The 57,671-nt window shown below is 36.8% G+C and carries 45 protein-coding genes, 16 tRNA genes, 1 rRNA gene and 1 pseudogene (2 of these 63 cut by a window edge); 14 read left to right on the top strand and 49 right to left on the bottom strand.

Features of this window, described 5'->3' with window-relative positions:
- The 5 genes from CC92_RS0101650 to CC92_RS0101630 form a co-directional block, all read left to right on the top strand.
- Nucleotides 1-827, top strand: the 3' portion of a protein-coding gene (locus CC92_RS0101650) for an NAD-dependent epimerase/dehydratase family protein (RefSeq protein WP_029502153.1). Its footprint begins 190 nt before the window's first position; the window shows 827 of its 1,017 coding nt (coding positions 191-1,017); the start codon falls outside the window, past its left edge; its stop codon occupies nt 825-827.
- The gene (locus CC92_RS0101645; protein WP_029502154.1) at nt 827-1,882 is read left to right on the top strand and encodes a dihydrodipicolinate synthase family protein; all 1,056 of its coding nucleotides are present in this window, start codon (nt 827-829) and stop codon (nt 1,880-1,882) included. The genes CC92_RS0101650 and CC92_RS0101645 overlap by 1 nt, the downstream gene beginning before the upstream one ends.
- 230 nt (nt 1,883-2,112) lie before the next feature.
- Nucleotides 2,113-3,474: an amidohydrolase gene (locus CC92_RS0101640; protein ID WP_029502155.1), complete on the top strand. Its 1,362-nt coding sequence runs from the start codon at nt 2,113-2,115 to the stop codon at nt 3,472-3,474.
- A gap of 78 nt (nt 3,475-3,552) precedes the next feature.
- Entirely contained in the window at nt 3,553-4,464 is a 912-nt protein-coding gene (locus CC92_RS0101635) for a DMT family transporter (protein ID WP_029502156.1), read from the top strand.
- Between the two features lie 196 nt (nt 4,465-4,660).
- Nucleotides 4,661-5,548, top strand: coding sequence for a Gfo/Idh/MocA family protein (locus CC92_RS0101630; RefSeq protein WP_029502157.1), 888 nt, complete (start codon nt 4,661-4,663; stop codon nt 5,546-5,548).
- Nucleotides 5,549-5,814: 266 nt separating this feature from the next.
- Here the strand turns inward: CC92_RS0101630 and CC92_RS0101625 are convergent, their stop codons facing one another.
- The 3 genes from CC92_RS0101625 to CC92_RS0101615 all read right to left on the bottom strand — a co-directional run bounded on the left by CC92_RS0101625 (nt 5,815) and on the right by CC92_RS0101615 (nt 11,859).
- Nucleotides 5,815-6,816 carry a DUF6273 domain-containing protein gene (locus CC92_RS0101625; protein WP_029502158.1) on the bottom strand — a complete coding sequence of 334 codons (1,002 nt, stop codon included), beginning with the start codon at nt 6,814-6,816 and terminating at the stop codon, nt 5,815-5,817.
- A gap of 98 nt (nt 6,817-6,914) precedes the next feature.
- Complete coding sequence (locus CC92_RS21335) at nt 6,915-9,284, bottom strand: hypothetical protein (protein WP_051650641.1); 2,370 nt, start codon at nt 9,282-9,284, stop codon at nt 6,915-6,917.
- 271 nt (nt 9,285-9,555) lie between these two features.
- Nucleotides 9,556-11,859, bottom strand: a complete 2,304-nt coding sequence (locus CC92_RS0101615) for a helix-turn-helix domain-containing protein (protein ID WP_029502160.1) — start codon at nt 11,857-11,859, stop codon at nt 9,556-9,558.
- 230 nt (nt 11,860-12,089) lie between these two features.
- Between CC92_RS0101615 and CC92_RS0101610 the strand changes: the two genes are divergently transcribed.
- Nucleotides 12,090-13,070, top strand: a complete 981-nt coding sequence (locus tag CC92_RS0101610) for an aromatic acid exporter family protein (protein WP_029502161.1) — start codon at nt 12,090-12,092, stop codon at nt 13,068-13,070.
- A 244-nt stretch (nt 13,071-13,314) separates the two neighbouring features.
- Here the strand turns inward: CC92_RS0101610 and CC92_RS0101605 are convergent, their stop codons facing one another.
- Genes CC92_RS0101605 through CC92_RS0101595 form a run of 3 tightly spaced genes read right to left on the bottom strand, consistent with a single transcriptional unit; the run spans nt 13,315 to nt 17,318 of the window.
- Nucleotides 13,315-13,983, bottom strand: a complete 669-nt coding sequence (locus CC92_RS0101605) for an ABC transporter ATP-binding protein (RefSeq protein ID WP_029502162.1) — start codon at nt 13,981-13,983, stop codon at nt 13,315-13,317.
- A gap of 4 nt (nt 13,984-13,987) precedes the next feature.
- Nucleotides 13,988-15,256 (bottom strand): FtsX-like permease family protein, encoded by a 1,269-nt coding sequence (locus CC92_RS0101600; RefSeq protein WP_029502163.1) that lies wholly within the window; start codon nt 15,254-15,256, stop codon nt 13,988-13,990.
- Between the two features lies 1 nt (nt 15,257).
- Nucleotides 15,258-17,318: an ABC transporter permease gene (locus CC92_RS0101595; protein ID WP_029502164.1), complete on the bottom strand. Its 2,061-nt coding sequence runs from the start codon at nt 17,316-17,318 to the stop codon at nt 15,258-15,260.
- 697 nt (nt 17,319-18,015) lie between these two features.
- Here CC92_RS0101595 and CC92_RS23565 point away from each other — a divergent pair.
- Both CC92_RS23565 and CC92_RS0101590 read left to right on the top strand, forming a co-directional pair.
- A pseudogene (locus tag CC92_RS23565) lies at nt 18,016-18,273 on the top strand (IS1634 family transposase); the annotation flags it as partial.
- Nucleotides 18,274-18,375: 102 nt separating this feature from the next.
- A complete protein-coding gene (locus tag CC92_RS0101590) occupies nt 18,376-18,927 on the top strand; it encodes a hypothetical protein (RefSeq protein WP_029502165.1) in 552 nt (183 codons plus the stop codon).
- Between the two features lie 249 nt (nt 18,928-19,176).
- On the opposite strand, the gene CC92_RS0101585 is transcribed toward CC92_RS0101590, so the two are convergent.
- The 9 genes from CC92_RS0101585 to CC92_RS0101545 form a co-directional block, all read right to left on the bottom strand.
- Nucleotides 19,177-19,524: a HEAT repeat domain-containing protein gene (locus tag CC92_RS0101585; RefSeq protein ID WP_029502166.1), complete on the bottom strand. Its 348-nt coding sequence runs from the start codon at nt 19,522-19,524 to the stop codon at nt 19,177-19,179.
- Between the two features lie 109 nt (nt 19,525-19,633).
- Nucleotides 19,634-20,983 (bottom strand): MATE family efflux transporter, encoded by a 1,350-nt coding sequence (locus CC92_RS0101580; protein WP_242841324.1) that lies wholly within the window; start codon nt 20,981-20,983, stop codon nt 19,634-19,636.
- Nucleotides 20,984-21,249: 266 nt separating this feature from the next.
- Nucleotides 21,250-21,858 carry a ribosome biogenesis GTP-binding protein YihA/YsxC gene (gene yihA, locus CC92_RS0101575; RefSeq protein WP_029502168.1) on the bottom strand — a complete coding sequence of 203 codons (609 nt, stop codon included), beginning with the start codon at nt 21,856-21,858 and terminating at the stop codon, nt 21,250-21,252.
- Between the two features lie 237 nt (nt 21,859-22,095).
- Nucleotides 22,096-24,525 (bottom strand): endopeptidase La, encoded by a 2,430-nt coding sequence (lon, locus tag CC92_RS0101570; protein ID WP_029502169.1) that lies wholly within the window; start codon nt 24,523-24,525, stop codon nt 22,096-22,098.
- A 286-nt stretch (nt 24,526-24,811) separates the two neighbouring features.
- Nucleotides 24,812-26,113 (bottom strand): ATP-dependent Clp protease ATP-binding subunit ClpX, encoded by a 1,302-nt coding sequence (gene clpX, locus CC92_RS0101565; RefSeq protein ID WP_029502170.1) that lies wholly within the window; start codon nt 26,111-26,113, stop codon nt 24,812-24,814.
- Between the two features lie 65 nt (nt 26,114-26,178).
- Nucleotides 26,179-26,760: an ATP-dependent Clp endopeptidase proteolytic subunit ClpP gene (gene clpP / locus CC92_RS0101560; RefSeq protein ID WP_029502171.1), complete on the bottom strand. Its 582-nt coding sequence runs from the start codon at nt 26,758-26,760 to the stop codon at nt 26,179-26,181.
- A 97-nt stretch (nt 26,761-26,857) separates the two neighbouring features.
- On the bottom strand, nt 26,858-28,144 hold the full coding sequence (tig, locus tag CC92_RS0101555; RefSeq protein ID WP_029502172.1) for a trigger factor: 1,287 nt from the start codon (nt 28,142-28,144) through the stop codon (nt 26,858-26,860).
- A 327-nt stretch (nt 28,145-28,471) separates the two neighbouring features.
- Nucleotides 28,472-29,827 carry a phosphoglucosamine mutase gene (glmM, locus tag CC92_RS0101550; protein ID WP_029502173.1) on the bottom strand — a complete coding sequence of 452 codons (1,356 nt, stop codon included), beginning with the start codon at nt 29,825-29,827 and terminating at the stop codon, nt 28,472-28,474.
- Between the two features lie 180 nt (nt 29,828-30,007).
- Nucleotides 30,008-30,229, bottom strand: coding sequence for an alpha/beta-type small acid-soluble spore protein (locus CC92_RS0101545; protein ID WP_029502174.1), 222 nt, complete (start codon nt 30,227-30,229; stop codon nt 30,008-30,010).
- A 472-nt stretch (nt 30,230-30,701) separates the two neighbouring features.
- On the opposite strand from CC92_RS0101545, the gene CC92_RS20645 reads away from it, so the two are divergent.
- Nucleotides 30,702-32,108 carry an alanine/glycine:cation symporter family protein gene (locus CC92_RS20645; RefSeq protein ID WP_034218374.1) on the top strand — a complete coding sequence of 469 codons (1,407 nt, stop codon included), beginning with the start codon at nt 30,702-30,704 and terminating at the stop codon, nt 32,106-32,108.
- Here CC92_RS20645 and CC92_RS0101535 read toward each other — a convergent pair.
- From CC92_RS0101535 to CC92_RS21330, 13 genes are all read right to left on the bottom strand, one after another.
- Nucleotides 32,105-33,451, bottom strand: a complete 1,347-nt coding sequence (locus CC92_RS0101535; protein WP_029502176.1) for a hypothetical protein — start codon at nt 33,449-33,451, stop codon at nt 32,105-32,107. The genes CC92_RS20645 and CC92_RS0101535 overlap by 4 nt on opposite strands.
- A gap of 123 nt (nt 33,452-33,574) precedes the next feature.
- Nucleotides 33,575-34,123, bottom strand: a complete 549-nt coding sequence (locus CC92_RS0101530) for a DJ-1 family glyoxalase III (RefSeq protein ID WP_029502177.1) — start codon at nt 34,121-34,123, stop codon at nt 33,575-33,577.
- 212 nt (nt 34,124-34,335) lie between these two features.
- A tRNA-Pro gene (locus CC92_RS0101525) sits at nt 34,336-34,410 on the bottom strand.
- Nucleotides 34,411-34,504: 94 nt separating this feature from the next.
- A tRNA-Leu gene (locus tag CC92_RS0101520) sits at nt 34,505-34,584 on the bottom strand.
- A 74-nt stretch (nt 34,585-34,658) separates the two neighbouring features.
- Nucleotides 34,659-34,731, bottom strand: a tRNA-Lys gene (locus tag CC92_RS0101515).
- 74 nt (nt 34,732-34,805) lie between these two features.
- Nucleotides 34,806-34,877, bottom strand: a tRNA-Gln gene (locus tag CC92_RS0101510).
- A gap of 55 nt (nt 34,878-34,932) precedes the next feature.
- Nucleotides 34,933-35,006, bottom strand: a tRNA-His gene (locus CC92_RS0101505).
- 30 nt (nt 35,007-35,036) lie between these two features.
- Nucleotides 35,037-35,110: transfer RNA gene (locus tag CC92_RS0101500), tRNA-Arg, on the bottom strand.
- A 37-nt stretch (nt 35,111-35,147) separates the two neighbouring features.
- Nucleotides 35,148-35,218: transfer RNA gene (locus CC92_RS0101495), tRNA-Gly, on the bottom strand.
- Nucleotides 35,219-35,238: 20 nt separating this feature from the next.
- Nucleotides 35,239-35,313, bottom strand: a tRNA-Pro gene (locus CC92_RS0101490).
- A gap of 154 nt (nt 35,314-35,467) precedes the next feature.
- Complete coding sequence (locus CC92_RS0101485; RefSeq protein ID WP_029502178.1) at nt 35,468-35,962, bottom strand: metallophosphoesterase family protein; 495 nt, start codon at nt 35,960-35,962, stop codon at nt 35,468-35,470.
- A gap of 16 nt (nt 35,963-35,978) precedes the next feature.
- A complete protein-coding gene (locus CC92_RS0101480) occupies nt 35,979-36,560 on the bottom strand; it encodes an XTP/dITP diphosphatase (RefSeq protein ID WP_029502179.1) in 582 nt (193 codons plus the stop codon).
- Nucleotides 36,561-36,607: 47 nt separating this feature from the next.
- Nucleotides 36,608-38,041 carry an N-acetylmuramoyl-L-alanine amidase gene (locus tag CC92_RS21330; RefSeq protein ID WP_162175509.1) on the bottom strand — a complete coding sequence of 478 codons (1,434 nt, stop codon included), beginning with the start codon at nt 38,039-38,041 and terminating at the stop codon, nt 36,608-36,610.
- 273 nt (nt 38,042-38,314) lie between these two features.
- Here CC92_RS21330 and CC92_RS0101470 point away from each other — a divergent pair, with 273 nt between their 5' ends.
- Nucleotides 38,315-39,235 (top strand): alpha/beta fold hydrolase, encoded by a 921-nt coding sequence (locus CC92_RS0101470; protein ID WP_029502181.1) that lies wholly within the window; start codon nt 38,315-38,317, stop codon nt 39,233-39,235.
- Between the two features lie 134 nt (nt 39,236-39,369).
- Here CC92_RS0101470 and CC92_RS0101465 read toward each other — a convergent pair whose 3' ends face one another.
- The 4 genes from CC92_RS0101465 to CC92_RS0101450 form a co-directional block, all read right to left on the bottom strand.
- Complete coding sequence (locus tag CC92_RS0101465) at nt 39,370-40,512, bottom strand: THUMP domain-containing class I SAM-dependent RNA methyltransferase (RefSeq protein WP_029502182.1); 1,143 nt, start codon at nt 40,510-40,512, stop codon at nt 39,370-39,372.
- Nucleotides 40,509-40,670, bottom strand: coding sequence for a hypothetical protein (locus tag CC92_RS22380; protein WP_155998294.1), 162 nt, complete (start codon nt 40,668-40,670; stop codon nt 40,509-40,511). The genes CC92_RS0101465 and CC92_RS22380 overlap by 4 nt, the downstream gene beginning before the upstream one ends.
- Nucleotides 40,670-40,972 (bottom strand): rhodanese-like domain-containing protein, encoded by a 303-nt coding sequence (locus CC92_RS0101455; protein WP_029502183.1) that lies wholly within the window; start codon nt 40,970-40,972, stop codon nt 40,670-40,672. The genes CC92_RS22380 and CC92_RS0101455 overlap by 1 nt, the downstream gene beginning before the upstream one ends.
- 335 nt (nt 40,973-41,307) lie before the next feature.
- Complete coding sequence (locus CC92_RS0101450; protein ID WP_051650643.1) at nt 41,308-41,514, bottom strand: hypothetical protein; 207 nt, start codon at nt 41,512-41,514, stop codon at nt 41,308-41,310.
- A 519-nt stretch (nt 41,515-42,033) separates the two neighbouring features.
- Here CC92_RS0101450 and CC92_RS0101445 point away from each other — a divergent pair.
- A complete protein-coding gene (locus CC92_RS0101445) occupies nt 42,034-42,594 on the top strand; it encodes an acetate uptake transporter (RefSeq protein ID WP_029502185.1) in 561 nt (186 codons plus the stop codon).
- Between the two features lie 93 nt (nt 42,595-42,687).
- Here CC92_RS0101445 and CC92_RS21325 read toward each other — a convergent pair whose 3' ends face one another.
- A complete protein-coding gene (locus tag CC92_RS21325) occupies nt 42,688-43,191 on the bottom strand; it encodes a DUF1700 domain-containing protein (protein WP_051650644.1) in 504 nt (167 codons plus the stop codon).
- Between the two features lie 220 nt (nt 43,192-43,411).
- On the opposite strand from CC92_RS21325, the gene CC92_RS0101430 reads away from it, so the two are divergent.
- On the top strand, nt 43,412-44,965 hold the full coding sequence (locus CC92_RS0101430) for an ABC-F family ATP-binding cassette domain-containing protein (RefSeq protein ID WP_029502187.1): 1,554 nt from the start codon (nt 43,412-43,414) through the stop codon (nt 44,963-44,965).
- A 280-nt stretch (nt 44,966-45,245) separates the two neighbouring features.
- Here the strand turns inward: CC92_RS0101430 and CC92_RS0101425 are convergent, their stop codons facing one another.
- The 6 genes from CC92_RS0101425 to CC92_RS0101400 all read right to left on the bottom strand — a co-directional run bounded on the left by CC92_RS0101425 (nt 45,246) and on the right by CC92_RS0101400 (nt 51,640).
- The gene (locus tag CC92_RS0101425; RefSeq protein WP_031420083.1) at nt 45,246-46,139 is read right to left on the bottom strand and encodes a sensor histidine kinase; all 894 of its coding nucleotides are present in this window, start codon (nt 46,137-46,139) and stop codon (nt 45,246-45,248) included.
- 82 nt (nt 46,140-46,221) lie between these two features.
- Nucleotides 46,222-47,046: an ABC transporter permease gene (locus tag CC92_RS0101420; protein ID WP_029502189.1), complete on the bottom strand. Its 825-nt coding sequence runs from the start codon at nt 47,044-47,046 to the stop codon at nt 46,222-46,224.
- Nucleotides 47,039-47,959 carry an ABC transporter ATP-binding protein gene (locus CC92_RS0101415; protein WP_029502190.1) on the bottom strand — a complete coding sequence of 307 codons (921 nt, stop codon included), beginning with the start codon at nt 47,957-47,959 and terminating at the stop codon, nt 47,039-47,041. The genes CC92_RS0101420 and CC92_RS0101415 overlap by 8 nt, the downstream gene beginning before the upstream one ends.
- Before the next feature lie 126 nt (nt 47,960-48,085).
- Complete coding sequence (locus CC92_RS0101410) at nt 48,086-48,766, bottom strand: response regulator transcription factor (protein WP_029502191.1); 681 nt, start codon at nt 48,764-48,766, stop codon at nt 48,086-48,088.
- A 303-nt stretch (nt 48,767-49,069) separates the two neighbouring features.
- On the bottom strand, nt 49,070-50,947 hold the full coding sequence (locus CC92_RS0101405; protein WP_029502192.1) for a DUF4914 family protein: 1,878 nt from the start codon (nt 50,945-50,947) through the stop codon (nt 49,070-49,072).
- Between the two features lie 333 nt (nt 50,948-51,280).
- Entirely contained in the window at nt 51,281-51,640 is a 360-nt protein-coding gene (locus CC92_RS0101400; RefSeq protein ID WP_029502193.1) for a DUF2294 domain-containing protein, read from the bottom strand.
- An 870-nt stretch (nt 51,641-52,510) separates the two neighbouring features.
- Here CC92_RS0101400 and CC92_RS0101395 point away from each other — a divergent pair.
- Nucleotides 52,511-52,795, top strand: coding sequence for a hypothetical protein (locus CC92_RS0101395; RefSeq protein WP_029502194.1), 285 nt, complete (start codon nt 52,511-52,513; stop codon nt 52,793-52,795).
- Between the two features lie 2 nt (nt 52,796-52,797).
- Nucleotides 52,798-53,397 carry a lysine exporter LysO family protein gene (locus CC92_RS0101390; protein WP_029502195.1) on the top strand — a complete coding sequence of 200 codons (600 nt, stop codon included), beginning with the start codon at nt 52,798-52,800 and terminating at the stop codon, nt 53,395-53,397.
- Between the two features lie 110 nt (nt 53,398-53,507).
- Here the strand turns inward: CC92_RS0101390 and CC92_RS0101385 are convergent, their stop codons facing one another.
- The 10 genes from CC92_RS0101385 to CC92_RS0101340 form a co-directional block, all read right to left on the bottom strand.
- The gene (locus CC92_RS0101385) at nt 53,508-53,861 is read right to left on the bottom strand and encodes a hypothetical protein (protein ID WP_029502196.1); all 354 of its coding nucleotides are present in this window, start codon (nt 53,859-53,861) and stop codon (nt 53,508-53,510) included.
- Between the two features lie 219 nt (nt 53,862-54,080).
- A tRNA-Arg gene (locus CC92_RS0101380) sits at nt 54,081-54,154 on the bottom strand.
- Between the two features lie 47 nt (nt 54,155-54,201).
- Nucleotides 54,202-54,287, bottom strand: a tRNA-Leu gene (locus CC92_RS0101375).
- Nucleotides 54,288-54,303: 16 nt separating this feature from the next.
- A tRNA-Val gene (locus tag CC92_RS0101370) sits at nt 54,304-54,376 on the bottom strand.
- 76 nt (nt 54,377-54,452) lie between these two features.
- Nucleotides 54,453-54,526, bottom strand: a tRNA-Asp gene (locus CC92_RS0101365).
- 47 nt (nt 54,527-54,573) lie between these two features.
- Nucleotides 54,574-54,647 (bottom strand) — tRNA-Ile (locus CC92_RS0101360).
- Between the two features lie 29 nt (nt 54,648-54,676).
- Nucleotides 54,677-54,749: transfer RNA gene (locus tag CC92_RS0101355), tRNA-Thr, on the bottom strand.
- 118 nt (nt 54,750-54,867) lie between these two features.
- Nucleotides 54,868-54,939 (bottom strand) — tRNA-Glu (locus CC92_RS0101350).
- A gap of 78 nt (nt 54,940-55,017) precedes the next feature.
- Nucleotides 55,018-55,089, bottom strand: a tRNA-Asn gene (locus tag CC92_RS0101345).
- A 65-nt stretch (nt 55,090-55,154) separates the two neighbouring features.
- Nucleotides 55,155-57,671 (bottom strand): 23S ribosomal RNA (locus tag CC92_RS0101340); it runs 400 nt beyond the window's last position.

Genomic DNA, 57,671 nt, shown 5'->3' with positions numbered 1-57,671 from the left:
GTTTTAGCGATCCGATTGTAAAAAAGCTCCTTAGTGATCATAAGATAGAGATGATTTCTGCTGATTTATTGGAGGCCGGAGCAGTTGCTTCCCTTCCAAAAGTAGAGAATATTATCTATATGGCAGGCAAAAAGTTTGGTACAAACGGAAATGAGTATCAAACCTGGGCTATGAATGCAACCGTTCCTTCTCTTGTTATGGAGCACTTTAAAGAAAGCCGTATCGTTGCATTTTCAACCGGAAACATTTATCCAAAGGTTGCTATTTATAGTGGAGGTGCTACGGAAGAAACCCATCCGGAACCGGTTGGAGAATATGCAATGTCAAGCCTTTCTAGAGAACGTATCTTTGAGTATGGCGCAAAAACTTATGGAACCAAACTTGCGATTTATCGATTAAACTATGCCGTTGACCTTCGTTATGGCGTGCTCTACGACATTGCAGAGAATATCATGAATCATCGTCCGATTTCCTTAGAGAGCCCTTGCTTTAATTGCATCTGGCAGGGAGATGCAAATGAAGTGGCAATTAGACTTCTACTCCATGCTGACAACTCTATCTTCCGTTTAAACGTTACCGGACCAGAAACCATTGGTGTCAGAGAGACCGCTCTAAAATTAGCAAAGAAACTTGGGAAAGAGGTAAGTTTCGTAGGAGAAGAGTCTTCTACTGCTTACTTAAACAATGCTAGTAAGATGGCAGAACTCTTTGGCTATCCAACCGTTTCTATCAACACCTTAATTGATTGGCAGGCAGAATGGATTCTATCAGGAGGACGTTCTCTAGGAAAGCCAACACATTTTGAAGAAAGAAAGGGGAATTTCTAATGAATCGACACGAAACCGCTCTCTATAATTTAAAGGAGGGTACTGTAATTCCTGCTATCCCACTTGCACTCCATAGTGACCGTAGCTTTCATGAGGAAGGTCAACGAAAACTAGTGAAGTATTATCTTCATGCAGGTGTTGGTGGTGTAGCAGTTGCAGTACATACCACTCAGTTTGAAATCAGAAAGCCTGAAATTAATTTATTGGAACCAGTACTTACGGTAGCAGCAGAAGAAATCACAAAATATGAACAGGAGACTGGAAAGACAATTATCCGGGTTGCGGGTGCTTGCGGAAGGACAGAACAAGCAGTCAGCGAAGCAAAACTTGCAAAATCACTTGGCTATGATGCTGTTTTACTAAGTCCTGGAGGGTTATTAGAAGAAAATGAAGACTACCTTGTTGAAAGAACAAAAGCTGTAGCAGAAATTATTCCTGTCATCGGCTTTTATCTACAAACAGCCTGTGGTGGAAGACGTCTCTCTTATGAATATTGGAGGGCTGTTGCAGATACCCCGAATGTGGTTGCCATCAAATGTGCTTCCTTTAACCGTTATCAAACCATAGATCTTGTCCGTGGTGTTGCTGCATCAAAAAGAAGTGAAGAAGTGGCTCTTTATACTGGAAATGACGATAATATTGTTGTAGATTTACTAACACCATTTCGTTTTACAATCGATGGAAAGCAGATAGAAAAGCGATTTGTCGGAGGTTTACTCGGTCACTGGTCCCTTTGGACGAATACCGTAGTAAAACTGTTTTCTGATCTTAAGAAATATCAACGCGAGTCTATGATACCAAGCGATTTACTCTCGCTAGCAATTGAAGTAACGGATTGCAATGGAGCCTTCTTTGATGTAGCAAATAACTTTGCAGGCTGTATTCCTGGTGTTCATGAAATTTTAATGGAACAGGGACTTATGGATGGTATCTGGTGTTTAAATGAGGAAGAAGTATTGTCCGTAAATCAATTAGAAGAAATTAAACGTGTTGAAAAGATGTATCCTCATTTAACTGATAATGACTTTGTAAAAGTCTTTCTCACTCAATTTTAAGATAATAAAAGAAAGTATACGATTAGCTAGCGAGCTGAGGTAAGCCTGCTTATTCCAAGCCTTGTTACCTACTCATAAATAGAAATAATTTTAATTCTATTTCAATGCATTGTGTTTGAAAATATAGTTAAGTATAGAAACAAGAAAAAGCACGCTTCGCGTACTTTTCCTTGTTATAATTTAGAAGAACCCGCAATGCGGGTTCTTCTGGAGCACAAATGGAGGTAAACATGAATCTATTAAAAATTAAAGCACTAGATGCTATTACCAAACAACGCAATGGGATTATCTCCATAGGTGAGGAGATTTTTCGTCACCCAGAACTTGGTTATAAGGAGCATAACACTAGTACCCTTGTAAAACAGGTATGGGAGAATTTAGGTTTAGAAAATATCACAGGTGTTGGTTTTACCGGATGGAAAGGATATCTGAAAGAGAAAGAAAGCAAAACAAACACCAAAACTGATAAAAATTATGAAGATGCAAAAAATTTAAAAAATAATACAAACTCTCCGATTACCATTGCCATTATGGGAGAACTAGATGCTGTTATCTCACCAAAACATCCTTTTGCAGACAAAGACACCGGTGCTGCACATGCTTGTGGGCATCACGCTCAAATTGCCGCTATGATTGGCTGTGCCATCGGCTTATCTGCAGTCAAAGATGCACTAGATGGGAATGTATGCTTTCTTGCTACTCCTGCAGAAGAATACATTGAGCTTGGTTACCGCAGTCAGTTAAAGAAAGATGGACATATCACCTACTATGGAGGTAAGCAGCAAATGATTGCAGAAGGTGTCTTTGATGATATCGATATGGCTCTTATGGTACATAGTGAAACAAATCAAAGTAGTCCCCATATCTCCATCAACAGTCACTCTACTGGATTCATAGGCAAGAACATTCGATTCCTTGGAAAAGAAGCACATGCAGGTGGCGCACCTTGGGATGGAGTCAATGCACTAAATGCGGCGACTCTAGCTATCTCTGCAATCCATGCACAAAGAGAAACCTTTCGAGATTGTGACTCTGTCAGAGTTCACCCAATCATTACAAAGGGTGGAGATTTGGTAAATACCGTTCCAAGTGAAGTTATCATGGAGAGCTACGTAAGAGCTGCATCGATTGAAGCAATGAAAGCTGCGAATACTAAAGTAAATCGTGCTATCAAAGGAGCTTCTTATGCCATCGGCACTAACGTTCAAATTATAGATTCTGCTGGTTATCTTCCACTGATGCAAAATCCTGGTCTTAGTAAACTCTTTTCAGATAACGCTGCCGGGCTGCTTCCGAATGTTACTGTGGAAGAGAATCTTCCTTTCTGTGGAAGCACGGATGCAGGAGACCTGTCGTACCTGATTCCAGTGATTCAACCTACCATCAGCGGATTTTCAGGGGATTTACATAGCTGTGATTTTCAGGTAGACGACGAAGAACTAGCCTACCTTGTTCCTGCCAAACTAATGGCAATGACCGTCATTGATCTCCTTACCAATAATGCTATCATTGCAAAAGAAATTAGGAAAACATCCCCCAGACGGGAAAAAGAAGATTATATCTTATTATGGGATACGTTATTACAGGAGTAATACCAAATAAATTTTCCAAAAAACATACTTTTAAACAATGCGCTAACACCTTATATAAGCGCTAGAAATGAGGTTTCAATGACAACCCTACTTTTGATTTTAAGCATCACATTCTTTATCCTCCAATCCGTATCAATGAAATTTATTAAAGCGGAAACGTTACCCGAAAAGATGCTGATTCACGGATCTTTTACTCTAGTTGCAGGGATTGGTATGTGCTTATTTTTATTCCTATCGAAAGAACCATTCACATTTAGTAAAAATACCGTACTCTTCGGCATTCTTTTCGGATTTTTATTTGCCTTTACCATACTGTTTTATAATCTAGCTATCAACAGCGGTCCTCTATCCTATACTGCCTTTTATTTTTCTTCCAGTATGCTGCTTCCAACCCTTTTCGGTCTCCTCTTTTTAAAAGAAGAACTTCGTTGGACACTTATAGTAGCAATTATGCTATTCCTAATAGCATTCTATTTTCTTAACGTAACAAAAGAATCGAAGGATGAATCTGCTTCTTCCACTCAAAGAAAACAAAAAAGGCAATGGCTCCTCTATTGCATTTTAACTTTCATAGGGAATGGCTGCCTTGCTATTGTACAAAAGCTTCATCAGCATCTCCAACATGGTACTGAAGCCTCTGGGCTCATGTTACTTGGCTTTGCCTTTGCATCTCTTTGCTACTTTATTGCCTATCCTGTTGTGAAACAAAGTTCTTCAAATAAGGGGAGTATTATCTTAAGCCCGAAAAAGAAAGCGAAAGAGAACTTAATTCCAATTCTTTTTTTAGCAGCAGGCTCTCTTCTTGGTAACCTGTTATTAACAAGTTTAGCAGGAAAAATCCCTAGCAGCTATTTGTTTCCACTCGTACAAGGCAGTATTATCCTCGGAATTACAATAATTTCTACGTTATTCTTTCATGAGAAGTTGTCTACACGTGGAAAAATAGGTATCTTGTTAGGTGTTCTTGCAATTGTATTTATTAATATTTAGCTAATTGCTTTTCATTTTTATCAAGATAAATGCTTATCTATATATGAAATGTAACTGATTTTAAATATCAGTAAAACAAATACTTGAAACAGATTTTATTTTAATGAATCATTAAACTCTGAGAAGAAATTGCACCCTCAGCTACGTGATATGGTTCTTATAAAGTTTAATCTATTATGGAAAGGAAGTTAACATAATGATACGTATTGGCATAATAGGCTCTGATAACTCTCATGCATTAGCATTTTCTAAGCTAGCAAACCTGCCAGAGGAAGATGGAAATTACTTATATGATGATGTTCGAGTCACCTCTATCTATGGACTTGATAAGGAAAGGACAATCGAGGTAGCAAAAGAAGGAAAGATTGAAACGATTGTTAATCATCCAAAAGAAATGCTTTCTACCGTAGATGCAGTTATGGTTGTATTTCGTCATGGTAATCTCCATTATGAGTACGCACTGCCATTTGTGGAAGCTGGTATTCCAACCTGGATTGATAAACCCTTTACCATACAACCAGACGAAACAAGGAAGTTAATTGAAGCAGCGAAGAAAACTCATACTCTACTCGCTGGTGGTTCCACCTGCAAATACTGCCCAGACGTACTTTTATTACAGAAGGAATTTAATTTTTTACACCAACAGCATTCCGTTATTTCAGCTAATTTTAACTTTCCAGGTGAATTGACAAGCCCATATGGTGGAATTTATTTTTATGGAGGTCATGCGATTGAAATAATGACTACGGTTTTTGGAAAGAATCCAATCAGCGTGAAAACAGATGTACACTGTGGTAATTTAATTGCTCTTTTTAAATATGAGGATTTTGCTGTAACGATACATTTTGCAGAAGTTTCTGATTTCTTTGCAACAATTTATGCTAAGAATAAGGTTATTACTCATCCTATTAGTATTGCAACGGTCTATCGTCAGGGCTTTCAAAAATATGTTGACGCCCTAAAAAGAGGACAAATGCCTGAGGATTTTGATAGCCTCCTTCGCCCAGTACTATTGTTAAATGCACTTGAAGAAGCAATCCGCACTAAAAATGAAGTTCCTTTCTCTAATCTCTCTGTGAAATAAAGTTCCAACAGTTTTTTACTTCTTATCATTAGATCCTAGCTATTTTTTTACTTCTTATCATTAGAACCGAGCTTTTTTTAATATAGGTTTACCTCATTATCCATTCTACAGTAAAATGTCACCAGAGAAGATTTTATTCTTCCCTGGTGACATTTTCTTTCGCTTTTTATTTTATTGATTTTTCTCTTGCTTCTTCTCTTTCTCTCTTGTCCTTTTCTAATAATTTGTTATCCTATATAGTATTGTTCTTTCACAGTATTATCTACCTATTTCTCGTTTAATCCCTTGGTACGATATGGAGAAGTAATGCTTCCTTTCCCCTCAGATAAAATACAATCCTTATCCAGATATAATGCAGGGATTACACCAACACTTCCATCATAAGCATCTTTTGCTAGGATATAATCCTTTCCATATACTACTCGTACACTCGCACCATCCGGTTTTGCTGAGATTCCTCCATACTTTGGATCAGCACTCTCTTCTGCATAACTTGCCCTAGGAGTTCTTAACCAATAAGGAGAGAATGATAATTTATTTTTAGCTTCATTCTTTTCTTTTGCATTCTTCGTTGGCTCTTTCACTACTGGAAATCCAGCCTGATAGATAAGAGTATAAAACTCTTTTATATCTAGTAAAAATACCTTCTCTTCCGTAACTAAATATCTAGCTTCCTCATAGTTTGTAAGACAATCCTTCATAGCACTTTCATAGCGGTGTAGTTTGGCATCTTTATTTACAACTGAGGAAGAGGTACTATTTACCTCATCAATCAATTGTTTATGCTTGGTTAAAACAATTGCGTCTCGCTCCTCATTCGTGAACTCCGTTAAAAATCCTTGCTCCTCCTCGTATGCATTCCAACCGTCCTTGGTCGTTCCAGATTTTGGAGCACCAGAAGCATCATATGCAATCTCATCACCAACACCATTTAACCACGCACGTAAGTCACTCGATGCCCAGTAATTATTTCCGTAATTTTTTGCAGTATTTGCTACCCATAATTGATCATCAAACGCTTTATAGGTTAAGATATTCTCTGCATAGAGTAATGGATTTCCTTCCTTATCTATGTCGATCACTCTCCATAGAATTGGCTCTTTATCGTATGTTCCAAATGTAATATATTGGCCAATCTTGATATCCTTTGCTGTTGTAACTTTGGCTGCTAAGGCTTGATTACCAAACAGCCCTGTTATAGTACAAAACATTGCAAATAAGGCAACAACTCGATATATTACGTGTGATTTGTTTGATTTTCTATTCATTGAAACCTCCATTCCTGTCCACGAATTTTATACATGTAGAGTTTGTATCATATTGCTCAGAGACAAACTTTACGTGCGATTAGTTTATTTCGTACCTTTTACAGAACCAAATTATTCATAACCAAGGAGAGACTTGTACTTGGCAAATCAAGTTTACTATTTTTTAATATACAAGACTGAACCATGATATAGGAACCCTTTCCTAATGAGGATTCCTTAATACTTAATTCTGCATTCTTAAGTGTGGTTCCTTGCATCTGTAAGCTTAATGTACCCGTAGAAGTTGTTCCATCCTCGGGAGTATGCGATATCATCTTCATCTTATGCCCAGGAGCAAATACCGCTTGCGAAAAGTCTAACATTACATGAGCATTATTTTTTATATCAATTAAAGCACCACTCGCATTATTTCCTTCCATTACCGCTCCACCACAGATAGTCAAACTCTGATCACCTACCGCTTCTGTCGTCGTTCCACCTTTATCAAAAGCTAAGCAAACATTGTGGAAGCCACCGCCAGATATTACCACATGTTTTGATTCTATATTTAACCTGCTGGTTGGTGCATTAGGATCAGCATAGAAATGGCAATCGTAAAAACGCATTGTCTCACCTTTTACAATAAAGTTTTGGCCAATATTCTTAAAGATGCAATTTTTAAAAGTGATATCTCTTTCTACTTCATAGGTACTGCCACGATGTCTGGTAAGGTAATGCCCATCCAACATATGAATCGTACATCCTTCAATTATTGTCGGGCGATGAGACAAAGAAGAGTCCTCTCCTAATGCTAACGGCCCCATTAATACACAGTTTCTCATAATAAGACCATCAACATTTGCCCACACAGAACCACCATTGCCACCATAACGCTCTGTATTACGATACACATAGCAATCCTCTAATGTCATATCAATAATACGATTCATTTTATTCTCAAAAACCACCCTTGGAGCCTGGTGTTTTTTTACTACAATTCTCTTGTGAAATCCCCCCCAGGTATGGGATGCCTTAGCATTTAGGGCACTATTGGCAAAGCTTAAGAACCCTGAATTTCCTATGTAAGTTAAATCATGATCATATTGCCCATGTGTTACAAAAGCTCCATTCTCATCCCCAGTACAATGGCAGTTTTCTACAAGTGAATACGCACATCCTGTAAAATCATTTAGATGTCTTACATTATGAGCCCTACAATTAATTACACTTCCATAAAGGCATCCTATTTGTTGTATTAAATATCCTGTTCCACCAACGGTGACTTCTTCTGGATTCATTAGCAGGCAATCTCTGACCTCATATTGAGTACAATATCTGCGAAGGTTCAGTGGCCAGAATACTTTCGTAGCTTGAATATTTGTGATATTACAGTCTACACAGAATTCGTGAGCTACCGGACTAGTTCCTGTAGTATCAGAATGCCCTTGTCCTTCAAACTTAAGGTTTTTCACATTGACATGGCATACAGGTTCAATCTTTTGATAGGTAATCTTTCGTTTGCTCTTTAGCGGCCATGCATTTAGGTAGTTAAATGCTACATATTCGGTATCATTAACGCTCTTTCCAACTTTGGTTACCCGAAGAAGTTTTTGTATCTCTTTATCACTGCTTCCACCACCGATTGGTAGTCGCCCTGGCACTTCTTCCATTGGGCGTACATCTGTCTCAACATAATACCATTCATTTTCAGCGAATTTTTTGTTATTACCAACATAGAGATAGTCCGAATCTTCGCTAAATTCTGTTTCCACTAACGTACCTTTCTCGTTTTTTACAAACGGTAATGTAACTGTGATTGGACTGCCAACCTTTACTCCTTGGAAAAACATCATTGCTGCAAATGGATTATCTCTGTTTGCATTTTCAGCTCCATAGGTAAACATCGTGTGATTTTGAAAATCAAGTTCTAAATTACTTCGATGGAAAATATGTCTCTTGATTAATAATAAATCACTGCTTGCCTCAATTCGATGAAATGACTCATCACCTACCAGTGATTCTAATGCATTGTCTGCTGGTATACTCTCGTCAAAGATACCAAACCATCGAAAATAGCCAATACCATCGTGCATGACATGCCATGCCCCCACTCCATCGTTTGGCCGATGAACGGTTCCACCATTATCCTTTTCCTTGCTTTCTGAAAGGTAGACTAAGGTTTTTTGACCAGCATCGCCTGCCTTATAGTACCCTAGTAGATTGACTATCATTCCATCCTTTCGTTCTGACTTAGAAAGTTTTTTTAGGGACTCAACATCCGTCAAAGAAAGAACATCCTGTTCTTGCGCCTGCTTCTTGTCCTTTCCTGTAGCAGCAGATGCTGTTTTTCCAAACAAAAGAGGTGCACAGGCAATTAAAAGTCCCCCTGCACCAATGGCTTTCATCGCTTGCCTTCGGGTGACTTCCTTGGTTAGTGCGCTTTCTGTTTGGACAACTTCCCCTTGGTTTTCCATGCTTTGTTTTCGCATACCTAATACCTCCTTAATTTTGATAACAAATTAATTGTAACTTGGAGATTGTTCAGCGTAAACTTCCAGTGTTTAAAGATGATATTCGATACTTAAACTGCGATTATCAATTTTTAAGGTTTTATTATCAAAATATAATATTAGAATTGTATGTTAAAACAACAGCACGTCAACCCAAATACTAACTAAAAAAGGCCAAGAAATACCTTTGTAAAATTAATGCTTTACAATTGGTGCGGTATTTCTTGGTCCCTGTTTTAATACATATTCTTTAACTTCCTGCATGCACCTGATTACGGTAATCTCCTGGTGTAATTCCCTCATACTTCTTAAATAAACGTATTACACCAATCTCACCAACATAGCCTAATTGATTTGCAATTTCTTTAATCGGTAGTTCCGTGTCTCTAAGCAATTCTTTTGCCTTTGCTAACCGAAGTTTCGAGATATAGTCCTTAATATTCTCATCCTTATACTTCTTAAAGATATTGGATATATATTGTGGAGTAACTCCAAACTCTGAAGAAAGTCCATTTAAATCAAGCCAGTTCTCTCCAATATTTTGCTCAATACACTCAGCAATGGAATCCACCAAGCGTTTTGTCTTATTACTAACCGGAACTTCCGCACGCTCCTTCTGATACCAATCAATCAAAGAACAAAAATCTTGGAATGCAACCTGAAGATTTGGCGCTTTCATATAATTATCAAGGTCCAGAAGGTTACTCGACTCCTTCCCACTTGATATCATGGCGCCATCAAACAACTTCTTTAAGCTGATTGAGATTTCAAATAACAGACCTCTCGCTGCACCTGTCGATATTTTTTTCTTTCGTGCATTAATATCAAGGATACTTTGTAATAATTGCTTCGCCTTATCACTCTCACCTGTCTTGATATAGCGTAATAATTGATATTCCATCTCGCTTGGGTAATAATAATCCGCTTCCAAATTCTCTAACTCTGAAAAGCAATAAGGCTCAAATCCACCGTATAGTTTGTGTTGTTCCAGTGCTTTTCTGGCTTCATCAAAGCAAAGCTGAATACCCTTTAACGTATGATGCTGCTTACTAATACCAGTGTAAATATATAAGGAATAATACTTCTTAAGAAATTGATTTAACTCGAAAACCTTCTGGTATACGATTTCTTCTACTACCTCAAGTTCTTCTTCCTTAAGTGGATTTAATAAAAGAACTGCTGTATTTTGTCCCATATCAAGGTAGTAATAGTTAAACTTTTCTTGAAACAAATCCAAACCAACATTCTCCAGGATGAACTTTGCCAGTATCATACTTTGATCATTCTCTGTATTTTCTATTCGAAAGAAATCACATCCTTCTGAAACCTCGAGAGCTACTGTATAAAACTGATTCGTTGTAAAAGTGATTCCAAGCGGGACAAAACGTTCTTTCAAGCTGTTGTAATCGGTCACCATCCCACGTAGCAATTTCCCAAGTACCTCACGTTTTACAATTGGCTTTTGACTTTCTAATAGCCCAGAAAGTTCTCTACCATTTGTGATTTGTTCTTTGAGAGTAGTTTTAATAACTTCAAATTCATTCTTTACTATACCATCAACCTTAGTGTGTTTATCAATGTACTTTCGAATCTCACGAATTGGCTTAAAGCTATATTCTGCTAGGAAAGATACTATTACGATACCAATAATCAGGTATACAACTGTGACTCCTATCATTCGGAGCAAAAAATCATAGTTTTCAGAATAGAATAAATCCTTTGGTGTGGAGATGATAAACTTCCAGCCCAGTGTATCGGATAACTGTCGAAAAACAATACTATCCTTGGTATTATTTCCTACTGATTTATCAGTTACAAGTTCTTCCGGTAACAAAGGAGCATCTGAACTCGATAGGATGCAAACATTGTTTTCATTATAAATATAGATATCAGATTCTGTTGCAACATGAAACTGCTCAACCATAGAAAATAGTTCCTCAGCATTAATAAAAATTATGACTTGGCCAAGAGGTTTCTGCTTTGTTCCAACAGGAAAGGTTTGAAGTAAAGGCAATATATCAACTGGATTTTTATCATATTGATTGACCTTAATAATCGGTAAATAATTCTGAAAATGATTTCCCTTTAATTGATCTCTAAATTTTTCATACTCTGAAGCCTCAAAGGAATACATAACATCAAAAAATTTATCTGCCTTCATTCGTATGTTTGGTGTGATAATCTCATCAGTATTTTTTATGTACAGAAAATAATCGAATAAAAGGTCACTTGGTTTTTGTCTCAGTGTCAATTCCTGCATCGCCTCATGTAGTGTTACAGAGGGCAACCCTTTTGCAAATTGAACTAATTTCGTATTGAACGTAAACTCATTGCATAATTCCTCAATATATTTAGTGCTTGACTCGACACTGGTACGAAGTTCTGTTAATAACAACTGTTTCGTATTCTCAGTTTGCTTCGTAATTTTTGCCGTTATCTGCGAATAATAAGCAAAGCCGCTACTTAAAGCTACAATCAATATTAAGATATACGAAGAGAAAAAAACCATATAAACACTTGATTTTTTTAGAATTTTTAAATTACGAAATAACATGTAACTTTGCCCCTCCCATTCCTTCCATATAAGTAACTATGAAATCCTACCTTTGATGATACTATAGATTTCACTTTTTGTTAATACTTTTGGTGTATTTTAGTCCTTTTTTACCTGGAGGGGGTTAAATAAATAACATTGATAGGAGGTATGCAATGACACTTTGCTTTGACGGAAATTTATGGTATGATAAAAAATAGAAATCGAACCTTATCGTGAAGGAGGATTTAATGAAAAACTTTAACAAAGTAAGTAAAATTGCTTTTGGAAGTACCCTTGCAATCTTACTCGCGAATGCCATTGGGCTAGACTATAGTATATCTGCCGGGATTATAACCCTTTTAACAATACAAGATACAAAAAAAGAGACAATTTTTATTTCTCTGAAACGTATCGTTGCATTTCTATTTGCCACGATACTAGCACTCCTACTTTTTCCGAACTTCGGATTTCGTACCATTCCATTTGGTGTATTTCTTTTTTTGTTTGTTGGTGGTTGTTCCATTGTTAAATTGCAAGATGGAATAGCGATGAATTCAGTACTTGCTACTCATTATATACTCTCTGAGAGTATTAGTATCACCATGATAACAAATGAAGCTCTCCTTCTTTTTATTGGGGCAGGAATTGGTACCCTCATTAATTTATTTATGCCAAGTAACGTAAAACAAATTCGAGAAGTACAAGAACAAATTGAATCTGATTTGCGCAAAATTTTATTTCGTATGGCTTATTTTCTAAGAGAGTCCGATAAGAGTGAGTATAAAGATCACTGTTTTACACCCTTACAAGAAGATATTAATCTAGGTCTTACGTATGCTTATACCAATATGAACAATACCTTATTTCAAGAATCTCAATACTTTATTCGATATATGGAGATGCGTAAACAACAGTTACAGGTACTAACAGAAATTTATGAAAAAATCATATCTCTTCATTCTGTGCCAAATCAGGTTTTACCGATTTCACAGTTTATTGAAAGAATCGCAAATTCCCTTGCAGAATCAAATAATGCAAAGGCGCTATTACAGCTTGAACTAAGCTTAGAAGAAGAATACCGTAAAAGCTCACTACCTCTTACTAGAGAAGAGTTTGAAGACCGTGCTGTATTATATATGATTTTAAAAGAGTTTAAGATATTTCTTATGATGAAGGAGCAATTTTCTGATACATTAACAAAGGATCAGATACAGAAGTACTGGTCCTAGGGTTGTTATTGATATAAGCCTTGTCTCCTACATTGTAATTTACTTAATAAGAGGAAAGCGAAATAGTCTTTTGATTATTGCTTAAGTATTACAAAATATTATTTTTGACATATGCAGTGAATAATTATCCCATCCTCTGGTTTTTAAATCTCTCCACATTGGCAATTGCGAACGTTAAGTCTAACATTTTCCGCATATACCTCAATCACGTTCAGTAAATACCAAAAAATAAGATCAGTTTCCTTTACTCGGTTTGTATTTTACCATCACCCATACGGACTATAACATCAGCTTCGTCAGCGATAGTTAAATCATGGGTTACAACGATAACACAGTAGTTATCTACATGAGCTAATTGTTTTAAAATTCCTATTATATTTTTTCCGTTCTCGGAATCTAAATTGCCGGTTGGTTCATCAGCTAAAATCACATCAGCCTTGCTTGCCAATGCTCTTGCGATTGCTACCCGCTGTTGTTCTCCGCCAGAAAGCATAGATGGTAGCCTTTTAAAATACTGTTCATCCAAACCAACTGATTTCAACTTGTTTATGGCTACTCCCGCTGCTACTTTTTTCGATACCTTATTAAGACGTAACGGGTACATGACATTTTCCAATATCGTAAGAAGAGGAAATAAATTATAGCTTTGATAGATAACAGCTACCTTGTCTCTTCGATATAAGTCACAATCCATTTCTTTTGTAGGTGCATTATCATATAATACTTCACCTTGTGTCGGTAAATCTAATCCAGCCAGTAAAGACAACAGTGTTGTTTTACCACTACCACTTTTTCCTACAATAGCATACATTTTCCCTGGTACAAAGCTATAGGTAACATTATTAACTGCATTAACTGTCTGATATTTATTATGGTAGGTATAGACCACGTGCTGTAAGCTTATCATATCCATCTTTCTACTCCTTTTCTTTCAAAATTGCCATAACCTTTACATTCACAATCCAAAATATAACAACACCAGAGCCTAACAGATAACATAGTAAAAATGCAACAATGTTATCCCAAGGAGGTCTTATTTCAAAATGATATGACATGTAATATACAATTAATCCAAGTGCGGTGCCAATAATGCCTAAAAAAAACTGCTCAAAAAAGGCTTCTCCAAATACCATCCCTTTTTTAGTCCCTAAAGAACGCATGACAGCAAACTCAGGCTTTCGGTTTCTGACAAATAGAAAACTTGATAGAAAACCAATAAAGAAGGACATCATAATGATAACCGGTTGTAATATCTCTAAAACCTTTATATTATCCTTGATACTAGATACCGTCTTGTTTAAAGTACCATCATATACTGTAATAGCATATTCATAATAAGTCAGCACATTAGAAGCTTCATAATCTGTCAAGGTACCTGTAATGTCTACGTTTGTAAAATATCTTGCAAGAAGTTCCTTAAAGATATCAATCTGTCGGTTGTTTTTTATACTAAAACTTAGACTATCTGTATGAATCATTCCAGTAATTTTTATGGAGAGTGCCTTAATAATTTCCCAAGGACAATAGATATTACGATTATCTCCTTCATAAGTTCCGACTACCTTAAATCGTTGTTCAGCAAATATATCTTCACTATATGCGGAGTCACCCACTGCCAAACGCACATAGCAGTTTCCTTCTTTGTCTTTCGACAAAGTCTGAAATATGTCAGCGGATACAATACAAACCGATTCATCAGATAAAAATAACGATTCCGAATAATTTTCAAAATATGTTATCGCATTACTTTCTTGCGCAATCAAGCTGTCGGTAGAAAGATGAGTCAGCCCAATCAAGTCATCTGCATCTCTTAGATTAGAAATAAAGACTTCCTGTCCTTCAACAAGATACTGATACTTTAAGTTAAGCTTAAACTTCAAGTTTTTCACATAAGAGGAAAAGGGGATAACATCTTTTTTTCCAAGAAAGGTACTCTCATCCGAAAGAAATAAAGATACGATGTAGTCTTTTATATAAAGATTATCAGTTTGTGTTCCCCGCAGATTAGATACCACACATTCCACATCAAGGTTTTGGTAAATGTCATCCAACTGATGCTCTTTTTTTTCCAGCGTATTATTGAGTATACAAAGATACAGCACGAAAGAAAAGGTTAACATCATTAGTGCGATACAGCCCTTCCTCCCACGTTTCATTCTGTTTATAGCATATTCTACGATAAACATGTCAGTTCTCCTTGTTCCTCATTAGTTTTAGCGGCCTTTTTTTCATAATAGAATGCCCATAAATCCATATAACAAAAGTAAATACCAGTATCTGCACCACAGCTACGAAAACCGCAATCTGCGGCAACTTCTGTACGGTCAAGTCTCTCACCAGATTGGTATCTGAGGTAATAGCAGCACTGAAGGTTGTATTGATGCTTTCATGTGTTGAAGCATTACTATAGACATAATCTATGATACTTCCCAGCATTGAATATCCTAGTATTCCACTGATTGCTGAAGCAAATATCACAAGTGACAAGGTACTGGTAAGGATATGTATGAGAGTATTTTTTCTACCTGAACCAAGGGAAAGCATCATACCTGCTGTCTGCTTCAATTTTGTCACATACAAGGCATGGAATAAAACCAGTACAGCAATCCAGGTTGTAATACCGATAATCAGCATTACACGTGTAGTTGACAGGTAGTCCGTCAAGGTATCCTCAATTTGGGAATACCCCTGGTCATAAAAGTAGAAAATATCTTGATAGCCCAGAGTCTCTTGATATGTTTTCATCTTATCTATACTGCCATTTTTAAGAATTATGGTATAAAAGATACCTGTGTTATCCGTATATGCTTCACAGGTTATGGATTTATTTGGAACAAAAATAGTGTTTGGAGTAAATGTATAGCTGGTGTCTGCCCATAAATTAGATTGGCGATAGATACCTATAATCTCGAAGGACTCACTCTCCGTGCTAAAACCTACTACAGAGCTGTATTGATCCGCTGGTGGATTATAGTTTTTCTCCAGATATGAATCATATCCCTGATAGAAAGCTAGGGGTATTACATCGCCAACCTTCAAGTCATTCGCTAAGGCTAGTGATTCTGAAATAAGGCAAACTCTGTTTCCACTTTTATATTCGTCTTTCGTAAAACTTCTACCGCTCGTGATTATAGCTCTGTTTTGATGAAATTCAAACATACTTTCTAGCAGATCAGTTCCAAGTACAGGGACTGACTGGTTGGTAATCTCGTACTGTTTAAACGCATCTCTCCACAATTTTCCTTCTTCTGAACTAAGGAAAGTATCTACATCTGTCATCAATCTAGCAATCGTTGGAAGTGTAACAGCATTAATTTCTCCATCGGTTGCAGCAACAGTTTCTACTGTTCCATCGGAATGGATAACAGTATGTCCTCCCATCAAAAAACTCGCAGGGTTTTGCACAGACATCCTAGCTGATCTAATAGATTCTAGATCGGTAATACTGAGAGTGGAAGATTTCTCATTATATTCATATAAAGCAGCAACATTACCTATATCAAAATCGTGTTCTTTTAAATCGGTAACGAAGTCTTCAATATCATAGTTGATGTTGTTCCAGTCAACTTCATTCATTGATATTTTAAAACGTTCCGCTATATCTTGTCTAAGCGCAAGATCACTATCTACATAGTTTTGTCCAAACACTAGGTAAGTTCCGTCTATTTCTAAACTTGCGTCGTTCCATTCATTTTCAGAAAAATATCGATATGTAAAGTGTAAAGATCCCTCAGGTGGCATATAGCCTTCATGTAATAATAGAGATTCCTTAATCTTCGCTGCAACATCAACTGTTTGAGATGTCTTATCATGATCCAAGCTTTCAATTGTGACCACAAAAGCAGCATCTCTATAAGGTTCATCTTTCGAGTGAGAATAATTACTCTCTTCCATCGCTGATACCAAAGTGTGAAGTCCCTCTGAATAGGCAGATATGAATTGTTGCTGGTATGCACCTTTAACTTCGGGGTTTGTATCAGTCAGACTGTTCATCCATTCACGAATCTCACTGGTTATAACACTTTGTTCAGATTCGAACACTCTATCACCAACCATCTCTTGTGTTTTTACTGTACGGTTGGTGGGTAAGGCAATGGTTGTATAGACAGAACCTGCTTCCTTTATGGTCACATTAGCAGAATAATATAAGCCGATACTCATGCACAGAACTGTGCCAGATAAAACCAGCATAATAATACAAATCATAGATTGTGTTGGTTGTCTTAATAACTGTTTTAAACTATTCATGGTTAATTTTCTTTTCCTTTAGGGTAAATAGAATTTAATATTCTATAAAGCTATATGGAATTACACATGGAGGTCCACTACAGCTTACTGTAGAAGTATAGGAATCTCTATGCGAGCAGTAACTACAATAGCGTGCATATTCAAAAGTGTGTTTTGTGCCTGAATGATAATTATATCCAGTATAGGAATACGAAGTAAATACATGTGAAATATTGGTGGAATGGCTGACTGTTCGAATTGAATCACCACAAGAACATTTCTAAATATCATAAGTTATTTTTTCGTGTTCATTATGATCACCGTTGTCAACATAAGCAAAACTAACTCCATCCTTAATATTATAGTAACAAATGTGTGCAGATACAATTTTAGGTGCAGACAAAGACAGTATGATTAATAATAAAACAACGATTCTCTTTAAGGTGTTCAATAATATGAGAAATGATTGGTATAACAATTTATAATTTCATTTTATAATAAACGGGATAATATGTCAACTTATTCCATATATACCTATATTTAGTAATTAACGCTATGATCTTTAGGATTAAAATCAATATAAAAATGTCTGTACTAGCCTTTAAATAAGGCTTTTTTATTGCAGATAAGTATTAGTAGTGCTATATTCGATGAGGTATCTATATGGCTTGTTTTTTGAAGAAAAGCACTTTGAAAAACTTTGAAAAACAAAACTTTTCTTTCGATTAAAATCAACCAAAAAGCCATTGACAAGGATTTGCGAGTTTCAGGTTACAACCTGCTTATAACTTCTGAAACAGAAATGGCTGATAGAGATATCAATAACACATACCATAACCTTTGAAGGATCGAAGAATCCTTTAAGATAATGAAGTCTGATCTTGATGCACGTCCAGTCTATCTTCAAAAGGACGAAACGATGAAAGGACATTTCCTCATCTGTTATCTAACTGTATTGGTAGAGAGACTATTTCAGTTCAAATAACTTTAAGAGAAGAGCATGTGAACTTATAGCACTTAATTTCATTGTGATTTACCAATTCCATGTTATAATTAGTAAAAAAGGAAGTAAATTATTATGTATGAATGGAAAAATAGTAAAATTAAAAGTCAGTTTGAAATGCAAAAAATGGTTGCCAAAAATAATGGTGTTTCTTCTTTTACCGAGGCGGATCTGTCTACTACAAACTTAAAGTCGAAAAACTTTACTTCAATACACGATCCACAAGCGAAGAGATTAGTCGAACTTGCTTATATTCGTGGAACTTTAAATGGTCTTCAACTTGCAGATACACAAGCAGAAGCAGTATCTGAAGATAAGAAATCAGCTGTCGTTATTACGAAACAAGTAGAAGTTCAAAAAGCAGTGAATGAAGAAAGACTTTACTTTGTTGCTTGTAAAATAAGAAATAAGCAAGATAAAGTAGTCTATACCAATCTTATGTTAAAGGCTAGAGCAGATGCCGAAATAGAATCCATGGCTTCCTATGAATGCAGAATAAAAAATCAAACCTTAATTCAATGCAAAATTGTGAAATCCTATGGCACTGATACGATGCAATTTCAGTTTGGTATTGGAACTAAGGATCAGACGACTCTTGCAGCACTTGGGAAGAAGATGTTACAGTAGTGGCTTCTAAAATTTTTGTGAATGTTATTAGAGGTAGTCGTTTTATCAATATTATATTTAACTATATAAAAAGAAGATTAGCCTTATTAAGATAGCTAATCTTCTTTTTAATACCTCATCGCATAGCACCTATTATCACTCTCAATTACAATGCAGCTCTAAAATCTATTCATCTGATCCAACTATTAAAAATCTCCATAGGGTATGACCACTACTTCGGCCAACCTATGGAGTATAAAAGTTATCTACTTATTTTTTATTACGAATTTGATGCAGAGTATCCAATACCGCATCATGTAACTTTGAATTTTCCGATGGTACTTTTGCTAATAACAGTTGAAGCGTTGAGGTAACATGATCAGTTCCTATTTTTCCAAGTGCAGAAAGCGCAGCAAGCTTTACGTCCTCCTCATCACCTTCTAAGATTGCCAATACTATATTGACTGATTCATCCGAATTATCCTCTGAGCAGGCTTTCGCCAAAGATATTCGTGTATTAGCATCCGAATACAAATATTTTTTCTTTAGTTTATCCCATTCTTTTTTCTGAACCAAATGTTCCATTTTTTCTTCAGTGCTTCCACCAAAACCAAACATACTTAAGCCCTCTTTCCTTGTACTTTCATACTATTTGGTTATCAAATAAGCGTTTCACTCATTTAGTAGCCACTTTTAAGTATAGCACTTCTTAAGTAAAATGCAACCGCTAGGAGATGACTTGCCTTTTCCAAATCCCCATCTTGTAAATAATCCACAGAATTGCTGCTGATATTCCATTACTTACAACAACAGCATACCAGATACTTTCCACACCCATATGAAGGATACGTTCGCATACAAATAATGTAGCTAGTCTAAAGACCCATAGTCTCGTAGCATCAATTGTCATATTAATCATGGTATGACCAGAACCTTGATGCAAGCCGTTGGTTGTATTATAAATACCGTTCGTAAAGCACCAAAAAGCCATCAATTGTAGAAAGTCCGTGCCTAAGCGTATTACCTCAGGATCATCACTAAAAATACGCACAATCGGTTCTGAAACAGCATTTCGTGATAATATCAATCCACCAACAAATAAGAAAATTACTGCTATTCTTCTTGCCAATAAATAAGCTTTTTGAGCTCTAACCTGATCTTTAGCACCGACACATTGTCCAACAATGGTTGCAACTGCAGAACCCATAGCATTTGCAGGCATTGATATTAATCCATTCACACGGTTTCCTATTCCGTATGCACTTACCGCAGTGGAACCATATTTAATTACATTGGAAGTCATCAAGAGAAATCCTAGTTGCATGGTACTTCCACCAATCGCAGTAGGCAAACCTATTTTTGCAATTGACTTTAGCTTATCCTTTTGAATTTTTAAACTTTCTTTGGTTATATAAAGAGATTTTTTATTATTACATAGACTATATAATGCAATTAACGCACAAGGAACCTTCGCTAATAATGTAGCTAATGCTGCACCTGCGATGCCCCAATCAAATCCTATCATAAATAGAGGATCTAAAATCATATTTAATATAATTCCAAAAAGATTTAAAAACATTGGCTTTACAGTATCTCCCTGCGATTGATTTACGGCAGTAAAGATATTAATGGTAAATAAAAATGGCATATCCAATATTACAATTCTTAAATATGTAACCGCCATGGAATAAAACGATTCACCACCTGCTAGCCATCCAACCAAAGCTGGAGTTAATAAAAAGCATATAGCTGAACAAGCGACCGAAAATATCATACAAGAAGCAAATAACTGTCCTACCATTGTTTTTGCATTCTTTTCATCCTTGGCTCCTAAGTACTGTGATATTAAAATTGCACCAGCTACAGTAATACCAGAACCAAAATTAACAATGATATTCTGAATCGGAGTCACTACCGTAATGGCTGATTGTGGGTCCGTACCAATTTTACCAAGCCAGTAGGAATCTGTAAGATTATACATCGTTTGAATAAAATTGTTCACGACGATTGGTATGGCTAACATTAATATTGTTTTCCATAAGGTTCCCTTAAGTAAATAGTCTCTGTTTTCCTTCATTCGCATAGCTCACATCTCTTTTCACACACTTTTTGTACGTTATAGTACGTCTTCTTCCTATAAGACATTGTAATCACTTACATCAATTATAGCAATGGTAAAAGTCTAATAAACGAAATCTCAATAAAAAAACTAAGAAGCAGTAGCAAAAAATCTGTATTTTTTGTAATCGCTTACATTTGTATAAAAAGAAGGATAACGTATCACCTTTGTGCTACGATATCCTCCCTACCTAATCATTCGACATTAGTTAAGACCTACATCGATTATAACTCACTTACTGTCTCTGGGACTTCTAAATACTGTTCAATGCATCTCCAGATATCATCCCTTCCCTCTTTGGAGAGAGAGGAAAATGGCATGATTTTAGTATTAGCCCCTGCGCACAGCCCAGTTCGTACCATCTTTATATGCTTGTCTCGTTGGCTACGATTGATTTTATCTAGTTTTGTTGCTATAATCACTGGTTCAAATCCATTATGAACAATCCATTCATACATATCTTTATCATTTGCAGAAGGCTCATGCCGAATATCAATTAAAAGAAATATCACTTTTAACTGTGTTGACGTTCTAAGATATTTCTCAATCATTTTACCCCATTTTGCTTTTAACTCCGCAGATACTTTTGCATAACCATAACCCGGGAGATCTACAAAATATAACTTATCATTGATGTGATAAAAATTAATTGTCTGCGTCTTTCCTGGTTGTGAAGATGTTCTTGCAAAAGATTTTCTATTCATCAACGAGTTAATTAACGAAGATTTCCCCACATTAGATTTTCCAGCAAAAGCAAATTCTGGCTGTGTATTCACCGGTAAAATACTGGTTACTCCACATACCGTTTCCAAATCTACTTGGTTTACATTCATAATTTGCCTCATTTCCTGGCTACTTGTTGTGTGACTTAACATATTGACAAATCATTGATCTATCGTTAGAACAAAAGAACTATTCTTACCTTATCGTTTATGCTAACTTTTCGATATCTGGGTAATAGCATGAACTTATCATGAAATTCACTTACAAGCAGCCTTATAACTATATTTATTTTTCTATCTTAAATTAACTCTTTATAAAAACAACTATGAAAGTCATATTTTAAGGTTTTACACAAGCGCATGTTTTAATACTTCTTCCATCGAAGTAACACAGATTACTTCCATACCATCTGTTATTTCTTTCTCTAATTCTTCAAAATCCAGTCTATTTTTTTCAGGTATTATAACTTTCTTAATTCCCGCATTCTTTGCAGCCAATAGCTTTTCTTTTAGTCCGCCAATTGGTAATACACGACCACGAAGTGTTATTTCTCCAGTCATTGCAACCTTGGAATGTACCTTTTTCCCAGTAATCGCAGATAGCACTGCTGTAGCCATCGTTATACCTGCACTCGGACCGTCTTTTGGAGTAGCACCTTCTGGAATATGAAGATGAATATCATTCTTCCCAAAATAATCCTCTGCGATCTGATATTCCTTACCAATAGATCGAATATAGCTGATTCCAAGCTGGGCAGATTCTTTCATCACATCCCCCATCTGGCCTGTCAATATAATAGCACCTTTTCCTGGTAACGAATTTACTTCTATCTGTAAGGTAGTTCCACCTACGCTCGTCCAAGCAAGACCGCATACAATTCCAACTTCATCCTTTTGATTCGCCATTTCATTTCGATACTTTGGCTTTCCAAGGTAAGTGGTGATATTCTTTTCTGTCACCTTAATCTTTGATGGCTTTGTTATTACACTAACCTCACCCATCTCTAAAGTAGCTGCGACTTCATTAAGACTCTGATTCTTCGTACGTGGATTTCCTTTTGCCCTCTTTTTAAGATCACGATTCTGCTCTGACTCTTGCTCTAATAATTCTCTGGCACATTTCCTACAAACTTCCGATATCTTACGCTCTAAACTACGAACTCCAGCTTCTTTTGTATAATCGCTAATTATCTTTCTAAGCGCCTTCTCTGAGAAACTAATCTGGCTCTTTTTCAAACCATTCTTTTCTATTTGCTTGGTAAGTAAATGATTCTTAGCAATATGGAATTTTTCATTTTCTGTATAAGAACTCACCTCGATTATTTCCATACGATCTAAGAGAGGTTTCGGTATTGTTTGCGTTGAATTTGCGGTTGCAAGGAACAACACTTCCGATAGGTCAACCGGGATTTCCACGTAGTGGTCTACAAAATGGCAATTCTGTTCGGAATCAAGTACCTCTAACATAGCTGACGCTGTATCACCTTTATAATCAGAGCTCATCTTATCAATTTCATCAAGAAGCATTAGAGGATTTTTCACCTTCGCTTGCTTAAGCCCTGTAATAATACGTCCAGGAAGAGCACCTACATAGGTTCTACGATGTCCTCTTATTTCAGCTTCATCTCTGACACCACCAAGACTTATACGGACATACTCTTTATTAAGAGCTTTGGCAATCGAACGAGCAATCGAAGTTTTTCCGGTTCCTGGAGGACCAACAAGACAGATAATCGGACTATCACCCTTTTTCGTCAACTGACGTACGGCTAAGAACTCAAGAACACGTTCCTTTACCTTTTTTAACCCATAGTGCTCTGTTTCTAGTACTTCTTTTGCATAGGCTAGGTCTTTAAAATCTTCACTAACCTTGTCCCAAGGTAACGCAAGTAAAGTCTCAACATATCCTCTTGCAACAGCACTTTCTGAGTTACTTCCAGCAACATTTTGAAATCGTTCGATTTCTTTCTTTATCTTCTCTTTCACTTCATCACTTGCGGTTAATTGTTCTAATTGCTCTTGATACTGCATAACATCGGAAACAGAACTCGTTTCACCAAGTTCCTCTTTAATGACCTTTAGTTGTTCCCTCATTATGTAGTCTTTCTGATTTTTGTCAACTTTATCCTTAACCTTATTCTGAAGCTCCTTTTTTATTCGCATGACTTCTATCTCATCCGCTAAGATTACACATAGGCGTTCATACTGTTCCATCAAATCGCTTGCCGCTAACAAAAGTTGCTTATCCTCTAACGTCATAGGAATATGAATCGAAAGTTGTTCCACCATTTTTTCTATTTCTCTGGATGCTTCCACTTGACGAATGATATCCTTATTTAACTTATTGTTTTCAGCGATATATACTTCAAATAGATCTCTAAGCGCACGAACCATTGCTTCTTCTTCTGCCTCAGTTAAGTTAAGAAGCTCTGCTTCCATGGATGTAGATTGCGCTTTTAGATATGGTTGCTCCGATACTAGGGAATCTAAGGTTGCTCGTTCCAATCCGGTAACTAAAACACGTATTACATTTCCAGGAAGTTTTATCATTTGTTTGATTTCTGCTATTGTCCCTACACGGTACAAGTCCTCTATCGTAGGGTTTTCGGTTTCTGCATCAATCTGCGAAACAAGTAGTACCTGCTGATTTATTAGCATTGCTGCCTCAATTGCTTCAATACTGGTTTTTCTATTAACATCAAAATGAATCAACATTCCGGGCATGACTGCCATATTTCTTAGAGCCACCACGGGCAGTTGTCTCGTATATTCACTCATTAATACCTCCAAAACTATGAATTAAAACAAACTATAAAATTTTCAATCATTTACACTTGATAACATGCCTCTTAGTAAACTGTGAAAGATTAAAAATCTTTCACTCTAGTCATGTTGCCTTAGAATTTCTTTTCACACTTCTGTTAACAAAAGTCTGCCAGCTATCTGATTAGAATTCGCCGACAGACTTCTTCATGTTAGTTATATTATCGGATTTACGGTGCAAAAGGTGCACCTTTTATCAGAATCTGCTTTGCATCTTCTGATAAGTTATACGATCTCATAACTAAGCTATTTCATTATTGCTTTTTTTTGCTACCTTTTTTTGAGCAATCTTACGTTGCTGTCCATTCTCGGCAGTTACCAACTTAGGCTCTTCTTTCCCTTGAGCAGCCTCCTTAGTGATAATGCATTTAAGAACACTGGTATCCGTTGGTACTTTAAACATAGAATCCATCATGACAGATTCCATAATTGCACGTAATCCTCTTGCACCTGTTTTACGTTCAAAGGAACGCTTCGCAATCTCTTTCAGCGCATCCTCTTCAAAAGCAAGTTCGACACCATCTAACTCAAACAACTTGCGATATTGTTTCGTGATAGCATTCTTTGGCTCCGTTAGAATTCGTACTAAAGCCTGTTCATCTAATAAATCAAGAGCAGTAGTCACTGGCACACGCCCTACAAACTCTGGAATCATTCCAAACTTAATCAAGTCTTGTGGCAACACCTGACGGAATAACTCACCGATGTTTGCCTTTTGACCATGTGCAATTTCAGCATTAAATCCAATGGACTTCTGCCCGATTCTGGCTTCCACGATTTTCTCTAATCCATCAAATGCACCACCACAGATAAACAATATATTCGTAGTATCAATCTGAATAAATTCCTGATGAGGGTGCTTTCTCCCACCTTGTGGTGGAACGGAAGCCACGGATCCTTCCAAAATCTTTAAAAGTGCTTGCTGAACTCCTTCGCCAGATACATCTCTTGTAATCGATGTATTCTCTGACTTACGTGTTATCTTATCAATCTCGTCGATATAGATAATACCATACTGTGCTCGTTCAATATCGTAATCTGCTGCTTGAATAATCTTGAGCAGAATATTTTCCACATCTTCTCCAACATAACCTGCCTCTGTCAATGCAGTTGCATCTGCAATGGCGAAAGGTACATTAAGGATTTTTGCTAAAGTCTGTGCAACATAGGTTTTACCTGAACCAGTCGGTCCAATCATCAGAATATTACTCTTCTGCAGTTCAACATCTAAATCTTTCTCTGATAATACACGCTTATAATGATTATAAACGGATACAGACAGAACCTTTTTCGCTTCTTCCTGTCCAATCACATATTGATCTAAAAATTCTTTAATTTCCTTCGGTTTTAAGAGGTTAATACCGGATGCAGACTCCGCTACATCATCATCGAATTCTTCCTCTACTATCTCATAGCAGAGCTCAATACATTCATCGCAGATATAGACATCACCAGGTCCTGCAAGAAGTTTTCGCACCTGTTCTTGAGACTTTCCGCAGAAGGAGCATCTAACCTGTTTTCTATCTTCTGTTCTATTTGCCAATCTGTTCACCTCTCTTCGTACACATGCTATACCAACATGTTAGGTTTTACATGAATCCAATAAATTTATCTGTTTGCAATCACACTATCAATAATACCGTAGCTTTGCGCTTCTTCTGCAGACATATAGTGATCTCTCTCAGTATCCACTTCAATTATTTCCAGTGGCTTACCTGTATTTTGCGCTAAAATTGTATTTAATTTCTTCTTAATCTTTAAGATATTCTCCGCAACAATCTGAATATCAGTTGCCTGACCTTTCGCACCGCCAGATGGTTGATGAATCATAACCTCTGCATTTGGAAGTGCAAATCTCTTACCCTTAGCACCGCCTGCTAATAAGAAAGCTCCCATACTAGCTGCCATACCAATACAAATGGTGGAAACATCACATTTAATGTAATTCATCGTATCGTAAATAGCCATGCCTGCTGTTACAGAACCACCAGGGCTATTAATATACAAACTAATATCCTTGCCAGGATCCTCTGCCTCTAAGAATAACAACTGAGCCACAATAACACTTGCACTAACATCAGTAACTTCTTCTCCAAGGAAAATAATTCTTTCCTTTAACAGTCTGGAATAAATATCGTAGGAGCGCTCTCCCCTGCTTGTCTGCTCGATTACATAAGGTACTAAACTCATATCCGTCACCTTTCCTTTCATGAACAACAGGCTGCTGCTTTAGCAACACGCTTTCAGCAACAGCCCATATGAATTGCAAAGAGTGAAATCGCCTTGATTAAACTTCCTTTGCCTCACTTGCTACAAGATCAATGGCTTTTTGAACTGCCATATCCATAACGATCTGTTCTTTTTCCTTCTCGCCAATTAACTCTTTTAATTTATCAACTTCCATCTGGTAAGCGGAAGCCATCTCTGCAAGTTCTTTATCAATTTCTTCTTCTGATACTGTAATATTCTCAGCCTTAACAACTGCTTCTAATACAAGTCTGCTCTGAATACGTTTAAGAGCTTGTGGTCCGAGGTTCTCCATAAATGTATTTGGATTTAATCCTGTGAACTGGAAGTACTGCTCTAAAGTAAGACCTTGCATCTTTAGTCTCTGAGCAAAATCCTCAGCCATCTGACGCTTCTGAGAATCTACCATTGCATCTGGAATATCCATAGTTGCATTCTCTACTACCTTATCAACTACCGCATCTTCCTTCGCAGTTTTGGCTGCCTTTTCTTTCTTCTCAGTTAAAGATTTCTTAAGATCAGCTTTATACTCTTCTAAGCTATTAAACTCGGAAACATCCTGTGCAAAATCATCATCTGCTACTGGAAGTTCTTTCGCCTTAATCTCTTTTACTTTTACTTTAAATAATGCTGGCTTTCCTGCAAGCTCTGCTGCATGGTATTCCGCTGGGAATGTAACATTAACTTCTACGTCCTCACCAATGCTCTTACCCACTAACTGATCTTCGAATGTATCGATAAAGGAATGAGAACCGATTGTTAACGCATAATCTTCTCCCTTTCCACCTTCAAAAGGAACGCCATCTACAAAACCTTCAAAGTCAATAGTTACGACATCTTTATCCATTACTGCTCTATCTTCTACTGTAATTGTTCTGGAGTTTTGCTCTCTCACCTTATCAAGCTCAGCCATAACTTCTTCTTCTGTTACTTCGATGTCAGACTTTGGAACTTCTACTCCCTTGTATGCACCAAGAGTTACTTCTGGTTTAACTGCTACTTCAGCGGTGAAGATAAAAGGCTTGCCTTTCTCAACTTGAACAACATCGATTTCTGGTCTAGCTACAACTTCTAACTTACTTTCTTCAATAGCCTTCTCATAAGCTTCTGGGATAATAAAATTAGCAGCATCCTCATAGAATACACCTACACCATACATCTTTTCGATGATTGCACGTGGTGCTTTTCCTTTACGGAATCCCTGTACATTCATTTTGCCCTTATTTTTTTGGTAAGCTTGTTCAATTGCCTTGTCAAAATCCTCTGCTGTCGCTTCTATTGTTAGCTTTACCATATTCTTTCCTAAATCATCCACCTTAAAACTCATTTGTTAAGTCCTCCTTAAAATATAGCAAAGTATATGCTTTCATATACCAAACTTTTTAAAGTATAATGGCACTTGCTTTTACGCACGCCGAATTGTTAAGTTTACTTTTCATAACCCACTTACCAAGGAAAATGGGCTAGACATTAGTATATTATATCATGTCACCTAGACAAAAGCTAGATATTTTTTTCTGTATTTGCACCTCTTAGACGTAGTTAGACAATATTATGTTATAACTTATCCGAAGAAATTCTAAGATCCGATAAAGTATGTGTATTTTTACACCACGTAGCACTAACGATGAAACGATCAATTTCGAAAATAAAACTATTTTTTCTTATCATTTATATGGCCATTCTGACGTAAGACTGCAACTACTTCATCAGCGTACTTTTGACATATCTCATTCGATCCTGCTTCAACCATAACACGAACAACATCTTCCGTGCCACTTTCGCGAACTAAGATTCTGCCATCCTCTCCAAGCTCTTTTTCCACAGCTTCTGCTGCTTTTATCACATCTGGATCATTCTTTGCTTTTTTCTTATCTACCACTGGGATATTAAGCAGAAGCTGAGGATATATCTTTAACTCGCGAAGTAATTCAGATACTTTTACTTTCTTTTCTAACATAACTTCCATAATCTTAAGAGAGGTTAAAACACCATCCCCTGTCGTAGCATGCTTATTAAAGATAATATGACCAGATTGCTCTCCACCAATTGAATGCCCATGCTCCATCATATTTTCATATACATACTTATCACCAACAGCAGTTTTGGCATATCCTATTCCTTTTGCATCTAAGGATTTATATAGTCCTAGATTCGACATTATAGTTGTGACAACAGTATTATTACAAAGCTCGCCTCTCTCCTTCATATAGCATCCGCATAAGTAAAGAATCGCATCCCCATCAATCTCTTGCCCTAATTCATCTACTGCAAGACAGCGATCCGCATCTCCATCATATGCAAATCCAATATCTAACTTCTGATCAACGACAAATTGTTTCAAATGTTCTATATGCGTAGAACCACAATTCGTATTGATATTGACACCATTTGGTTCACTATTAATCACATAAGTCTTAGCTCCTAGAGCATCAAAAACACCTTTTGCAACTGTAGTAGCTGACCCATTGGCAAGGTCAAGTCCAACTTTAATACCTTCAAAGGAGCGTGTTGCAAGCGAAATTAGGTGTCCTATATAACGATGTCTCCCCATGGAATAGTCTACTGTTTTTCCAATGTTTTCCCCAAAAGCAAATGGTATCTCTGGTAGCATACCATCAATATAGTCTTCAATTAGTTTTTCAACTTCAGCCTCTAATTTATACCCACTGCCATTAATTACTTTAATTCCATTATCTTGAAATGGATTGTGACTAGCACTTATCATGATACCACAGTCAAATCCTTCACTACGTACTACATAGGAAACACTCGGTGTAGGTGTTACATGCAGAAGATAAACATCCGCCCCACTCGCAGTCAAACCGGCTACCAAGGAATATTCAAACATATAACTGGATCTTCTTGTATCCTTACCTATTGCTACCTTTGCTTTGTGATCTTTTCCATAATACCATCCTAAGAAACGACCAACCTTATAAGCATGCTCCACAGTTAACGTTTTATTCGCTTCCCCACGAAAGCCATCTGTTCCAAAATACTTTCCCATGCCGTTACTCCTCTATTTAATGTTTGGCAAAATTTTTGCCCATATACATTTATTCTATCATATTATATTCATAATGTGAATATTTTTTCATTATTGCATTAATTAAACGAAAAGAAACGCCACAAAGTGGTAAAAATACCACTTTGCAGCGTTTCTTTCTATTTGCTTTATTTCTATTTGCTATTTGCCGCTCATAGATTCTTCTTGCTTTTTAATCATCTGGCGAACCATTTCTCCACCAACTGATCCGTTCTGAGCACTTGTAAGATTTCCATTATAGCCCTGAGTTAGAGGTACTCCTAATTCAGACGCAACTTCCATCTTCATACGATTCATTGCTTCTTTTGCTTCAGGCACTGCCATCCTATTGCTAGAACTTGTACTTTGATTGCTACTTGTCATAAAATTCACCTCCGTGAAGCTGTATAGTTGACGAGCAGTTCCATATACTAGGGATAGTCGTTTCGACTAAAACTGCTCTTAGGAACGATAAGCAACTACTCCTCACCGCTTATCGACATTTATAAAACTTCCTAATTTCAATTGGCTGCACTCACTACTAATAGCGATCCATTCTGTCTAAATCCTGCTGTAATCCTAAGATTATTGCCTGATACCTTAGATGTCATTTTGCAATCAACTTTCAAAAAGTCATTTCATATTTGATATGCTTTGTGTTTCGTCACTTATCTTGATATTATTATTACCACGCAATATAATATTATGATGGTAAGTTATGTTATTTACTAGGCTTCTTGAATATAGAAAAGATTGATTTCATATACATAGAATAAGGATTTTCCCGAGCGATAGTAGCGCTAGGTAATCGATTCGTCTTTCCTTCCTTAGACTTAAGATTACTAGAAAGGAATTTATGAATGACTTACTAAAATCAATACAAACAATCAATCATTATCTTTGGGGCGGTCCAATGTTATTCTTATTATTTGGAACTCACCTGTACTTTACATTTCGACTTCATTTTATTCAAAAAGAATTAAAAAAAGGAATCAAAAATTCTGTCTCCACAGAATCAGATGCTCACGGGAATTCCAGTAGTTTTAAAACACTTACAACTACGTTAGCTGCTACCCTTGGAACTGGTAATATCGTTGGTATTTCAACTGCGATTGCGCTTGGTGGTCCTGGAGCAGTTTTATGGTGTTGGCTCACTGGTGTTTTTGGGATGGCAACCACTTATGCAGAATGTTATCTGGGTATGTGCTACCGCAAACAAAAACCAGATGGAACATATTGCGGTGGTCCAATGTACGCACTAGAATATGGGTTACATAGTAAATGGTTGGCTATCATCTTTTGCATCGCCACCTTATTAGCAGCCTTCGGCATGGGAGGTTCAACGCAAGCTCGCTCGATAACAGATGCTACGAAAGCGTTTGGAATCTCTCCCTATCTGTCCGGTATCGTTGCTGCCTTCTTAATTGGTCTAGTCATTGTTGGGGGTGTTAATTCCATACAGAATATTTGTATGAAACTAGTACCTGCGATGGCTATCTTTTATGTTGGTGGCTGTATTTTTATCCTATTGGTCAATCTTCCATATGTTTTACCAGCTCTTAGCATTATCATTAAAACCGCTTTTTCTACAAAAGCTGTTGCTGGAGGAGTTTTAGGTGGTTCTATCAGCATTGCTGCCAGATATGGAATTTCTCGTGGACTTTTTACGAATGAAGCTGGACTTGGTTCTGCTGCAATTGCAGCAGGTGGCTCCGCTTTATCAGACAATCCTAAGCAGTCTATTTCATCGGATCGCATAAATAAAACTGTTTTAGCGAATAACAACTCAAACAATGATTTAGAAAACCACGCTGATTCTCTTAATCTCCGTTACAAAAACCAAGCTCTCGTCTCTATGAGTGCAACTTTTTGGGATACTGTTGTTATGTGTGCTCTTACTGGACTTATTATTGTGTCCACCATACTTAAAAACCCTGATTCCATTAAGGGATTATCAATGGGTGAATTAACCACCGCAGCCTTTGCTCAAATTCCATTTGGAGTTTTTATGCTCCGTATCTCTTTAGTCGCTTTTGCAGTTGCAACCCTAATTGGATGGAGTTACTTCGGAGAAAAAGCGGTAGAATATCTCTTCCCGAAAAAAGGAATCGAAATCTACCGCCTTGTATATATTCTTATGATTTTTTTTGGTTCCATTATGTCATTGGAACTCGTATGGGAGAGTTCTGATTTAATCAATGCCGTTATGGCAATCCCAAATTTAATTGCTTTGTGGCTATTACGAAAAAAGATTAAAAGTTAATTGGTAATTGGTACCGCAGTAATCGGTACATTAGCATATATAGATGCAGGTGTCACAACCTTGGTCTCTTTATTGGTTGTAGATGCAAGTCTATAGTAAATAACATCTCCCGGTGCAGGAGTTGCTTTTCCGACTTTTTTAATCTCAAATGGTTTATTCGATGTTACTTTAGTCCACTTAACTTCAGTTAGGTCTAGCTTTTCACCTAGATGAAGAACAACATATTCATAAGGAGTAGTCTTTGTAGCCTCTGGGAAAGTTACTGTAGTTTTATCCACCAAAATCTTACCAGATGCCGGCGCATCTGGCTGCTTCTGAAACTCTACTGCAACAATAGCACTTGCAACTTTCTTATCTGTAGCTGCAGTTTGAAACTCAATAGTAGTTGCTGGAAAAGGAGTAACATTTGGCGTTTGAGCTTGATTAAACAATAATTCATAAAGACTTATAGTTTTAATTTTAGAATCTTCTGGTGCAAATAATCTCTGAAATGACTCTCCTTCTTTTTGATAAAGAGTTTGACCAGCTTTTAGTCCTGATATCTCCATCTTAGAATAGTCTACTCTAATCTTTGGAGGTGCCTGACGTTTTGGTATCTTGACACTTACAACTCGTCCAGCTCTTTCCGTATCCGTTGCTTGTAGACGAAACTGTAATGTATAACCTGTGATTTCAAAACTTGATAGATCTAAAATTTTGGATAAATCACTATCCCACTGCCCATAAGTTCCTTTTCGAAATTCCAAAGGACGAGTTACATTTTCATATTTTAATCTACCTTTTCCATTTTCAACATAATAAGTGACTTTTAAGCCTTTGTCTTCTTTCGGCAATGTAACTGCAACAATTGCTTTATCTCTATCACCCTTAAAGTAAATGGTGTTATCAGACGTTTTTAAAAAAACAGATATATCAATACCGTATTTAAGTTGATCATCTGTAACCTTCTCCCATGTCTTCATCTTATCTTGTGAGAAGTAGAACTTTGTACTGTTCGTACCAGCTGAAACATATATTTTTTCATTTTTATAATTCACTACTACCTTCACCGCTGTACCATCATTCGTGATCTGTTCTATTTTCGTTAAAGCGGCAGGTACCGTTAATTTATTATCTAGTAAGGAAATCTCCCTTATGGATTCTACCTCAGCTTTATTAACTGATTCCATATCCTCTTCCTTAGAGAATACAATCCACGGCGTTAATTGGTCAATCAGTAGAAATGCTCCCATTAAAAGACTTAACGTTGTAAATATCGCTATTACTTTTCTAACTCTACTCTTATGCTTTGTCTCATTGTTCCTATTGACAATATAACTGTATTCCTCTTTTTTTTCTTTCATTTTATCCCCCATTCCTGCACTTATTTTGTGCATATGAAGTTTGTTAAGGATAACGATTACTCTTAATCTGTAAAGCGTTTAAAACAACTTAATTCCGCCATCCTTGGCTTTCATCACCACAAGTTACAACTGATACAAAATTCCATCTAAAATCTGATTCGCTATTTCCTCTCCGCAAAGAATCTTTATTAGTTCTAAGGAAAATTCTATGGAAGTCCCTGGACCTTTACTCGTAATAATTTTTCCATCTACTATGACCTTATTGTTAATTACTATAGCATCCAATAATTTGTCCTCAAAACCAGGATAACAAATTGCACGTTTTCCTTTCAAGATACCATGCATTCCTAATACCGATGGAGCTGCACAAATTGCTGCTAAGTAACGACCTTTCTTTTCATAGTCTTTTAGTAAATCTTTTAATCCCTCATGAGCTAATAAACTTCTTGTACCTGGTCCACCGCCCGGTAGAACCAACATATCAGATTCTGATAAATTATCTCTAAATAGTATATCGGCCATAACATCAATTCCATGAGCCCCATGAACAAGAATATTTTCAGTAATTGATACTGTCGTAACATCAACCTTAGCTCTACGCAGTAAATCAACCACCGTGAGAGCCTCTATTTCCTCAAATCCATCCGCTAAAAAAACATATACTGATGCCATAGTAAAACCTCCCTATCTGACGCTATGGAATCCCCAAAACGATCTGTGATCCAAAGCATATACCAACTTTCATTATATCAGATAATAATTGTAATTGGAAGTATATGCTACAAAATAAGACTAGACAATGCCAGAAAACAAGAGCAGACAGCAGAACAGATTTCTTTTCTAGACAACAAAAAAAGAGGCTCTCGCCTCTTCTCTCTAAATTATCGGGGTGACAGGATTCGAACCTGCGACCTCTTGATCCCAAATCAAGCACTCTAGCCAAACTGAGCCACACCCCGCGGCAATATTTATTCCATGCATTCTACTATATGGAAATTATGTATTTCCTAGAAATAGTGTATTTCTCAGAGATACATGGAAAGAAAAAACTAATGCGGATGACAGGAATTGAACCTGCACGGTTGCCCGCTAGATCCTAAGTCTAGTGCGTCTGCCAGTTCCGCCACATCCGCATACATTAGCAATTCTTTTATTGCTCTTTCTAACAGAAGTATCCAGTTGTCAAAACAACTTTCTAGCTCTGTCATGAGACATCCGGGATTCGAACCCGGGACACCTTGATTAAAAGTCAAGTGCTCTACCGACTGAGCTAATATCCCATTTCTTCTTTTTAATAACTAAATTACATAAAACCTAGTCATCCAAAAGAAATCTATGCTAAATCACTTAGCAGCTGGGCTAGCTGGATTTGAACCAGCGAATGCAGGAGTCAAAGTCCTGTGCCTTACCGCTTGGCGATAGCCCACTATCAAAATCTTTTATTAATAAAAGACTTAATAAATACAACTCTTTGTTGTTAGGGTGGATAAAGGGATTCGAACCCTTGGCCTCCAGAGCCACAATCTGGCGCGCTAACCAACTGCGCTATACCCACCACAAATATTTTCTCTTAAGAAAGAAAAAATGTGCCAGAAGGGATTCGAACCCCCGACAACCGGCTTAGAAGGCCGATGCTCTATCCAACTGAGCTACTAGCACATTTAGCATATTTTTTTTGATGTCATGCCAAACATCAAGCGGGTGATGGGAATCGAACCCACGTATCTAGCTTGGAAGGCTAGTGTTCTACCATTGAACTACACCCGCATGCGTGTTTTGTTATTCAATCGGGGTGACAGGATTCGAACCTGCGACCTCTTGATCCCAAATCAAGCACTCTAGCCAAACTGAGCCACACCCCGGTAAATAAATTCACACATTATATTCTGTTTTGCATCCTTAAGAGGTGTTCTCTGTCAGACGCAAGAGTTATTATATATGACAAAAAGGTGAATGTCAACACTTTTTTTATAAGATTTTTCATCCAGTTTATGCCATCCCATATTTAAGAATGTCCTAAAGATTATCATCTATAAAATTAAGTGTGTAATGCGCTTCTCCTTTTGAATCAATATCCATTAGGATAAACGTTGGTATTCGCCCTGTTTGTCTAGGTTGTGTAATACTACCAGGATTAATGACAGCGAGATTATCATCTGTCAAATCAATCAACGGTTGATGAGTATGTCCAAACATCACGATGTCTGCACCATTTAGCACAGCAGCCTCTTTAAGTTGCTCTATTCCATAATTCACACCGTACCGATGACCGTGTGTTAACATTACATAGTATTTCCCGATTTCTAAAAATCTTTCACGTGGAATATCGGTAAAATAATCATTATTTCCAGAAACCATCTCAACAGGGCAATCCGCTAACGCTTCGATATAGGTTGCATCACCTTCCAAGTCTCCAAGATGGATTAACATATCAATTGGAGAGACCTTTTTTAAAGCTCTCTCCAAATAATAACATCTACCATGTGAATCACTTACAATTAGTATCTTCATGAATGTTCTCCTAAACCTATAATTCTTCCTTCATTGCATTCAACGCTTTCGCCCGATGACTAATTGTATTCTTTTGCTCTGCAGATAATTCCGCAGTAGTACAACCGTATTCTGGAACAACAAAAATTGGATCATATCCAAATCCATTCTCACCAGCTATCTTATGACCAATGTTGCCTTCAATGGTTGCTCTCTTAACCTTTATCTCTCCATTTGGCCATGCACATGCAATGACGCATACAAATCGAGCCGAACGTTTCTCCTCTGGTACTCCAGAAAGTAAGGATAAGATATGATTATTTTTAATATCATAAGAGGTATCTTCTCCAAGATAACGTGCGGAATATACACCTGGTGCTTTATCAAGGTAATCAACTTCAAGTCCGGAATCATCGGCTAAAACAATCTCTCCTGTAATCTCCATTATAGTTTTTGCCTTAATTATAGCATTCTCTTCAAAGGTTGTCCCTGTTTCTTCAATCGCGACCTCGATTCCAGCCTCCTTCATCGATACAACTTCGTAATCTAAGTCTTTTAGTATCATCCGAATTTCTTTCATTTTTCCTTCGTTGGATGTTGCAAAAATAATCTTTCTCATTGTTAACTTCCTTACTTTTTAATTTCTATTTTAATTACGTAGGATTCTTATGGTTCTTTTATTGCTATTTGCCCTTGTTGCTCTTCTTTTTCTAATTCCTTATAAGCAGATAAAATCGCATCGTATACACCTTTCGCAACCTTCTGCTTTCCATTCTCGCTAGTTAAAAAATTTAGATCACCTTGATTTGACATAAACGCTACTTCTACCAAAGCAACCGGCACGTTCGCTTCTCCAACAATATGAACATCTTTACTACGCGGAACTAAGCCTCTTTCCTCTAAACCAATTTCCTCCACGACTTCCTTTAGGCAAATGGATGCAAATCCCTTGGAATTCATAACTACCCAATCGTTTTGTTTCTCATTATAAAGTACCTCTGTACCGTGAACTCCACGTTCCTCATTTGCATTACAATGAATACTTAAGAAAAAGTCTGCCTCCACATCATTTGCAAGGTTTACACGTTGATTCAGGGTAAGTCTGCGATCTATAGTTCTGGTATAATAAACTTTAATGTCTTCTTGGTCTAATAATTTCTTTAACTCCTGTACCATCGAAAGATTCATATCCTTTTCGTGATATAAATAGTCCCTTGAGTAAGTTCCGGAGTCATTTCCACCATGCCCTGCATCTACAACAATGATTTTATCATAGATATCCTTTGGACGCACTAGGGAAATATAGTAGTTATGATCATCCTCATACAATAGATAAGCATATGTCTTATCTAGTTCTATTGTAATCTCAGTCGAAAAATTATTCTTTTCAGATGCATAGGAATTAATTTCAAGACTCTTTATACAATCCGTACTAGTTACATTCTCTACTACACTTTTCTCTGCTGTATCTTCGTTAGAGCCAGAACCCGAATTACTAATACTGGATGTATCCTTGTTACTATCCAAAGTACTGTCATCCACTTTATCCTTTCCTGACGAAGCAGAAGTAAGAGGTTGATTTTCTGCAAATTCTTCTTGATTTATTTGATTTTCAGGAACAGTGGTTACCTTCGGAACCTCAGATTCTGGAAGCCCTTTGTGATAGTAACCACGATACATCCGATGAATTTGGTTTACCTCTATCTTAGTCTCAATGGAATCCGTAATAATCAAACGGATTTTACGATCCACTGCTTCATCGATTAAATCAACCATGGTGGAGTCGGACAAAAGAGAGGGCTTTTCTATTACAATAAAGTTATCACCTAACCTTTTTTTTATATCCTCTGAAATTCCTCCTGGTACTTGCTGATTTATTTCCTGCTTACTATCAGAACCCTCTTGATTTGAAAGGTATTTAAAGTTTTCACTCTCAGCGATTGGGAGCATGGTAGAAACCGTCGTTGGAAACATAGGAAATACACTAGTGTACGACACACTCTCCTTTTGTAGATGTAAAACAAAAGGAATTAGTAATACACAGACCATAAGCAACACACTATATGCTGCAGCGCGCTTTAATATCCTATCTTCTGGCACTTTTGCTCCTCCTATCACAATATAGATAAAATAAAATGCTCTATCTATATATCGGCATGAAACTTGTTTAATTAACATAATTTTCATGCTTAAGTATAATGGTTTCCTTATCATTTGTCTATATTGTTCCTTTTTAATTATTTGATATTCTATAGTAAATTGAATTGATTTTAATTGCCTTTTTCCCATAATCCTCTTATAATTAAGTGGGTGGCTAATCTAAGTAAAGTTTAGTATGCTACTTATTTCCTAGTTAAGAAAGGAGATTTTAAATTGAAAGCAACAAATCCAATTGTAGTTCAAAAAGATGGTTATGAATCCATCCTTTACCCTCAGTTATGTCAATCAGAGCCTGTGAAAGGCACTATTTTGTTACTTCATGGCATGGCAGAACATCACAAACGCTATCAATTATTTACGGACTATCTAAACAGTTGTGGCTATGATGTGTATCGATATAACCATAGAGGTCATGGTACGGATCAAAAGCTTGATGATCTTGGCTATATTGCAGACAATGATGGTTATAAGCTTTTAATTTCTGATGCTTTAAATGTCTTAACTTATGTAAAAGAAAACAACCGTGCAAAAAAGTTAGTCTTAATTGGACATAGTATGGGTTCTCTGGTTTCAAGAAATGCGATACAGTTTTTTCAGGATTTAGATTGTGTTGTCTTAATTGGAACAGCTTTTAATCCTCGAATAAAAAGCCGGATTGGTATCGCATGCGCCCACACAATTAAAAAATTGAAAGGTCCAAGACATTATTCCGCATTCCTAAATAAACAAATCTTTGAAACCAAACATTATACTTCTCTTTCTGAACGGACATCCTATGATTGGTTGTCACGAAATAATCCGAATGTAGGTGCTTATATTAATGATCCCTACTGTGGATTTCAATGCAGTACAAGCTTCTATGAAGACCTTGCTAACTTAGATTATCATGCTGGTTTACCAAAACGTATTAAACTTACTCGTAAGGATTTACCAATCCTCTTTACTAGTGGTACGAAAGATCCTGTTAGCCGTTACGGGAAAGATGTAGAGCGCTTATTTATGTTGTATAAACGTTTGGGGTTTCAGAATGTAGACTGTGTTATGTATAACGATTGCAGACATGAATTGTTAAACGAATTAAATGCAGAAGAAATTATGAAAGATATCGAAGCTTGGGTTACAAAACATATCTAGACTATAAAGAAAAAAAGACGAAAGCAAATAGCCTCTACTATAAAATGATGGAGAGCCATTTGCTTTCGTCCTTTTCGTTTTACTTATTTATAACGTTGCCCCATTCAGCCTACTCTTTCGCATTTGCTAATCTCTCAACGTTTCGGTGGTTTTGGTCCCATGAACTGATAAAAATAAGTCTTTAACATACCATTATAGATTTTACGATTACGATCAGCCTGACGTCCAATGTGTTTTTCAGCATCCTCATAGCTTGTTATCAAATAACAAGACCATGTGTCTAATCGTTTCATTGCTTGTCCAATTTCTTGATAAATTGGAGGCATCGCTGATTTTTCTTCCAAACGTTCTCCATACGGTGGATTCGTTATTATAAACCCATATTTTTTCGGACTACTAAGCTCACTGACAGAACGTTTCTGAAAATGAATGTACTGATCCACTCCCGCAACTTCAGCATTCTGTTTCGCAGCTTTGATTACTTCCCCATCAATGTCATACCCTTGGATATTCATTTCGATGTCATGGAGAATTAAATCATTCGCTTCTTCCACTGCCTCATACCATGCTTTCTTTGGGATAAGATCCGTCCAATTTTCCGCTAAGAAAGAACGATTCAGACCAGGCGCTATTCTAGCTCCAATCATGGCCGCTTCGATAGGAAATGTACCACTACCGCAGAATGGGTCGATTAATACTCGTTCCTTATTCCATGGCGTTAGCATAATCAATGCTGCTGCCAAAGTTTCTGTGATCGGTGCCTTGGATATTAACTTACGGTATCCTCTCTTATGAAGTGATACACCAGAAGTATCAATACCAATGGTTATCTCATCTTTCATAAACGTAACGCGAACAGGATACTCATTACCGCTCTCTTCAAACCATTCCAACTTATATACTCCCTTTAGTCTTTCAACCATAGCTTTTTTCATAATAGACTGAATATCAGAAGGGCTAAATAATTTGCTTTTAATTGATGTTGCTTTCGCTACCCAGAACTTACCATCTTTAGGTATAAACTGCTCCCACGGAACTTCCTTTGTCTTTTGAAATAGTTCCTCAAAGGTCTCTGCTTTAAATTTTGCTACTTTTATAAGTACTCTTTCTGTTGTTCTTAAGAACATATTAGCTCTACAGATTGCGGATTCATCTCCAGCAAAAATAACTCGTCCATCTTCTACGCTGACTATTTCGTACCCTAAGTCTGTAATTTCTCGCTTCAGTATTGCCTCCAATCCGAAATGACATGGTGCAATGTATTCGTATCGACTCATTCTAACCTCCAATTGTTTTTTAACAATACGCCATAATTAGCGCATAGAAAACCAACCAAATCAGCTATATATTTCACTGCTCGCGTTGGTTTTCTAAAAACCACTGGTCTCATTGTAATTCTCTTTTCTCTTTCAGTCAATGTTATTATATCACCCATTAATGCTCCAAACGATACGGATAAGCATGAATGCCTCCGCATATATGATACACCTTTCCTTGAATCCCATATAAATCTCTTGCAGCGAGCATACTTAAATTTCCTCGGTAACAATATAAGACAACCACTTTAAAATACCTCACTTTTTCCGCAAGTTCCTCAGAAGAAGTATATGGTACACTAACAGCGCTTGGAATATGCCCCTTATCATAATCTTCCTTTTTTCTTAAGTCTACAATAATAGCATCCTTTCTATCAATATAATGTTTGATATCTTCTAAACGCACTCCTTCAAAATACATACCATACACCGCCTTTGTTCTAGAATACAAAGAAAGAAAAGCTTTCTACAATATAGTATTCCATTCGACGAGAATGGTGATTGTTTTAAGTGTTAAATTGACAAATTCTCTTTTCCTTATCCATTTAATTTAGTAAAACAGAAAAATAAATAAATAGTTACGTTATGAATGAAAAATGCCTAGAATTACGTAATATAAGTATTAATCCTCTTATATTACTGCATCCTAGGCACTTTTGATACAATAGAACATCACTAAAATTCATTCTTATTGTGAATAAAAATATTCAAATTAGAATATTTTCTCTTCTTTCAGAGAATTTTTCTTAGTGATAACTATTTGAAATTCTGGTTGTTCTGGGTATTTTTGTAGTTACCAGAATTGTTGTTCTTTGTGTTATTCTGAGCATTCTGGGAATTCTGAGCGTTCTGAGCGTTCTGAGCGTTTTGAGCGTTTTGAGCGTTTTGAGCATTCTGGGAATTCTTATAAGAGCTAGAATTATTGCTGTTCTTTGTATTCTTGCTATTATTTTCTGATGACATAGTATGTCCTCCTATTAAAAATTAGTTATTATAACTACAGGAGTTAGTATACCAATTCCATTCATAATTATTCTGATGAATGGGAAATATCTAACTTAATATTTCTTGTCTTTTAGTGTATTTTTGGTAAATTGTGACACAATTCTTTCTATTTCATTTTTAATTTATTAAGGAAATATTTAGTAATTCTTAAATTAAAAAAAGATTTATTTATCTATTGATTTTTCCCTTTTTATGTAGTATTATAAAAAATGTATCAGTAATTATGAATACGAAGTAAGTAGGAAACTGCTTAGTAAGCTTACATAATTTTGATACGCTATATAACCCCTTATTAATTATTTATACTCCCCTCAACGAAACAGCCGGTAGCTCCCCTACCGGCTGTTTCACTTTTAAAAACACTAACACCTTATCTAGGAATTTCTATCATATTTTTCTCTTGAATTAATCCTCCCCTCATGCTACAATGGCACCCTATGTTTAAATAATACCTTTAATAATTCATGGGAGGACACTATGTCAACAGAAACAAAAGCAATGATTGCCAATCCAGCTCCACTTGGTTTGCTAGGATTTGGAATGACAACCTGCTTACTTAATCTTCACAATGCAGGATTTATACCACTATCCATAGTAATTGTAGCAATGGGATTTGCTCTAGGGGGAGCCGCTCAAATTATAGCTGGAATTATGGAGTTTAAAAAGAATAACACATTTGGAGCCACTGCATTTACCGCTTACGGATTCTTTTGGTGGTCACTCATACTGATTTGGATGAACCCAACAAAATCGATTCCATCCTCTGATTCTATCAGCCTTGGTTTTTATCTTTTGTTATGGGGTATTTTCACATTCTTTATGTTTATTGGCACTTTAAAACACAACATGGCATCTCGTATTGTATTTGGTTCATTAACTATCCTGTTTATCCTATTAGCTTTCGCTAATTTTATGGACTCACACACAATTCATACCATCGCAGGTTACGTTGGAATCTTTTGTGGTTTATCTGCAATTTATAACGCTGCTGCTCAAATTATAAACGAAGAATTCAAAAAAAATATACTGCCACTCTAAACATAGAATGGTGAAAGGGAGTATCGTTTCATAGCAATGTTAGGCTACTAGGCGATGCTCCCTTTAATTAATTGCATAAATCGATACTTTAACTTACCTTCTAAATCGATTATAAACATAAGATACTCCTGCAACGATTAAAACAACAGGAAGAACAAATCTAAAAAACACCTTAAATGCCAGTGTACCGAGCCAGAAAACAGCACCTAACACAATAAACAGAATAAATAAACTAATTAAACATCCTAGCCAACCTTGAAATCCTATTGCCTTAAATGTTCCTCGATTTCTATTCTTCTTTTCGTTCTCTTCATGATTAACATTGGAAGAATTCGTAGATTGATAGTTCCCACCATCTGAATAACTATAAGATTGGTAGTGTACCTGATTATCATGATTCATTTGATAAGTATCAATGATTGTTCTCGCAATCAGACGAGGGTCACCAAGTGCTGCTGTAATCTCTTCTTCAGACTTCTCCCCCTTTTGGGAATTCATATAATCTCTATAATAATTCACATTGGAAACAATTTCGTTGTAAGGGAGTTCGCCATCCAAGCTATCTCTTAATTGATTTAAAAATTCTTGTATTGTCATATGTTATCTCCTTTATTAAAAAACATTCTAACACAACTAGAATCTCCCGTAAATGGTGGTTTCATTAATATCCTATTAAAAATTTCATAATTTGTTTCTAATAAAATGTTAGCATAACCCAACTTAGCCAAAGAGAAATCTCTTGTAATTTTACTCTACATCGTCTATAATGTACATGTTTTGCACCTATTGAATTTATTATACAAGGAGCAGTATTAGAATGAGCATATTAAATGTATCGAACCTAAATCATGGTTTTGGTGAGCGAATGATATTTCACGATGTATCCTTCCGCCTGTTAAAGGGGGAGCATATTGGGCTTATCGGAGCAAATGGTGAAGGTAAATCTACTTTTATGAATATTATAACCAATAAACTTATGCCAGACGAAGGTAACATTGAATGGTCAAAAAATGTTCGTGTTGGCTATCTAGATCAACATTCCATTTTAGAAAAAGGAATGACAATCCGTGATGTATTAAAATCAGCTTTTAACTTTTTATTTGAATTAGAAGCCAAAATGAATAACATCTGTAACGAATTAGCGGATGCTTCCGAGGAAAAGATGGCAGAGCTTATGGAGGAATTTGGTACGATCCAAGACCTTTTAGATGCCCATGACTTCTATATTATCGACTCTAAAGTAGAAGAGATTGGACGAGCACTGGGCCTTACAGATATCGGTTTAGATAAGGATGTTACTGATTTAAGTGGTGGTCAAAGAACAAAAGTTTTACTTGGTAAATTACTTCTTGAAAAACCTGATATTCTTTTACTTGATGAGCCTACAAACTATTTAGACGTGGAACACATAGAATGGCTTAAGCGTTATTTGCAGGATTATGAAAATGCATTTATTCTTATCTCACACGATATACCATTTTTAAATAGTGTAATAAATCTTATTTATCATATGGAAAATGGGGAATTAAATCGTTACGTTGGGGACTATGATAAATTCCAAGAAGTTTACGCAGCGAAAAAGGCACAATTAGAATCTGCCTATAAAAAGCAACAGCAGGAAATTAACGAGCTTCAAGACTTCGTAGCTCGTAATAAAGCACGTGTATCCACCCGTAATATGGCAATGTCTCGTCAGAAAAAACTTGACAAAATGGATGTGATTGAGCTGGCAAAAGAAAAACCAAAGCCAGAGTTTCATTTTAAAGAAGCCCGTGCTGCAAGTCGCTATATCTTCCAAACAGAGCACTTAATCATCGGCTATGAGGAGCCATTATCCAAACCTATCTCGATTTCTATGGAACGTGGGGATAAAATTGTATTAAAAGGTGCTAATGGTATCGGAAAAACAACATTAATGAAGAGTATCTTAGGAATTATACCACCATTGAACGGTAAAGTTACCCTAGGTGACTACCTCTATCAGGGCTATTTTGAGCAAGAAATGACAGGAGCCAAAAACAATACCTGTATTGAAGAGCTCTGGTGTGAGTTTCCGTCCTGGACACAGTATGAAGTGCGTTCCGCTCTAGCAAAATGTGGACTTACAACAAAACACATTGAAAGCCAGGTGCGTGTATTAAGTGGTGGTGAGCAAGCGAAAGTAAGACTTTGTAAATTAATTAATCGAGAAACCAATATTTTACTTCTAGACGAACCTACGAACCACTTAGATGTGGAAGCAAAAGAGGAATTAAAACGTGCTCTAAGCGAATATAAAGGAAGTATCTTATTAATCTGCCATGAACCAGACTTCTATGAGGATTTTGCTACGAAAGTTATCGATTGTAGCAATTGGTCAATTAAAATATAATGAAATGATCTGTAGTTATAAAATATAGCAACAGGAAAAAACAGGTACAATGTGATTTAAAGTATTATCCTTAACATCACGTTGTGCCTGTTTTTTTCTAATTGAATTTATAACTTTGGACTAACTTGCCTAGCTAAATGAGTTTATAACATCAAGCTAACTTGCCTAGAAAGAGTAAGAACGCATAATTTCTCCTTTTGCAAAAAGCATCCTACCTTACTAAGCTCTTCTTTTTGCATAATTAATTTATTGGATTACCAATACACTCCTATAATATCTTCTAACCAATTGGAAAATGAACCTTAATTGAAAACTCAGCCCCTCCACTGATAGCCTCTATACGTCCACCAATCTTTTCAACCAATTCTTTTGCAATTGCAAGGCCTAATCCAGTAGACGTTTGTGTCCTGGCTTTGTCTGCTTTATAGAATCGTTCAAAGATTTGAGAAAAGTCAATTTCTTCTCCATTTGCATAGCCATTTTTACAAGTAACTACAATCTCTTCTGCTTTCTCTAAAGTAATCTGAAAATGCTCATCTCCATGTTCTAAGGCATTCTTAATCATATTCTGAAGGATACGAATGAGTACAGAAGAATTACCAAGTATAATCACCTCTTCTTCTGGCAATTGAATCTCTGGTTCTATCCCCCGGCTAGTAAATTGCTCATAAAAATCAAGCATACACTCACAGAGAATCTGACTAAGATTGCATTTCTCCATGGAAATTTCATAACAATTATTCTGTAATTTCATGTATAAAAACAACTGATCTAGCATCTCTGACAATTGTCTAATACGACCTTCGATAATAGTAATATAGTGCTCCCGTATCTTTGGTTCTTTCGCTTTTGATAACAATTGAAAATAGCCATCCAGTGAAGTAAGCGGTGTGCGAATGTCATGAGATAGGTTTGTTATCAATTGCCGAAATGCTTCATCTTTTTCTTCATATTCTACCTTTAGATCCCTATGTTTTTGCATTAACTCATTCAATAATTCCAATAGCTTCGTAATATCCTTCGATGGAACTAACTGTTCTAATAGCATATTAGAATTATTAGATAAGATAAAAGAAAGATTCTGATTCCACGTACGAATTTGTTTTCGATATTGAAGGACTGCGATAAAGTATCCAGCTGCAATACATAAAACGACCACTATGATCCATATCATTCTCTATCTCCTCCTTTTCTCTTATCCTAATCAGCTTCGTTCGTTAGACTATAGTTATGAAAGTTTCTTTTCTAATCTTTCTTTACCTCACATCTTGTTTTCTCATTAAGATAATACTCGATATTCCAAATATAACTGACGCTACTAAGGATACCAAAATAGCTCTTGAATAAATTGTCGTATTAAATGATGTTGGTAAAAGTTTCATATTAGTCGTTAGTAAATAATCCGAAAAAACGATATTTAATTTCAAACGATCCAAAAGGCCAGTCAGTAATGCTACCATTCCAGAGCAAAGACAGATTCCGGCTGCCATACTGATCGCCATGTTTCTAGTTAAATTGCATAAAAAGATCACCAACATAACGATTGCATAATGAATCAGATATTGAGTGAAAAAGTAAGCAGCAAACTCACCAATATTACCTAGCGTATAATTATCCAATAAAAGAGTGGAAGAAATGCCGATAAAAAGTGCGGTACCTAACAAACTAATCAATAGATAAATCGCCATGCAAATCGCTTTTGAAATTGTAAAGTATTCCCTATATCCTTTTCTGCTGACTACATTCTTAATATAGCCACTACTATGTTCAGAGCAGATAAAAATAATTGCAAATATAACAGCCATAACGGCTATTGATGCACCACCAACTGTAGCACTAAATAAGTCTCCCAATTTAAGTTCGGCATTATCTATATATATCATGCCTGCGGTTATACCAACATTTACGGAATCCGATGCCTCCAAACTCTGATCGTAAAAATTCTTTAAACTATCATTACTTAACACCATTTTAAATGTAAATATTGATACAATAACAAGAATATAAGTAATAAATAAAGTAACATAAAAACTTTTACTACGAAACATGCGATACAAATCCATTTTTATCGTTCTAAACATAGCTAGCACCTCCAGTTAAATGAATGAAATAAGTCTCCAAATCATCATTAGCAACATGAAAGGATGAAACCAAAACCCCATTATTACATAACGTCATATTAATGAGTGCAGGATTATTAAGTTGCTCAAATACATAGATGGTTGTTGGATCAATCACTTTATAATCTGTTATTCCCAATTTTTCTTCTAAGATTGTACACGCTTCCTTCGCATTACTTAGGGTGATCTGGATACGCTCACTGCAACTCTCCATCAGTTCTTCATTGGTTAATTCCTGAAGGAGTATCCCTTTATCAATAATCCCATATCTAGTCGCTATTTTAGATAATTCTTCTAAGATATGGCTGGAAATAATGATTGTCATATTTCGTTCTTTGTTTAACCGTTGAATCGTATCTCTCACCTCAACAATACCTTGAGGATCAAGACCGTTGATAGGTTCATCTAATACTAATAAGTCTGGTTCCCCCACCAATGCCATACCGATTCCAAGCCTTTGCCTCATACCAAGGGAATAGTTTTTCGTTTTTTTCTTATCCACACCCTTTAATCCGACTAATTCAATAATCTCGTGGATATAGTTATCCTCCTTAATCCCAAGGCTGATACACTTCATTTTAAGATTTTCAAAAGCAGTCATATTAGGAAATAACCCAGGTGCTTCAATTAAAACACCAATTCGTGAAAATAGCTCCTTTTGCTTATTGCAGTCAGTACCAAACAATTCAATATTGCCTGAGGTTTGCTTCGCTAGTCCGCTTATCATTTTTAAAAATGTCGTCTTACCTGCTCCATTTCTACCAATAAAGCCATAGATATCACCACGTTTTATCGTTAGGCTTACGTTATTAACAGCAGCATGATTTTTATACTTCTTGGTTAGATTGGATGACCTTAACAAGATATCATTCATACTCTTCCTCCTCTTCTTTCCTGTCTCTATATTCCTTATTTTATAAGTTAGTTACACTTTCATCTACTATCTTATACGAGGTTCCTAAATATATCGCAAAGAAAAGTTAAAGAAATGGTAAAGATACTATTTACTAAGTTTAAAGCCTATCCCCCAGACTGTATCAATATAGTCTTCTTCTGTAATCCTTTTTAACTTCATTCGAATATTACTGATATGTACATTTATCGTCTTATCCTCTCCAATAAAGTATTCTTCCCATGCATAATTATAAATCTCCTGCTTACTAAAAACTTTACTTGGGTGGAGGAGCAATAGTTCTAATATCTTGAATTCTTGTTTGGTAAGTGATAGTAATTCCCCTTTTAGTGTAACCTCGTAGGAATTACGATCCAATCTTAATTCTTTATGGCATAAACATTGAATTATACCATCCTGGCACTTCTGATTCATCCGTCTAAGAGCGACTTCAATACGAACTAATAGTTCTTTTAATTGAAATGGTTTTGTAATATAATCATCGGCTCCACACGATAAAAGATCCACTTTACTATCAAGTTCATCCTTCGCAGACAATACAATCACAGGGGTCCGCTCTTTTTTACGAAACGACTTTAGAAACATTTCTCCTGACATTCCGGGCAGCATTAAATCCAAAAGAATTAAGTCAAACTCTGTCATACTTACATTTAACATAGCTTCAGTACCTGAATATGCTTGTACCACCTCATAACCAACTTCCTCTAATGCTTCTCTTAGCATATTATTAATATTTAGATCATCCTCAACAACTAAAATTCTATTCATAAATCTCCCCTGATAACAATCACCGTATTCTTTTATATTCCTACCTCATTAGCATGATTATAGCAGAACTATGATTAAAAATGCAAAGCTTATATTAATTTAAATTAATACCTCTCTCTAATGTAACCTATGAAATATCATCCCCCATAAACAAGAAAAGGCACACTGTGCGGACTTTTTCTTGTCATGAATAAAAGCGAGCGCAAACAGAATCCTCCGAAAGCCGATTGGCTTCTCCTTAGAATATTCCATTTGCACTCGCTTTTTAAACGAACTATATCACAACAGTAACATCACTGTTTATTAATATCTCATTGGCAATAAATCATTGTACTCTTGAACTGTAGCGTCAGAAAGTAACAACTCAATTGTCTTTCTACCCATCTCATGAAGTTCTGGGGTTAAGAATTTCTCTACTTCCTTTTTAAAGAAATCAAGAAGTATTTTAGCACCAGCATCATAGCCCTCGATACCAACTTCTTGCTGCGTCTCTGGTTGTAAAAATTCCTTGTGGATATACTGACCATCCACCTTAAGGGATCCAAGTCCATATCCTAGGATTGGACAACGAGCTTCTACTAAATGCTCTGGCTTAAATTTTGCACTACCTCTTCTAGCAATATACTCTCTTGTAACCCATTGTGGCATAAATCCAACTTCATAAACACCAATGTGTTGATTTGGAATGAGTAAATAGCGAGTATGACTGGAATTTAACACCTGTTCCATAAGAAGGTTTGCCTGCTCAACCATCTTACCGGTTGCAAATGGCCAATAGGATCCTACGCCTTCACTTGTCATACCTTCGGAAGAAGTAATACTTGGATTATTATATCCTCTTGGTGCAACTAATCTCCATAACCAAGCAAGTGTTGGAGGTAAGATGTGACACAAACCAAGGATACCATAAGAAGGATTCTTCTTGGTACAAGCTGGGGTTCTAACACCAAAGCTTCTAACATCAATTTCTACAGGTTCATCAATAACGTTTGGTACCAAATGTCTTGGAAGAACTACTCTCGGATTTGGACAAGGTTTTCCATTAGAATCTAAGGTATGCTCCCAAACAAGACAAGTAGAATTTGGCACACCCTGAATATTTAAGAATACCAATGGTTCCTCTGGATGAATAAAAATTTTCTCATACTGTGGTGCAGAACCATAACTCTTAATATGGTCACAACGTAAGAACCAACCTTGCTCTGCATCCTTTACCACAAGTTTTTGACTGTCATTTTGCATCTTTGGATGACATATTGCCATATCATCGGTAACTGGTCTTAACTCACATGACTCTGTTAACTCTATATAAGTTTTTTCACCATTCACTGTATTTTTACCAAGTAAAATACGACCATCCATCTCACGGTGAACATGCTCAATCATCTCACTCTTTCCACCGCCAGAAGCACCTTCATGCATAATAACAATTTCATTATCATATGGAGTAATGACCTTAACGGTAGACGCATGAACGGTAGTCCAGCCTTCATTTTCACCAATGTTAAGTAATACACCGTAGATACCCTTCTTCGCACTTGGTCCTGGATATAAGTTGTAGGAGTATAACTCATGAATTTCTTTCAAACGGTTGTGAATTACAATCTGCTTACCATCAAAATGAGTATGACGGAATGGAGGTGCTAAGAAAATAACAGCCTTTGGATTAAAGTCCTCCGAGATATCATACATACTGATAAATCCCTGTAGATCTGCAACCGCGCAAGCAAAAAAGCCTGCATTCGCTGGAGCAACTAACAAAGTATCATAGCCGTATTCCTCTCCACCAGACTTAAATGCAAAAACGACAAGTTCCTGTCCTTTTAACCATTGGAAGGTTTCCTGACGAAGTGGTTCAAAATCTTTGTTATAAACATCATCGTATTTTGGCTTATCAGTATCATTATCATCAGCAACCAATAGACAATCTGGGTCACGTCTACGCATATAATCTTCTGGATAATTCACTACAATACCATTCTTACAACGAGTAACAGTTGCTTCCACAATGTTTCCCTTACCAGGTACATCATAAGCTACATCATAAGTGTCCACATCTTCTCCACCAAAAGCCATATGTATCAGCTCCTTTTTTGAACGTGGATAAAATACATGTTTGCTCTCCGTTAAAATATCCTTGATATAAGATGGCAAATTCCACTTTTCCTGATTGATTTTCATAGCAATCCTCTCTTTCTTCCATGTCTTTTTATATAAAAATATATTTCAAGATGCTACCTATCATATATTTTTAGCCCTTATACTAATTATTCCTACCTTAGCTTTTATCTATACGTATTTTGGGGTAATCATTATTATCAAATGTGACCTACTACCTCATCTATACTATATATCCTTTATAACCTCCACCATATGTCATTCTGCATAATGAAGGCCCCCTCCTTTTTTAAAAAAGCCAATATCAAAGAAACCTTTGATATTGGCTTACTTACAATTTAGTATAACTACTTTGTATCGTCTTCCATATTATGAAATATTAAACCAACTTTTTTCTTAGGAGATTAGATCTTCAACATCTTTATCTGTTGTTATAACAACAACTTTCTCACCGGTTTTCGTACTAATATCAGAATGAGTGCTGATGATAGCTACATCAATGATTTCATTAATTAATGTTTCTAAGTATCCTCGCCCACCTTCAAATAGCGATGACCTTACCTTCTTAAATAACTCGATTCCTTGAGGATTATCTGTCAATTTCTGTTCTGATGGACTAAGTACACCAGTAAGCCTGACGATAATTATGTCATGGATAATATAGGTTCTAATAGTTTTTGGCCCGCGACCCATATACTCAATCTCGAATCTACTGAGAGCCTCGCTTATCTTTGCTTCCAACTGACCCTTTGTCACTATATCACCACCTAACCTAAGTTTATCAAGGAGGTATCTTAAGTTAATCTTTACTCCTAAGTAATATTTAAATATAATCTTATTAGAAAAGCCTTAAGAAGTCAAATAAAGATATTGTTAATAAATTATCTAATTCTAATGCAAACTCATGATAATATTTCCTAATCTTACAAAAGTTTAATTATATTACATTCAATTAATTCTTCTTATCCTATTAATTTTAACAAAAAACCTGTAAACATATTGTTTGCAGGTTTGAAATTCACGTGACATAATCTAGTTAGTAACCTGTGAGGTACTTCGCTTAGCACGCAAATTATACTCATGTCGGATACGGTTTAATATATCACAAACAACTTATAAAGTCAAGAATCTTAGCTATTCTCGAGCAGATAAAAATATGCTTGTCGTTAGATAAGAAACGTACAAAAAATCAAAATTTTCATACATTTTTACACTTTAATTCGTCAAAGTGATGATATTTTAGTGAAAATCTTAGCTTCTTGGTGCTGATTGCTAGAAAATCCAAAGAAAACTCATACAATTTTTTTATACTAAAATACTAGATTATAAAAATATTTTTCTATGATGCATTATTATAACTATTCGTTTCTATTGCTTGAATGCTAAATATTTGTTATAGTATATACGTTTGTATTAATTTTAGTGAGCTTTACTTAAGATAAGGTTCTCTATTTAGTTTCCATACGCCATTAGATTAATGTTAGGCTATTATCATGAAGCAAGGTCTCAATAAATCATTTCCTATGATTCAAGCTAACTTTCATTGCTGGTTGCATGTTATTCCTGCTTAAAGATAATAATCTGATATTGGTATATGGATACTTTTTATAGAAGGGAGATAAATTTATGGATATTCTCATCATTATGGGAATTGGTATTTTCGTCGGGTCAAAATTTTTTCCTGATAGACATAAAAAGAAGAATGAAAAAATGCAAATAGTATGCACCGTTCTTATCATTTTTTCTATGGGAGTAATGCTTGGTGGAAGAGAAAACTTCATTCAGGAATTATCAACTCTAGGTTTGACAAGTTTTCTATACTTTTTAATTCCAACAGTCTTATCAACTATCGTTGTTTACTTACTTACTAGAATATTTATGAAAAAGAAACAAAAAGAAAAGGAGGACTAAGAATGGTTCTACTTACTGTAATTGCTCTACTATTAGGTATCGTGTATGGATTATCTGGCATTGACATATCAATTATTGGATTTATTACAGAACATACTCACTATATTCTATATTTGCTCATGTTTCTTGTAGGAATTAGTATTGGGCTAAATCATGGGATCATGGAAAAAATCAGAGAATATCATATTAAGATCTTTATTATTCCTATTGGTATCATAATAGGATCACTATTAGGTGGCATTGTATGTAGTTTTATCTCTGGAATCTCCATGAACACCAGTACTGCTATCGCAAGCGGATTAGGTTGGTATAGTTTATCTGGAGTTATGGTTAGTGAATTCGCTGGCGCACAGCTTGGAAGTATTACTTTCTTAAGTAATTTAATGAGGGAAATATTTTCTTTCTTTAGTATTCCTCTCATAGCAAAGCATTTAAATTTTCCAACTTGTATCGCACCTGCTGGAGCTACCAGTGAAGATACAACTCTCCCTATGTTAATCAAATATACTAATGAAGAAACCGTAGTACTTTCTGTTATCAATGGTATGATTTGCTCTGCAGCAGTACCAATACTCATTAACCTTTGCTATCAGATTTTTTAACATAAATTCATGTAAAATAAAATTTTCATATATAAAAAGTCATGAATAATGATAGACATTAATTACCGGCCATATTGGGACATTGATGTCTATCCTTTTTTTAACATACTTTATTTCATACCGCTGTCTTTTATTATCCTTCTTTCTCCGCTATTCACTGCTTTTCTAGGATTATATTCATAAGTTTCTTGTTTCACTGAGCTTCCCTCACTATTACCAGCTGTACTGGAGTTATTTTTGACAGCTACTTGGTTGATATTACTTCCCTTACTATTTGGCTCAGTATTAGCGTTTTGCGTTTCACATATATTCTTTAAGGTTGCTCTTCGCACAGCAATTGCACTTAATGCATCGCTCAATAATAACGTATCTGCTGCTAGTAACGCTAATTCATTATCATCAAGGCATTCCGCTATTTGACAGGCCAATGTGCTTATCATTAGTATATCTGAGCAAAAATTCATGGTTACCACCTCGATATAATATATGTACTATAGAAGAAAGATAGTTATATTAATTCATCTTTGAATATTAGTTAATGTATGTCTGCCAAGTAAAAGTTATGTAAGCATTCTGAAATAAACATAAAAATACATCTATTCTTTTGAAGATTTCTAATGTTGAGAAAGATTCCCGGTCATAAACATGAAAAAAGCCTGTAAACTAATGTTTACAAGCTTTCATGTACGTGACATGATTCGAACACGCGACCTTCTGGTCCGTAGCCAGACGCTCTATCCAGCTGAGCTACACGTACATAGTATGAAATTTTCACACCAATTATCCTTGAATATTCAAAGATAATGCCGGCGACCGGAATCGAACCGGTACGGGAGATTAGTCCCGCAGGATTTTAAGTCCTGTGCGTCTGCCAGTTCCGCCACGCCGGCATAACCTTTCGGTTGATGGGACCTATAGGGCTCGAACCTATGACCCTCTGCTTGTAAGGCAGATGCTCTCCCAGCTGAGCTAAGATCCCAAATTAACTGGTCTTTTAAAACTCAATATCAACTAGATACAGAGTGTTTTAAATCGTGTAATCTCACCGATTACAACGACTCAGATGGGACTCGAACCCACGACCTCCGCCGTGACAGGGCGGCGCTCTAACCAACTGAGCCACTGAGCCAAAATATTTTACTTCTATAAGATAATCCTCTGTTCGATTACCTCAAGTGGACCTTCGGGGACTCGAACCCGGGACCGACCGGTTATGAGCCGGTTGCTCTAACCAACTGAGCTAAAGGTCCATGTCTTTTGATATTTCAAAAGGCACTAAAGCCGACGATCGGACTCGAACCGATAACCTGCTGATTACAAGTCAGCTGCTCTGCCAATTGAGCCACGTCGGCATATTTACTCAATTTTCATTGGGCCTCATCAGCACAACGTTCTTTTGTGTAGTTTTTCTTCATAAAGATAAGACCGATAGTAGTCTACACCACTTTACTCAACTATCAATCTTACAAATGACTCCAAGGGGATTTGAACCCCTGTTACCGCCGTGAAAGGGCGGTGTCTTAACCGCTTGACCATGGAGCCGTGCAAATAATAATAACATATAATTATATTTTTGTCAATTAACAATATCTTCCTAAGTAGTATGATTATTGTTAATAACTCCCCGAGTTGGGCTCGAACCAACAACCCCACGGTTAACAGCCGTGTGCTCTACCATTGAGCTATCGAGGAATACTTCTACATTGTATATAATGAGGTTGACATAGTCAACTCAGAAAAAGTTTAAACAAACCTTTTAGGTTAAGCCCTCGACCTATTAGTAACAATCAGCTACATGTGTTACCACACTTCCACCTTTGTCCTATCAACCTTATCGTCTTTAAGGGGTCTTACTAGCTTATGCTATGGGATATCTTATCTTGAGGGGGGCTTCACGCTTAGATGCCTTCAGCGTTTATCCCGTCCCGACTTGGCTACTCGGCCATGCTCTTGGTAGAACAACCGATACACCAGAGGTCAGTCCACCCCGGTCCTCTCGTACTAAGGGCAGCTCCTCTCAAATATCCTACGCCTACGCCGGATAGGGACCGAACTGTCTCACGACGTTCTGAACCCAGCTCGCGTACCGCTTTAATGGGCGAACAGCCCAACCCTTGGGACCTACTACAGCCCCAGGATGCGATGAGCCGACATCGAGGTGCCAAACCACTCCGTCGATGTGAACTCTTGGGAGTGATAAGCCTGTTATCCCCAGGGTAGCTTTTATCCGTTGAGCGATGGCAATCCCACTTTATACCACCGGATCACTAAGTCCTACTTTCGTACCTGCTCCACCCGTCGGTGTCACAGTCAAGCTCTCTTATGCCTTTGCACTCTACGAATGGTTTCCAACCATTCTGAGAGAACCTTTGAGCGCCTCCGATACCCTTTCGGAGGCGACCGCCCCAGTCAAACTCCCCGCCTGACATTGTCCCCTAGCCGGGTCACGGCTACAGGTTAGAAATCCAGTACTACAAGGGTGGTATCCCAACAGCGACTCCGTAAGAACTGGCGTTCCTACTTCCTAGTCTCCCACCTATCCTGTACATGCAGCACCGAATCCCAGTATCAAGCTGAAGTAAAGCTCCATGGGGTCTTTCCGTCCTGGCGCAGGTAACCAGCATCTTCACTGGTATTTCAATTTCACCGGGTGCATTGTCGAGACAGTGCCCAAATCATTACGCCTTTCGTGCGGGTCGGAACTTACCCGACAAGGAATTTCGCTACCTTAGGACCGTTATAGTTACGGCCGCCGTTTACTGGGGCTTAAGTTCAAAGCTTCGACTTGCGTCTAACCTCTCCCCTTAACCTTCCAGCACCGGGCAGGCGTCAGCCCATATACCTCACCTTTCGGTTTTGCATAGACCTGTGTTTTTGCTAAACAGTTGCTTGGGCCAATTCTCTGCGGCCTGGTTTCCCAGGCACCCCTTCTCCCGAAGTTACGGGGTCATTTTGCCGAGTTCCTTAACAATGCTTCTCCCGTCGGCCTTAGGATTCTCTCCTCATCCACCTGTGTCGGTTTACGGTACGGGCATATAGCAAACAATAGCGGCTTTTCTCGACAGCATAGGTTCAGAAACTTCGTTACTTAAATTTCACTCCGCATCACACTTCACCATCACCGGACGGATTTGCCTATCCAGCTTGACTTTGTGCTTGCGCCGGTTTTTCCATTCCCGGCTTTTCCTACCTTTCTGTGTCCCCACAGTTCTGTTACTATATGGTACAGGAATATCAACCTGTTGTCCATCGACTACGACTCTCGTCCTCGCCTTAGGCCCCGACTTACCCAGAGCAGATCAGCTTTACTCTGGAAACCTTGGATATTCAGCCTAGAAGATTCTCACTTCTATCTCGCTACTCATTCCGGCATTCTCTCTTCTTAACACTCCACTGCTCCTTACGGTACAGCTTCGTCGCAGTTAAGAATGCTCCTCTACCAATCATACGAAGTATGATTCCACAGCTTCGGTGGTGTGTTTTAGCCCCGGACATTTTCGGCGCAAGATCTCTCGACTAGTGAGCTATTACGCACTCTTTGAATGTATGGCTGCTTCTAAGCCAACATCCTAGTTGTCTCTGAAATCTCACATCCTTTTCCACTTAACACACACTTTGGGACCTTAGCTGGTGGTCTGGGCTCTTTCCCTTTTGACTACCCAACTTATCTCGTGTAGTCTGACTCCCGATCATCATCTATACGGCATTCGGAGTTTGATAACCTTCGGTAAGCTTTGACGCCCCCTAGGGTATTCAGTGCTCTACCTCCGTTAGACTTATCCTACGAAGTAGGATATTATCGAGGCTAGCCCTAAAGCTATTTCGAGGAGAACCAGCTATCTCCGGGTTCGATTGGAATTTCTCCCCTATCCACAGTTCATCACCACCCTTTTCAACGGATGTGTGTTCGGTCCTCCACCACCTTTTACGGCAGCTTCAACCTGACCATGGATAGATCACCCGGTTTCGGGTATACACACAGTGACTCAGCGCCCTATTCAGACTTGGTTTCCCTTCGGCTCCAGACTTTCTGTCCTTAACCTTGCCACTGGATGTAACTCGCCGGACCGTTCTACAAAAAGTACGCGGTTCCACTCATAAGGTGGTTCCACAGCTTGTAAACATATGGTTTCAGGTTCTCTTTCACTCCCCTCCCGGGGTTCTTTTCACCTTTCCTTCACAGTACTATGCACTATCGGTCACTAAGTAGTATTTAGCCTTGGGGGGTGGTCCCCCCGACTTCCAACAAGGTTTCTCGTGTCTCGTTGTACTTT

Source organism: Lachnoclostridium phytofermentans (genome assembly GCF_000733755.1).
Classification (GTDB): domain Bacteria; phylum Bacillota; class Clostridia; order Lachnospirales; family Lachnospiraceae; genus Lachnoclostridium; species Lachnoclostridium phytofermentans_A.
This window is presented reverse-complemented; position numbering and strand designations above follow the sequence as displayed.

Excerpts from the sequence above, each read along its gene's own strand:
- CC92_RS0101645 (WP_029502154.1), top strand. The coding sequence starts at position 827 with ATGAATCGACACGAAACCGCTCTCTATAATTTAAAGGAGGGTACTGTA.
- CC92_RS0101640 (WP_029502155.1), top strand. The coding sequence starts at position 2,113 with ATGAATCTATTAAAAATTAAAGCACTAGATGCTATTACCAAACAACGC.
- CC92_RS0101635 (WP_029502156.1), top strand. The coding sequence starts at position 3,553 with ATGACAACCCTACTTTTGATTTTAAGCATCACATTCTTTATCCTCCAA.
- CC92_RS0101630 (WP_029502157.1), top strand. The coding sequence starts at position 4,661 with ATGATACGTATTGGCATAATAGGCTCTGATAACTCTCATGCATTAGCA.
- CC92_RS0101625 (WP_029502158.1), bottom strand. The coding sequence starts at position 6,816 with ATGAATAGAAAATCAAACAAATCACACGTAATATATCGAGTTGTTGCC.
- CC92_RS21335 (WP_051650641.1), bottom strand. The coding sequence starts at position 9,284 with ATGCGAAAACAAAGCATGGAAAACCAAGGGGAAGTTGTCCAAACAGAA.
- CC92_RS0101615 (WP_029502160.1), bottom strand. The coding sequence starts at position 11,859 with ATGTTATTTCGTAATTTAAAAATTCTAAAAAAATCAAGTGTTTATATG.
- CC92_RS0101610 (WP_029502161.1), top strand. The coding sequence starts at position 12,090 with ATGAAAAACTTTAACAAAGTAAGTAAAATTGCTTTTGGAAGTACCCTT.
- CC92_RS0101605 (WP_029502162.1), bottom strand. The coding sequence starts at position 13,983 with ATGGATATGATAAGCTTACAGCACGTGGTCTATACCTACCATAATAAA.
- CC92_RS0101600 (WP_029502163.1), bottom strand. The coding sequence starts at position 15,256 with ATGTTTATCGTAGAATATGCTATAAACAGAATGAAACGTGGGAGGAAG.
- CC92_RS0101595 (WP_029502164.1), bottom strand. The coding sequence starts at position 17,318 with ATGAATAGTTTAAAACAGTTATTAAGACAACCAACACAATCTATGATT.
- CC92_RS0101590 (WP_029502165.1), top strand. The coding sequence starts at position 18,376 with ATGTATGAATGGAAAAATAGTAAAATTAAAAGTCAGTTTGAAATGCAA.
- CC92_RS0101585 (WP_029502166.1), bottom strand. The coding sequence starts at position 19,524 with ATGTTTGGTTTTGGTGGAAGCACTGAAGAAAAAATGGAACATTTGGTT.
- CC92_RS0101580 (WP_242841324.1), bottom strand. The coding sequence starts at position 20,983 with ATGAAGGAAAACAGAGACTATTTACTTAAGGGAACCTTATGGAAAACA.
- yihA (WP_029502168.1), bottom strand. The coding sequence starts at position 21,858 with ATGAATGTAAACCAAGTAGATTTGGAAACGGTATGTGGAGTAACCAGT.
- lon (WP_029502169.1), bottom strand. The coding sequence starts at position 24,525 with ATGAGTGAATATACGAGACAACTGCCCGTGGTGGCTCTAAGAAATATG.
- clpP (WP_029502171.1), bottom strand. The coding sequence starts at position 26,760 with ATGAGTTTAGTACCTTATGTAATCGAGCAGACAAGCAGGGGAGAGCGC.
- tig (WP_029502172.1), bottom strand. The coding sequence starts at position 28,144 with ATGAGTTTTAAGGTGGATGATTTAGGAAAGAATATGGTAAAGCTAACA.
- glmM (WP_029502173.1), bottom strand. The coding sequence starts at position 29,827 with ATGGGAAAGTATTTTGGAACAGATGGCTTTCGTGGGGAAGCGAATAAA.
- CC92_RS0101545 (WP_029502174.1), bottom strand. The coding sequence starts at position 30,229 with ATGACAAGTAGCAATCAAAGTACAAGTTCTAGCAATAGGATGGCAGTG.
- CC92_RS20645 (WP_034218374.1), top strand. The coding sequence starts at position 30,702 with ATGAATGACTTACTAAAATCAATACAAACAATCAATCATTATCTTTGG.
- CC92_RS0101535 (WP_029502176.1), bottom strand. The coding sequence starts at position 33,451 with ATGAAAGAAAAAAAAGAGGAATACAGTTATATTGTCAATAGGAACAAT.
- CC92_RS0101530 (WP_029502177.1), bottom strand. The coding sequence starts at position 34,123 with ATGGCATCAGTATATGTTTTTTTAGCGGATGGATTTGAGGAAATAGAG.
- CC92_RS0101485 (WP_029502178.1), bottom strand. The coding sequence starts at position 35,962 with ATGAAGATACTAATTGTAAGTGATTCACATGGTAGATGTTATTATTTG.
- CC92_RS0101480 (WP_029502179.1), bottom strand. The coding sequence starts at position 36,560 with ATGAGAAAGATTATTTTTGCAACATCCAACGAAGGAAAAATGAAAGAA.
- CC92_RS0101465 (WP_029502182.1), bottom strand. The coding sequence starts at position 40,512 with ATGAGTCGATACGAATACATTGCACCATGTCATTTCGGATTGGAGGCA.
- CC92_RS22380 (WP_155998294.1), bottom strand. The coding sequence starts at position 40,670 with ATGGGTGATATAATAACATTGACTGAAAGAGAAAAGAGAATTACAATG.
- CC92_RS0101455 (WP_029502183.1), bottom strand. The coding sequence starts at position 40,972 with ATGTATTTTGAAGGAGTGCGTTTAGAAGATATCAAACATTATATTGAT.
- CC92_RS0101450 (WP_051650643.1), bottom strand. The coding sequence starts at position 41,514 with ATGTCATCAGAAAATAATAGCAAGAATACAAAGAACAGCAATAATTCT.
- CC92_RS0101445 (WP_029502185.1), top strand. The coding sequence starts at position 42,034 with ATGTCAACAGAAACAAAAGCAATGATTGCCAATCCAGCTCCACTTGGT.
- CC92_RS21325 (WP_051650644.1), bottom strand. The coding sequence starts at position 43,191 with ATGACAATACAAGAATTTTTAAATCAATTAAGAGATAGCTTGGATGGC.
- CC92_RS0101430 (WP_029502187.1), top strand. The coding sequence starts at position 43,412 with ATGAGCATATTAAATGTATCGAACCTAAATCATGGTTTTGGTGAGCGA.
- CC92_RS0101425 (WP_031420083.1), bottom strand. The coding sequence starts at position 46,139 with ATGATATGGATCATAGTGGTCGTTTTATGTATTGCAGCTGGATACTTT.
- CC92_RS0101420 (WP_029502189.1), bottom strand. The coding sequence starts at position 47,046 with ATGTTTAGAACGATAAAAATGGATTTGTATCGCATGTTTCGTAGTAAA.
- CC92_RS0101415 (WP_029502190.1), bottom strand. The coding sequence starts at position 47,959 with ATGAATGATATCTTGTTAAGGTCATCCAATCTAACCAAGAAGTATAAA.
- CC92_RS0101410 (WP_029502191.1), bottom strand. The coding sequence starts at position 48,766 with ATGAATAGAATTTTAGTTGTTGAGGATGATCTAAATATTAATAATATG.
- CC92_RS0101405 (WP_029502192.1), bottom strand. The coding sequence starts at position 50,947 with ATGAAAATCAATCAGGAAAAGTGGAATTTGCCATCTTATATCAAGGAT.
- CC92_RS0101395 (WP_029502194.1), top strand. The coding sequence starts at position 52,511 with ATGGATATTCTCATCATTATGGGAATTGGTATTTTCGTCGGGTCAAAA.
- CC92_RS0101390 (WP_029502195.1), top strand. The coding sequence starts at position 52,798 with ATGGTTCTACTTACTGTAATTGCTCTACTATTAGGTATCGTGTATGGA.
- CC92_RS0101385 (WP_029502196.1), bottom strand. The coding sequence starts at position 53,861 with ATGAATTTTTGCTCAGATATACTAATGATAAGCACATTGGCCTGTCAA.